The organism is Candidatus Omnitrophota bacterium, from assembly GCA_030650275.1.
Lineage (GTDB): Bacteria > Omnitrophota > Gorgyraeia > Zapsychrales > Fredricksoniimonadaceae > JACPXN01.
Window position 1 is genome coordinate 1 of sequence record JAUSEK010000026.1, and the last position, 57,671, is coordinate 57,671.

At 55.0% G+C, this 57,671-nt stretch carries 33 protein-coding genes and 2 tRNA genes (1 of these 35 running past the window's edge); 31 read left to right on the top strand and 4 right to left on the bottom strand.

Annotation, left to right across the window (positions count from 1 at the left end; all coding sequences use genetic code 11):
• Positions 1-49: 49 nt before the first annotated feature.
• Both Q7K71_07825 and Q7K71_07830 read left to right on the top strand, forming a co-directional pair.
• Complete coding sequence (locus Q7K71_07825) at positions 50-26,041, top strand: 4-alpha-glucanotransferase (GenBank protein MDO8675997.1); 25,992 nt, start codon at positions 50-52, stop codon at positions 26,039-26,041.
• 104 nt (positions 26,042-26,145) lie between these two features.
• Complete coding sequence (locus Q7K71_07830) at positions 26,146-27,555, top strand: hypothetical protein (GenBank protein MDO8675998.1); 1,410 nt, start codon at positions 26,146-26,148, stop codon at positions 27,553-27,555.
• Here the strand turns inward: Q7K71_07830 and Q7K71_07835 are convergent.
• Genes Q7K71_07835 through Q7K71_07845 form a run of 3 tightly spaced genes read right to left on the bottom strand, consistent with a single transcriptional unit; the run spans position 27,552 to position 29,659 of the window.
• Complete coding sequence (locus Q7K71_07835) at positions 27,552-27,821, bottom strand: CopG family antitoxin (GenBank protein ID MDO8675999.1); 270 nt, start codon at positions 27,819-27,821, stop codon at positions 27,552-27,554. The genes Q7K71_07830 and Q7K71_07835 overlap by 4 nt on opposite strands.
• A 6-nt stretch (positions 27,822-27,827) precedes the next feature.
• Complete coding sequence (locus tag Q7K71_07840) at positions 27,828-28,091, bottom strand: BrnT family toxin (GenBank protein MDO8676000.1); 264 nt, start codon at positions 28,089-28,091, stop codon at positions 27,828-27,830.
• Positions 28,092-28,135: 44 nt separating this feature from the next.
• A complete protein-coding gene (locus Q7K71_07845; GenBank protein MDO8676001.1) occupies positions 28,136-29,659 on the bottom strand; it encodes a YifB family Mg chelatase-like AAA ATPase in 1,524 nt (507 codons plus the stop codon).
• Between the two features lie 137 nt (positions 29,660-29,796).
• On the opposite strand from Q7K71_07845, the gene Q7K71_07850 reads away from it, so the two are divergent.
• The 18 genes from Q7K71_07850 to hemW all read left to right on the top strand — a co-directional run bounded on the left by Q7K71_07850 (position 29,797) and on the right by hemW (position 44,860).
• Positions 29,797-30,258 (top strand): divergent PAP2 family protein, encoded by a 462-nt coding sequence (locus Q7K71_07850; protein MDO8676002.1) that lies wholly within the window; start codon positions 29,797-29,799, stop codon positions 30,256-30,258.
• A gap of 11 nt (positions 30,259-30,269) precedes the next feature.
• Positions 30,270-31,094, top strand: coding sequence for a L,D-transpeptidase family protein (locus Q7K71_07855; GenBank protein ID MDO8676003.1), 825 nt, complete (start codon positions 30,270-30,272; stop codon positions 31,092-31,094).
• 3 nt (positions 31,095-31,097) lie between these two features.
• Positions 31,098-32,048 carry an acetyl-CoA carboxylase carboxyltransferase subunit alpha gene (locus Q7K71_07860; protein ID MDO8676004.1) on the top strand — a complete coding sequence of 317 codons (951 nt, stop codon included), beginning with the start codon at positions 31,098-31,100 and terminating at the stop codon, positions 32,046-32,048.
• Positions 32,048-33,136, top strand: coding sequence for a 23S rRNA (adenine(2503)-C(2))-methyltransferase RlmN (rlmN, locus tag Q7K71_07865; protein MDO8676005.1), 1,089 nt, complete (start codon positions 32,048-32,050; stop codon positions 33,134-33,136). Before Q7K71_07860 ends, rlmN begins: the two co-directional genes overlap by 1 nt.
• Positions 33,137-33,161: 25 nt before the next feature.
• Positions 33,162-33,238, top strand: a tRNA-Ala gene (locus tag Q7K71_07870).
• An 8-nt stretch (positions 33,239-33,246) separates the two neighbouring features.
• Positions 33,247-33,330 (top strand) — tRNA-Leu (locus Q7K71_07875).
• Positions 33,331-33,410: 80 nt separating this feature from the next.
• A complete protein-coding gene (locus Q7K71_07880) occupies positions 33,411-34,550 on the top strand; it encodes a cysteine desulfurase family protein (protein ID MDO8676006.1) in 1,140 nt (379 codons plus the stop codon).
• A gap of 74 nt (positions 34,551-34,624) precedes the next feature.
• Positions 34,625-35,584 carry a biotin--[acetyl-CoA-carboxylase] ligase gene (locus Q7K71_07885; GenBank protein ID MDO8676007.1) on the top strand — a complete coding sequence of 320 codons (960 nt, stop codon included), beginning with the start codon at positions 34,625-34,627 and terminating at the stop codon, positions 35,582-35,584.
• Positions 35,577-36,734, top strand: a complete 1,158-nt coding sequence (gene bioF, locus Q7K71_07890; protein ID MDO8676008.1) for an 8-amino-7-oxononanoate synthase — start codon at positions 35,577-35,579, stop codon at positions 36,732-36,734. Before Q7K71_07885 ends, bioF begins: the two co-directional genes overlap by 8 nt.
• On the top strand, positions 36,722-37,522 hold the full coding sequence (locus tag Q7K71_07895) for an alpha/beta hydrolase (GenBank protein ID MDO8676009.1): 801 nt from the start codon (positions 36,722-36,724) through the stop codon (positions 37,520-37,522). Before bioF ends, Q7K71_07895 begins: the two co-directional genes overlap by 13 nt.
• Positions 37,519-38,295: a methyltransferase domain-containing protein gene (locus Q7K71_07900; GenBank protein MDO8676010.1), complete on the top strand. Its 777-nt coding sequence runs from the start codon at positions 37,519-37,521 to the stop codon at positions 38,293-38,295. The genes Q7K71_07895 and Q7K71_07900 overlap by 4 nt, the downstream gene beginning before the upstream one ends.
• Positions 38,271-38,960, top strand: coding sequence for a dethiobiotin synthase (gene bioD / locus Q7K71_07905; GenBank protein ID MDO8676011.1), 690 nt, complete (start codon positions 38,271-38,273; stop codon positions 38,958-38,960). The genes Q7K71_07900 and bioD overlap by 25 nt, the downstream gene beginning before the upstream one ends.
• On the top strand, positions 38,936-40,213 hold the full coding sequence (gene bioA, locus Q7K71_07910) for an adenosylmethionine--8-amino-7-oxononanoate transaminase (GenBank protein ID MDO8676012.1): 1,278 nt from the start codon (positions 38,936-38,938) through the stop codon (positions 40,211-40,213). Before bioD ends, bioA begins: the two co-directional genes overlap by 25 nt.
• Entirely contained in the window at positions 40,210-41,292 is a 1,083-nt protein-coding gene (gene mnmA, locus Q7K71_07915; GenBank protein MDO8676013.1) for a tRNA 2-thiouridine(34) synthase MnmA, read from the top strand. Before bioA ends, mnmA begins: the two co-directional genes overlap by 4 nt.
• Positions 41,292-42,563: a glucose-6-phosphate isomerase gene (locus tag Q7K71_07920; GenBank protein MDO8676014.1), complete on the top strand. Its 1,272-nt coding sequence runs from the start codon at positions 41,292-41,294 to the stop codon at positions 42,561-42,563. The genes mnmA and Q7K71_07920 overlap by 1 nt, the downstream gene beginning before the upstream one ends.
• A 184-nt stretch (positions 42,564-42,747) precedes the next feature.
• Positions 42,748-42,906, top strand: a complete 159-nt coding sequence (locus tag Q7K71_07925; protein MDO8676015.1) for a twin-arginine translocase TatA/TatE family subunit — start codon at positions 42,748-42,750, stop codon at positions 42,904-42,906.
• Positions 42,903-43,598 (top strand): twin-arginine translocase subunit TatC, encoded by a 696-nt coding sequence (gene tatC / locus Q7K71_07930; protein ID MDO8676016.1) that lies wholly within the window; start codon positions 42,903-42,905, stop codon positions 43,596-43,598. The genes Q7K71_07925 and tatC overlap by 4 nt, the downstream gene beginning before the upstream one ends.
• 140 nt (positions 43,599-43,738) lie before the next feature.
• Positions 43,739-44,860, top strand: a complete 1,122-nt coding sequence (gene hemW, locus Q7K71_07935) for a radical SAM family heme chaperone HemW (protein MDO8676017.1) — start codon at positions 43,739-43,741, stop codon at positions 44,858-44,860.
• Between the two features lie 44 nt (positions 44,861-44,904).
• Here the strand turns inward: hemW and Q7K71_07940 are convergent, their stop codons facing one another.
• The gene (locus Q7K71_07940; protein ID MDO8676018.1) at positions 44,905-45,978 is read right to left on the bottom strand and encodes a polyprenyl synthetase family protein; all 1,074 of its coding nucleotides are present in this window, start codon (positions 45,976-45,978) and stop codon (positions 44,905-44,907) included.
• 78 nt (positions 45,979-46,056) lie between these two features.
• Between Q7K71_07940 and Q7K71_07945 the strand changes: the two genes are divergently transcribed.
• The 11 genes from Q7K71_07945 to glyA form a co-directional block, all read left to right on the top strand.
• Positions 46,057-46,581, top strand: a complete 525-nt coding sequence (locus tag Q7K71_07945; protein MDO8676019.1) for a DUF2059 domain-containing protein — start codon at positions 46,057-46,059, stop codon at positions 46,579-46,581.
• Positions 46,582-46,709: 128 nt separating this feature from the next.
• Positions 46,710-48,005 (top strand): adenylosuccinate lyase, encoded by a 1,296-nt coding sequence (gene purB, locus Q7K71_07950; protein MDO8676020.1) that lies wholly within the window; start codon positions 46,710-46,712, stop codon positions 48,003-48,005.
• Positions 48,005-48,709 carry a phosphoribosylaminoimidazolesuccinocarboxamide synthase gene (locus Q7K71_07955; protein MDO8676021.1) on the top strand — a complete coding sequence of 235 codons (705 nt, stop codon included), beginning with the start codon at positions 48,005-48,007 and terminating at the stop codon, positions 48,707-48,709. The genes purB and Q7K71_07955 overlap by 1 nt, the downstream gene beginning before the upstream one ends.
• Before the next feature lie 11 nt (positions 48,710-48,720).
• Entirely contained in the window at positions 48,721-51,627 is a 2,907-nt protein-coding gene (gene purL / locus Q7K71_07960) for a phosphoribosylformylglycinamidine synthase subunit PurL (protein ID MDO8676022.1), read from the top strand.
• A 79-nt stretch (positions 51,628-51,706) separates the two neighbouring features.
• Positions 51,707-52,381, top strand: coding sequence for a TIGR00730 family Rossman fold protein (locus Q7K71_07965; GenBank protein ID MDO8676023.1), 675 nt, complete (start codon positions 51,707-51,709; stop codon positions 52,379-52,381).
• Positions 52,382-52,427: 46 nt separating this feature from the next.
• On the top strand, positions 52,428-53,243 hold the full coding sequence (purQ, locus tag Q7K71_07970; GenBank protein MDO8676024.1) for a phosphoribosylformylglycinamidine synthase I: 816 nt from the start codon (positions 52,428-52,430) through the stop codon (positions 53,241-53,243).
• Between the two features lie 3 nt (positions 53,244-53,246).
• Positions 53,247-54,251 carry a phosphoribosylformylglycinamidine cyclo-ligase gene (gene purM / locus Q7K71_07975; GenBank protein MDO8676025.1) on the top strand — a complete coding sequence of 335 codons (1,005 nt, stop codon included), beginning with the start codon at positions 53,247-53,249 and terminating at the stop codon, positions 54,249-54,251.
• A gap of 34 nt (positions 54,252-54,285) precedes the next feature.
• Positions 54,286-55,569, top strand: a complete 1,284-nt coding sequence (purD, locus tag Q7K71_07980; GenBank protein ID MDO8676026.1) for a phosphoribosylamine--glycine ligase — start codon at positions 54,286-54,288, stop codon at positions 55,567-55,569.
• Entirely contained in the window at positions 55,566-56,630 is a 1,065-nt protein-coding gene (locus tag Q7K71_07985) for an L-threonylcarbamoyladenylate synthase (GenBank protein MDO8676027.1), read from the top strand. Before purD ends, Q7K71_07985 begins: the two co-directional genes overlap by 4 nt.
• Positions 56,627-57,079: a ribose 5-phosphate isomerase B gene (gene rpiB, locus Q7K71_07990; GenBank protein MDO8676028.1), complete on the top strand. Its 453-nt coding sequence runs from the start codon at positions 56,627-56,629 to the stop codon at positions 57,077-57,079. Before Q7K71_07985 ends, rpiB begins: the two co-directional genes overlap by 4 nt.
• Positions 57,080-57,101: 22 nt before the next feature.
• On the top strand, positions 57,102-57,671 hold the beginning of the coding sequence (glyA, locus tag Q7K71_07995; protein ID MDO8676029.1) for a serine hydroxymethyltransferase. 672 nt of this gene lie beyond the right edge of the window; the window shows 570 of its 1,242 coding nt (coding positions 1-570); it begins with the start codon at positions 57,102-57,104; its stop codon lies beyond the right edge, outside the window.

Consider the following 57,671-nt stretch of genomic DNA (forward strand, 5'->3'; position numbering starts at 1 on the left):
TCCGCCGCGCGTCATTGCGTATACTGTTGGTGATCAAACCACCTATGTCATGCCTGACGATGATATCCGCACGCATCTTTCCCGCCGCGGCGACACTTCCGATGAAATTGAAGGATTTATAGAACGCGTGAAACAGCATGAACGCCTGCACCGTGAGCGCAACGGCAGAGGTGATGCTCTTTCCGATCCCGCCCAGGAAGAACGCGCGATTTTTGCCCTGCAAGACACAGACGCATCGTGGTGGAAGGACCCTAAGCGGACCAACGTGGTCATGAGCGTACCGATCTTCTCTTTGCGGCGTGAGGTCAATGATCCGGGCATCGGGAAGTTCACGGACATAGGGCCCTATTACAGGGACCATTTGGCGCCGCTGGGCATCGATGCCGTGTTGCTTCTACCGCATTACGCAACGATCGATGGAAGCCCTTACGCGGTCGCAAGTCCGTATTCTTTGAATGAGGATTTCATTGACTGGATGGAGGTTGACGAGGTTAGGGAAGAAGCGGCAATGTATCCGGATGTATTGCAGGAGTTGACTGCGCCGTCCTCAGAACAGCAGGCGGTCCATCACGGTTCACTCCACCACCGGGAACGAGCCATGGCCTTGAGGGCTGCCGAGCGGTTCTGGACGCGGGAGGTCCCTGCTGATTCAACGAGGGGCAAGATGTTTGACGACTTTGTGCAACGCAACAGGCCGTGGCTGGATGATTACGCGGAGTTCATGGCGGTCCATGAGATCCTGGGTGGTGAATGTTTGACATGGTCTTCCCAGGCCTTGGAACAGGCGAAGCGGGAACAAACCTATTCGGCACTTGTGCGTTTGCACATGTATGCCCAATGGGTGGCTGACGAGCAGTTGCGCGCGGCCATTGCAATGGTGCATGAGCATGGCGGGAAGGTCCTGTTCGATGTCCCGATGTTCCGCGGGAAAAACAGCGTCGATGTATGGAAGCATCGTGATCACTTTAAGAAAGCGGAAAATCCTGACCGGTATCCCGGCATTGTCCGTGGAGAACTCAATGAACGCTGGGGTGATCTCGCGTTATGGAACTGGACTAGGGCCGGGCAGGAAGGGTACCGCTTTATGCTGGACCCCGTCGCCCATTGGCTTGATATGGGATTTGATGGGGCAAGGATAGACGCCCTTCATATGGCCTATAACAATGGATACGGACAGCTTGTCAGCGGCGATGAGCCGGGTAATGCCTATGTCAGCGCGCTGGCACGCGTTTTTCAGGAACGGGAGAAATTATCTGTTGCCGAGGCCTACGAAGGAAGGTCTGGGGACATAGCTCGGCGTGGATTTATCACGGTGCTTGGCGACTGGAAGCGGTTGAGTGATCATGATGGAACCGATGTGAATCCCCGTGACCCAAGGTATGACGATACCCGGGAGACCTTTATTCAAAATTTCAACGCGTATATGAATTCAGGCAATTTTTCCGGCAAGAATGCGCGGTTCATCGCTTTAGTCCTTGGGCATCAATGGGGCGATCCGATGCCGATCAAGCGCATCACCGGTGATAATGGCACGCGCAGGAGCATATGGCATTACCGGATCCCCTTGCAGAGCGACGCCGACTATAAAAATCGGGCCCGTTTCGACGCGGGTGATTATCTTGCCGCGATCAAAGCGATCCGTCAGGGCAATATCTGGCAGGCAGGCGATGCCATCTCACGTACCTTGTCAGCCGCCGCTGATACCTTTGTGAAACACGTCAACGGCACCGTTGAGATCTGGGCCTCCAGCCGCGACTGGTTCCAACAGCAATGGGGCAGGGATACCTTGATCGCCTTGCCGGGGCTATTGCTGGCCATGGGACGTTTTGATGAAGCCAGAGAAAATATCCGGAGTTTTGCCCGCCTGCAGCGCAATGGGTTGGTCCCCAACAGGATCCAGGACACACAGCATCCGGAGCGCACGGAATATAACACCGTGGACGGTTCAATGTGGTTTATTCAAGCCATTCAAAGTTATGTGGAGGCAACGGGTGACTGGAATTTTGTCAATGAAATGCTTCCCACCATGCGCGCGATCGTTGAATCCTACCAGCACGGCACGGAGTATGAACGGTTCGAGTGGCCCCACCGTATTTACCGTATTTACATGGATCCTCAGGATGGCCTGATCGTCAGCCCTGCCCAAGCCACGTGGATGGACGCTGATCCGCATCATCGGGGGCCTGTGACCCCGCGCGACGGCAAAGCCGTTGAGATCAACGCGTTGTGGTATGCCGATCTTAAATTTTTGGCCGAGGTCGAAGAGCAGGCCGGGGAACGTTCGAGGGCTGAGGCCCATCGGGATCTCGCGGGACGCGTCAAGATTTCCTTTAACGCAAAATTTTGGAACGCGCCGGAAGGCGCGCTGTTGGATGTTATTGAAGGAACGGACCCGTACCAGGGCGCGATACGGCCCAATATGCTGATAGCGGTTAGTCGGGGAGGGGACTTAATTTCGCCCGAGCGTCAAGCCGATGTCTTTGCGTCAGCCACCAAAGATCTTTTGACCCCGTATGGATTGCGCACGCTTTCACCCAGGGATTCCCATTACCGTGGACGCTATGAAACCTGGAGACAGCCGTATCCGCATGAAGCAGATTTCCCTAATCATAAAGATTTTGCGTATCATCAGGGTACGGTGTGGCCGTGGTTGATCGGCCCGTATGTGGACACCTTGGCGCGCGTGCGGCAGCAGCAGGGTGTCGGCGAAGATGAGATCCAGGATGAGATCCGCCGGCTGTTGAGTCCGCTGATTGAATTCTTGATGACAAGCCCAGTCGGGAACATCCCCGAGGTGTTTGACGGAGATGCTCCGCATCGGGCAGGCGGCACCAGGGCACAAGCGTGGAGCGTCTCCGAGGTCCTTCGCGTACTTACAGAATATGGTGTGCTTGGTCCCCCGCGGGATGCGGGGCTTGCCGTGCCGGGGTTAATCGCGCTCATCTCCGCCGCCGCGGTCGGTTCTTTTGCGCAGGAGATCAGGGAAACGCATCCGGCCGAACATCGGCAATTGGTGGAATACGGAAATTTGCTGGCCCGTTTTGAGGTCCAGCTGACAGACCAAGAGTCCACGGGCCCGCCCTGGCATCCCCGATATGTGAAATATACGCTGGGGAATGAAATTTATGGTATTCCCGATGATGAAATCCGCAGACAGATGAACGTTTGGCAGATTCCCACTGAAACCATTGAATCATTTATCAAATTCATCAACGAACATGAAGAATGGCACCGTCTGCGCAATATCGGAGGTATTGCCCTGTCCGATCCCGATGCGGAAGAGCATGCGATCCTCACCATTCAGGTTAACAGTATCGTACAGAAAAGCATTTCCTCATCCGCCGTATCACCGGTGAAGGATGCGACAGCGCTAATCACGCACGCCGCGGCTCTGATGGGGAAGGTCAGGGCATTACTGGATGAGATAGAAACTTTGAGGCAATTAAACCTTACCCTTAAAGAGTGGGCTTTGATAAGAAAGACGACGATCAATGCAGACGCGCGGATATTGCCGGAAGGTCATTTGCCTGATGATGGATTATTGATGGAGCATCGATGGATACAAGCGGCGAAGGCCAGAGAACTGCCGGAGCATATCCTTAATTTTGCGGACAATCATGAAGCAGAGTTGAATTTTACCGAAACGATGTTAGGGAATCCCATCGAGTTCTTAAAACGCGCCCAAATATTGATTGCCGAAAGCCCCGTTCTCTCTGAACAGACGGTCCTCAATATCACCGCCCTTGTTGAATCCGCGAATATACGGGTGGATGGCGTTAACCAAAGAGTGGGGCCTGTCAGAAGCCGTCTTAATACTTTCCAATCTAAAATGGCGAAAGAACTGCGCAAAGCCACCATGGCGTGGGGAAGGAACGACGGGCCGGGCCTGCAAGACCCGCACGAGATCTTCAGCTATCTTTTGATTACATTAGTGACAGCCGCGGCTGTGGGGCTTTGGCTGGCCGCGAAGTGGTTCATCCGCAACCGCGGGACGGTGTTCAGGCAGCGATCGGCCGATTTTCTTGAACTTCTCGCGGCGCGTGTTGATCCAAAACGTATTTCCCGCAGCCGTCTGCAAGAGCAGGCATGGATCGACTCGCTGACCGGCCTGCACAACCAACGTTTTTTTGAAGCGATCATGGAAAAATACGTGGCCATCGCCAAGCGGTCTAAAACTAAATTATCCATGATCATCTTTGATGTCGATGGCCTCAAGCAAGTCAATGACAGGTACGGTCATATCGCTGGCAATCGTGTTTTACGACACATTGCCGACAAGCTCCGCGATGTGGTGCGCGATTCAGATGAAACCGCACGATGGGGCGGGGATGAGTTCACCGTGCTTTTGCTGAACGCGGATCTGAATGGCGCGGCCATTGTGGCGGAAAAGATCCGCGCGGCCGTAGAGACGCCTATAAGCGCCATTATCGGTGCCGAGATGTTGCCTGGCCAGGAGGATAGAAAAATTGCTGTGAGCCTGGGCGTTGCCGAATATGTTCAGGGGGATACGGGCCAGTCGTTTTTAAGAAAAGCCGACAGCGCGCTCTACCAGGCAAAGAGAGCGGGCCGCAACGGCGTGGTGGTTGCCGCGACGGAAATGGATCAGCCGCCCGTGCCATTTGTGCGCCACATCGTGCTGCAGGGAAGGGACTATACGATGATGTACGCGGTCGCCAACCCCCAGACGGCGGCAGCAGTGGCCAATCTTGTGCTGACCAGCGAAGCACGCATTGCCAAGGCGGGCGGGTTGAACGAATGGGAAGGGCATCTCATCGCCAGGGGTCGGCGCAACCCCGCGTGGTTCATCCGCTATGTCCAGCAGGTGTTGAAGGAAAACCCCTACTCCTTGGTGGCGAGAGATGCGCAGGAAAAAATTCAGGGCGTCGTCTTCGTTTCCCTGGTTGACGCAAAGAGCGCGGAGGAACTGCCGGCCCGGCACACCCTCATGCGTTATGCGCATCAGCGGCAGGGCGTGCGGTCTGCCATGGTGGACTTCTGGGTCACCGGCGCCGTCTCCGGGATGGCCGATGAGTTACTGCTTTCAACCAAGCACTTGGCACAGCATCTCAACCGGATGCAGCCGGAGACCTGCCGCATCGAACGGCTCTTCGCGTACAGCACACCGCGTAGCTACAAGGAAGCGGATGATGTGTCGCGCGCGGTGATCGGCCCGCTGTCCATTGAGTTCTACCTTGCGTCTGGCAATGACCCGGTGTTGCATGGATACCACGTTCGCCTTGGCGGTACGATCGTTCGCATCATCTCCAAGGCATGGTCCTCCCGGCATAGCAATCTGGGCTATGCCGTCGTTGTGCAGCACCCACTGATCGAGCCGTCCAAGCCGTTTGATCCAACCACCCTTAGCAGCTGGATATTTCCGACATTACTCGCGGCCGGCCTTTTGGCCAGAGTTCTGGGTTTGGACATGGACCATGCCGGGCAGCAGGCGGGATTGTTCTACGGGTGGCTGGTCAATTCTCTGGCGGGGGCAGTGATAGTTGTCTGGCAATGGCTGCGCACTCACGGTATCAGGCTTTTGCCGGATGGCCGTTATGTGTACATCGCCCGGCTTGTCCGCCGCCTAGCCAGGGAGGACAGCCCGTCGCTCGTCAGCATGGACCGCGTCATGGATGTTTTGGTCCAGGACCATGAACTGATGGCGCTCATCAGTGAAAACCGCCTGCTGGACCCGATGGCGCGACTCATTGAAAGGTTCACCGAAGGCGCCCATATTTTCCGGTTCAATAAAAGCCAGCAGGAAGCGTTCGTCAAAATGTTTGAAGACAAGTATACACGCACAGTCAGCTTTGACCGCGACGGGTTATGGGTGGTGGAATTGTACACGCGTCCCGTTACGTGGAAGCAGAAATGGCAGGCATTTGATGAATCACCAGAGCCGATAGGCACGTTCCGTTTTTATTATCACCAAAACGGAAAAGGGCCATCATTGCAGATCGGGTATCCTGAAATACACTCTGACTATCGCGGCCGGCATTTGTACTCGGAAACCGTACGCGCCATCGTGGATGTGAACAATATTTCTTACGGTACGCGCGTCTGGCACGTGGTGGATGAGATACGCACGCTAGAAGCGCTTTACGGGAAGATCGTTGGCGGGCAGGACGAGGAGGCGTATCCGGACAGACCGGAAGCGGACCGCAAGATCCTGTTGCGCGCAGACATCGTTCACGAATTAAACAGAAGGTTCGGGGGAGTATGGAGGGACGAGGAGTTCCTTAAGGCGACGGTTTTAGGAAGGCCCCTGGCAGGGCTGGACCGGTTGGCCTTAAAAGCCACGGAAGGCGGCCTTTGGATGACCGGGATCAATGGTGAACGCGCGCCCGCGTGGGAAGGGCCCCAGGCGCCATCCTGGCTGGAGGATTTCTGGCAAGACCATCCTGTGATCGCCAACCCCGCGGAACAGGAACGCCTCAAGCAGTGGGAAACAGGATTTGTTGAGCGTCTGCATGACCGGTTCCTGTTGCCGCTGGAAGACATCAGGACATTTCTTGAAGATGTCCGGCAGGCCATGACCGTTGGCCAGCCCGACACGCGTATGGATACGCGCGGCGTCGACATTTTTCTGGCGCAGCAGGGGCCGTCGGCGTTGACGCGCGTGGATGCCGCGTATCTCCGGAAACGCTTCGAAGAATTCGTCCCATTGTACAATAACATGGCGGCGGCGCTCAACGGGCACGCGCCGGTTTTCGGCAGGGCACGTTTATTGGAGGAGGTCTTTTTCACCCACCTTTTCTTGGGCCGGCGTTTTGACATGAGCGCGGCCCAGGCCCATTGGGCGGTCAATTTGTATCGCCAAAATAATATACCGCAGGGGATAATTCTTGGGTGGCTGGCGCGGCATTCCCTCAAAACGGCCATGAATGAAGAACAGGCCTGGCTGGCTTTTGAGCGCGATCCCAACCTGATGCTGCGCCTGGCAGGCCTGTTGACCGAAGACGCGCACAGCGGTCTGCATCTTGTGTTTTATCGCCTGATTAAAGCTAAAGCATTGAGCAATGTCCAGCATCTGGCTGTCCTGTCAGCCGACGATGAGGACGGCAGGCGGGAGGCATTCAGCCGCGGCCTTTATAAAGTTATCAGAGCGGCCATAGGTTATTCGTATCTGGCGGGTCATCGAATACAGAAACGGATGTTGTCGCCGAAGGAACGGGAATCATTAAGGCAGATATATGCCGCGTTGCTGAATTTTATCCCCTTGGCTGTCAAGGTTGTGCCGCTGCGCGTGTCACGTCCATCGAAACACCGGCGGAGCTTTCCTATTACCCCTGGATCAAAGGCGAATGATGAAAAGAAAAAGGCGCGCCGCGTGGATGAGCGGTTGCGGCAAACGCGTGGATTGAATTTTAATGACCTGCGTAATTTTACCCCACAAGACGTGGACAAACACATCGACGGCGGGCGCAACGGTCCGCGCCTGGGAGACCCGCACGAGGCATTCAGTTTCATTTTGTACATATTAGTGACAGCCGCGGCCGCTGCGGTCATGTGGTTTGTCCGTTCCGTGCGCGCGGAATTGGCCGGAGACCTTAAACAATTGGAAAGATCCAAACGCGACAGCGGAAAGATCAGAATGACGTTTTGGGTGAGCACCCTTGCCGTCGGCGGAGCGGAAAAGGTTGTTTTGGACTTGATGAATAATATAGATACCCGCAGATTTGATATTATCACGGAGACCCGTGACAGCAAAGAAAGATATGATGTCGAGATCACAGGTGCCCAGCGGCGGGGTATGTATTTCATCATCAAACCGCTTCTATATTCAAAATTCAGACAGTATTTATCAAATAGATCGGGGATCTTAAGATTGTTAAGGCTTATGTTGCTTCTCGCCCGGTCCCTAAGGCAGGCGCCCATCGAATATTTTATCCACAAAAATACTCGCCCGCGTATTTATCATATTCACGAGTATGGTATACGGCAATCCGGCAAAAAGGCCATTGCTAAATTGGCGGGCGTTCCCGTGGTCATGACCACTTATCATACTTTTCCAAAGTCAAATGGGCCGATCCGTTCTCTGGATGACATGATCACGTGGGCCAATCATTTTATAACCAGGATAAGTTTTCATTATATCGATGATGTTATTGTGGCGCTGACGGAGGCTGAAAAACAGGAACATATACGCGTGAACCGTGTGCCGGCGGAAAAAATCGTTGTGATACCTAACGGTATTGATCAGCGGCTCTTTATGGAGCAGGCGGACGTTGAAAAGGTTTTGGATGTCAGAAGAAAACTTCATTTGCCGGAGGATGCTTTTGTGGTTGGCGCCGTGGGCCGGCTGTCTTTGGAAAAAGGTCATCGTCATCTGGTGGAAGCCGCACGTATTGTTTTGGAAGAAATTCCGCAGGCGTACTTCCTGATCATCGGCGAAGGCACAGAACGCGGTAACTTGACCCGACAGATCGAGGCGGCTGGTTTGAGGGGAAGGGTCGTCATGCCCGGTGTACAGACCCATGATTCTTTACCCCTGTATCTGGCGGCCATGGATGTATTTACAATGCCGTCGCTGATCGAAGGTCAGCCATTGGCCAAGATCGAGGCCATGGCTTCCGGCAAAGCGGTGATTGCCAGCAAGGTAGGTGGAATGCCCGAAACATTAGATGGCGCAGGAATACTGGTCCCGCCCGCTGACCCGCAGACCCTGGCCCGTGAGATCATCCGTTTGGCCAAAGATCCGGAATTGCGCGCGAGGTTGGGCCGGGCCGCGCGTGAACGCGCACAGTTGTTCTCCGTGGAGAAGATGGTGGAAGATTATGCCCGGCTTTATCAACGGCTGGCGGCAAACCGCGGGATAAGTCTTCAGCCTGCTTCCGCGTCGATCGACAGCGGGCGCAACGGCATGCCGAAACACGAGGAACGGCATATTCCTTACGGAATACATTCAAGGGGGTGGAGAAATAATAACGACGTGGGTCATAACTTATCGGGCGAGTGGTATCGTGCGCCGCATGGCCGGCGCGGTGTCGTTGAAATTTCAATCCCCGTTATGGGTAAGTTCTGGACCAGCATGTGGGCAAGGGGAGATTGGACCGCCTTTGGCAGGGGTTATTTTGGAGAGATGCTCACCTTTTTGGAAAACTTTATTGAGGATGTCCGCCGCCAAAATCCGGCCGCCCGACTTGTGGATTTCGGGACTGGAAATTTGGAGGTGCCACGCATTATACGGGACGCGCTTACCGATTTCACCGTCTATGCATTCGATGTGGCGGACCCAAGTTGGTTGTATCGGCCGGACGCCGATCATTTCTTCAAGACGGATATCGAGGCCGTTGGTTTACTGGATGGTCAAGTTCATGCCGTAACAGCCGTGTATGTTCTGGAATATGCCCGACGGATGGACAATGTACTTCGGGAGATCCATAGAGTGCTCAAACCCGGCGGCCTGGCCGCGATCATCGCCATTCATCCGAGATCAAAACTTGTTGAATTTGCCGCGCAAAACGTCAATAAGGGGGAAACTTGGCTGAAAGAGATGAAGCCGGGACTGCGGGGACCGGATCATCTTGAAATACACAAAGCCGGCATTCTCGCAAGACTGAACATCATCAAATGGCGCCTCGAAAGAGCGGCAGAGATCCCGGATACAGAAGAAGGAATGAACGCATGGCTGCGGCGGCATGGGTTCGTTGATATTAAACTCGAACATCTCCATGATCAGGACAGCTTATTGGCATGGGGTGTGCGTGTGCGCAAGCCCGTTTCGAACCAGTCGCCCGCCGCGCCAAGCGCCTCTGCCAATCTCAGCGGGCTGGATCTGCACAGTCTGCATGATATCACCCACGTCTTCTGGCTGGCGTTGGGGTTTGTCATTGCGATCGTGGCCGCAGCGGTAAAGAGGATCAGAAAAGGACGCCAAGTCCATTATTATCCCACCGTGGATTCATGGCAGGAGCATGAACGCGCTGTGAACTTTCATTCCCATGCCGCCCATAAGACCACGCGGCGCGCGTTAAGGATCATGGACAGTGTCTTTGCGGCCTTTTTGGCCATTGGCATAATTGATGTGTTTCTCGGGGGTCTCGGAATAGCCCCTTTGCTGCGTTTGGTATTTTCGTATCTGTTTGCCAATATTCTGGTGGCGGTCCTTGTCTGGCTCCATGAATTTGTCCATGTGCTTTTCGTCCCGAAAGAGGATAGGACGCTCAAGAACTTCTGGGGGAATATGAGCGGCAGCAATTGGTTGCACCTGGCCTTCCGCAGGCCTTATACGGTCCCGGGTCGTTTACCCTATGTGCAGATCATGAGCGACCTTTCCGATGCGCGCCGGCGGTGGGTCAATTATTCGGCGCTTATCTTTACGTTTTTGAGTTCATCGGCGATCGTTTTTGTCTCCTGGATTCTTTTTACCAGGGGAACATGGCCGATGCCTGCGGGCTTGGCCGCGATAGTGGCTTTTAGATCCGCGTGGGCCGGTGATTTCCGTAACCCCAGCAAGCATACGTTCCACTGGGGCGCGTCCGACCCCGGGCCGACCGGTCCCGCCGATGAAGATATTTTTGGAGATCTGGCACATACTCTGGAGAAATATTTTAACAGTATGGACTTTCCGGACAGCATGGCTGAAGATGCGCGCCATGAATTTTTCGGACGGTTGTTGCAGAACATTGTGGAAGATCGTCGGCTGAAGCACGGCATACTGATGTCGTGGGTCTTGTGGTCGCTGCGTTCTTATGAACATGGCGTGAATCCTCTGGAACGTGTTTTTGACATCCTCGGGACTCCTATGCCGCCGCAAAAAATGATCAGATCGGCGATCCGGGAATTTGAACGGGTGTTGGACAGGGCAACCCACGCGGTCTCTATGCCGGCGCGCGACTATCAAATGGTTGGTGATAGATCAGCCCGTTCGGCTGGCCGGGCGGTCGTCAAAAAGCAGACGCCAAAGCAGGCCCCTGGCCACAGAGGTCCGACGGAAGGCAATATGTCCGGGCTGCTGCCATTGGCAGCGGGAGTTGTTGGGGTAGGGATGACAGTGGTCATCGCCGGATGGATCCTGGCCTCGATATACAAGCCCCAGGTATTGAAATTTGTCGCCGGACGTGCCCCGCCCGGACCTGTCCGCCGCATTGTCTTGTCCGTATTGGGTCGTCTTCTGCCAGAACAATTTATTCCTATTCAGAATCATCTGCGTCGCCTCGTCAAAGGTGATTTTCTTCTTTTGAAATGGCTTCGCCGCAGTACACCCATATTGCTTGATTTGAATACGACGCCGCAGACCGTTGGACCGTCGCCGGATCACGGCACAACAGATCCTGGCATAACGGTCATTCCAACAGATGCCGGCAATCCCAATGCCATGGGAAGTTATGAGGTTCTTTACGGTACACGATTCCTGGGGACGCATGAACATGTTGCGCTCCCGGACAAACGCATTGTTTTATATCAATATGACGAATTACCCAAAGAATTAAGAAACGTTGCCATTGGTCACAGGCGCCAAGAGTTTGTTCGCTGGACAGAGAATAAAATGAGCCAAGCGGTAGGATACGCACATTTTACGACCCGTAGCGCTGGATTTGCTTTGGACAGTGTTGATTTGGCTGGCCGCAGGGTTTTGGATGTTGGGATGGGAGAAGGCACGCTGGCCATTTTGGCCGCCAAGAAGGGGGCCAAGAGCGTCGTGGGAGTGGATGTGTATCCACGCATCATTGATGTTGCGCAAAAGAACGCCGAACTCAACCGGGTTACGTCCCAAGTTCGCTTCTACATCCAGGATGCCAAACAATCAATTCCCGGGGAAGACGGGTCTTTTGATGTGATTATCATGAACGTGCCCCGGTATCAATTCTACGAGTTGGTGGGGGCCCTGATGTTGCGGTATCCCATGGTCCAGACGTTCATCCTGGGCGGCAGTGCGCAAAGCATGGACCGCAGCCGTGTCCTTGATATATCTGACAAAGTTGTCAGACTCTTTCGCCGGCGCGGGTTTGTTTTTACGGCGAAGTTCGTTGACACTATTAACCGTTATTATGACGGGAGGATGTGGAATACCTATATCATCCATTCTCCATCGGTTGAAGCGCCCAATGCCTTGCGGCAGTATATGGGCAGCATGAAGACCGAATTCACGACGGTAGTGATAGTGCTGTCGATGTTCGCATCAGCGCCCGGTCTGCCCGCGGGTGTTGCGGCCGCTGCTGTGCTGGCGGGCCTCGGGTTGTTGGTGCTGGGCATGACCGTAGTCACGGGCCGCGGCAAAAAAGGTCCGAGGGGTCTTTCGTCCAAAAAAGTAAAACTCAAAGCCGTCGCAACGAAGCAACGATATTATCTGATGCGATTTATCCTGACAACGGTGGACAAGGGTGCCCTTGACCGGCTGATCACGCATTTCTCAGCCGTCCAAAAAAGACACGTGTCCGACGTTGGGACGGCCATTAGGCAGATCGTGGAGAAGACAAGAAGCCAATGGAAACCGGACGTCCCCGTCCCCCCAGAGTGGGGTGATATTGGGCGCAAATTTTTTGATTGGGCAAAGGACCAGGAATTCGTGACTGTCCGCACACAACAGATCCGAGAGCGAGCGCAGGAGCTGCTTTCGGGACGTATGCGTGAGTTGTTTGAGGTCCGTGCGGGCCTGGTTTCGTGGCGCAATTTGGGTAAAATGAACTATGACCCGAATTTTTTGACCAGAGCACTGGAGATCATCCGCACCAACCTACCGCTCTTGGATGACGGCCTCATTCCGTCTCCGGGAATGGCCCATGACGACTTGCGCGGAACCAAAGCTATGATCATGGTGACCGGCCGGCGGGTCAGTTGGGAGGGTTCGTTGATCACGGCGGGAATTTTCGGGCTGATCGGTTTGGCGGCAATTGGGGGAAGTTTATCGATGCAAGGGATCGGGCTGGTCGCCATATCAGCGGCGGGCGTATATGTTATTCAAGGGTTGGTCATTATGTTCCTGCCGTTGGCAGTGTCAAGGGCTGGCTCATTATGGGCAAGGACCAGATGGGGCGTCCCCGGTCCGCCTGATTATCCGCTCATCAAGCCACTGCGCGATATGAGATATAACTACTACACGCCCTTCCTTGAAGTAACAGACAGACATCAAATCATCAATGCCCGTCTCCAGGCCGGATTCTTATTCTTACCCCCGTTGCTCCAATGGATCTTTTACCTGCCGATCGGGTTGCTGCGTGCTGTTCATGAACGTCCGGCCCATTGCACGCCGCTGGCACGCCTGCACGAAGCCCACAATGAACTCATCGCTTATCCGTTGGAAATACTGTTCGTCTTTACGGGCGCCATCGGCTATGCCTTTGCCGCGACGCCGGAGGCCCTGCTGGCGGGAATATTGATTGGGCTGTCGATACAAATCATTTTGAGTTGGTGGGGGCATGGCCGGGAACAGGCCTTCCGTGAGGCAGTGCCGGACATCATCTTGAAAGCAGACAGACCCGGGCTTATTTCCCGCCGCGTTGTCTTGCGGACCTTGGTCGCGGGCATAGCAGGGACGGCTGTGATCTGGAAGATGGGAGATCTGCAGGATCCATTAGAAGAACAAACGGCCAAGCAGAGGGGCTATGAAGATTGGTTTGCGGACAGGGACGAGTGGCTGGCCGAGGGGGACATGGTCAACGCCGCGTTGGCCAACCGGCGCGGTGAATTGCTTCGGGCGGCACAGATGGTGCCTGTGATGGCCCAAATGTCTCCGCGGGTTTTTTATACGTGGATAGCGAGTGTCGAGTCACTGGAGTTTTTCCGGGGACGAGCAGAACCAGACGGCAAAATAGCGCGCGGCGAGCTTCAGGCGTGGATTGAGGGATACAGGAACTTAAGCCGGCAGCCCAACACGCCAGCGCCTGATATGAAAACCGTCGAGGAGGTCCAGCAACAACTCCGCTTGCTTGCCGCACAGGTTGCCATAAATCCGCGCGACCGCCGCAACCCCATTCCTGACCGCCGGCCGGAAGCAAGGTCTGTGCTGGACAGGAGGACCATGTTTGCCGTTATGTTAGGTTTGCCCAAACTGCCGCCGGCGCCCGCCCGCTTGATCCTGGATGTGGGGGCTGGTGATGGCCGCACCACACAAGCCTTGGCACTAAGCAACCCGAATGCGCGGATCATCATGATAGACCCCAGCACCAACTCGTTTGAGGCCGCCAAACAGCGTTTGAAAAGTTTCCCGAATGTCGAATTCGTCGGCAGGCATGTTGAACAATGGGACTCATCAGGCCTTGCAGGTTCGGCAGACCACATTTATTTTCTCTTTCCATTTTTTCTGTACAGGCCATATAAGCATCCTATTTCAGCAGATACCGCCCGGCGTATCGCTGAAAAAATTTTTGGATTGTTAATGCCTGGATCAGGCGAGTTTGTTATGGTGACGGAATTTCCGGAAATCATAAGTGTGTTCATAAAAGCGTTCAGAGCCGCCCAACTGCAAGTTGACAGCGAGAAAGTTCCGACGGGGGACTTGGTGCAACATGTTCCTGTTGCGATACATTCCGACATTTATGCCTACATCTCCAAAGCGACGGAGGCACGTTTCAAGACCGTGTTGATCATCCACGCTCGCAAACCGGTCGAGGGCATATCCTCGCCCGCCAAACGTGGCCTTTCGAAACTCACCGTCTTTCTGCTGGCCGCCGGCGCAGGGTTGACGCAGCTGTTTGTTGCCGCGCCGTGGATAGGGCGCGTTCATGCCGTTGGGTTTGCAATGGTCCTGCTGGGTTTTGGCGTGGCGATGCTGGGCGGCAATCTCGCTAAACTTACGCGGGTGCTGAAAAGATGGCGCGAGGTTTCACGTTTTACCGCGCAGGAACGACAGGACTTTACCTTTTTCACAAGAGAAACCATTGATACTTTAGCGGCAGGTCGGCCCCAGAAAGAGCGCGACCGGTTTTTCAAACGGATCGCGTTGAAGCCGTTAACAAAGATCCATATTCTTTTGCGTTATGACAGTCATCTTTGGCGTGACCTATTTTTTGTGGCGATCATATCGGTGTTAGGGGCATTTGAAGGATGGATTTTGGGACGCGCACTATTACATTTTGGCAATACCGGCGTCGCGATCATAACCTGGTTGGGGGGTATCGTATTTGGTACGTTCGCGCTTGTGAGGTCCCGGTTACCGGCGAGATCGTCGGCCAACATCATTGCATGCATAATACCGGGTGGGACGACCATTTTTGTGAATCGCCGGCTCACAGCAGGACGGCGTGACCGATTTGTTGCAGCGGTGCCTCATGAGACGGCACATCTCCTTCATGAGTACGAGTTAGCGGCCAAGGATACGTCGTCTGTCATTCAAGGTGTTGTAGAATTGCTCTGGGGGGAGAAGACCGGCCGAGACACAGTTATTGGTGATCCCGGATGGTACGACGAAGGCCGGCGTCTTGCAACGATCCAGGACCCGGCACAAAGGGAGCGTGAGCTCCTTCAGTTCAGCCGCCGCGAAGCGCACGCAGACGATTGGGCTCAATCGGTGGTCAGCGGCCCGGGCCATCCAGAGCCGGAATCCATGCGTCCCTATGGCGTGGCGTTGGCATCGTATATTTATGAGACCATTGGGAGGCTTCGGCTTGAAGGGGCGCCTTTCCCCGAGCGGTTCGGCGACATCAATCTTTATCTGCGTGCTAACCTCAATTTAGAAACACGGGACATTGCCTCGGTGGAGCAAATTGCCGAGGCCATAGCCCGGACTTCAACGCTCTCTCCGGCAACGGTCGATACGGTCCTTGATAACTTTACGCTTTCTCCGGAAATCCGGCAAGGGGTGGCACAACTCGCGTTGAAGGGGGGGATCGTCTCACATCTGCGGCACTTCGAGGTGCGCCGTAGCAGATCAGCGCCGCCCGCCGTCGTGAGACGATCTCCCGAAGATCCAGGGCACGAGCGCCACAGGAGTTGGGGGAGACAACCCCGACCAAGATGGCTGGGTGGCGATGAGGATGTGGAGTCGGATCCGCTGAATGGTGACTGGGCCATCCCGGCTCTCTTGCGCCACCATCCCAAGAAACCGATTGTGCCGTCCGCGAGCGACGCGAGTCCCGAGCCAAGTCGAAGGGCCGCCGCGCCGTCTGTTTTACCTGCCTCTGATGTACTGGTCGGTCTAAGGACCGCCATGCTGCGACCCGGCGACCGGGTGCTGCATGTCGGATCCGGACGATCCAGACTGCCATTTCTCGACGCGTCATTAGGGGCCTCCGACGTCTTTGTCACCGATGCGCGGCCGGGCAGTCTGCAGGTTGTTGCGCACCCCGGCGTCACATTCATCAGCCGGCCGGTGGACGTAACTCGTCTTAACGAGGACTTGCGGCAGGAGCGGTTTGATCAGATCACGATGTGGAACGTGTTATCCGAGGCGTATTTCCAAGGAGACCGGGCCCATGCGCTCATGGAACTCATCCGGGCATTGCGTCCACACGGGCGTATCTGGGTCACAGATGACCATGTCCGTCTAAGCAATGGGGAAGCGCGTTATGTTCACGACTTGCTGCCGGAGGTTGCTGATGCGATGGGTTATCGTATCAAAGTTCTGGCCGGTCCGAAAGATCTTCCCGGCGCCTACGCGGATGTGCTGGCGTATGAATTATGGCCTGATCATCGCATAGACAAGCTCAAAGGGCTTTCGAAAACCAGCGTCTTTCTGCTGGCTGCCGGCGCTGGGTTGACGCAGCTGTTTGTTGCCGCGCCATGGATAGGGCGGGTCCATGACGCCGGGCTTGCGATGGTCCTGTTGGGTTTTGGCGCTGCGGCGCTGGGGGCCGGTCTGGCCGTGTCTATTAAAGAAAAATTGGCAATGGCCCGGGAACATCTGCCGTGGACCACCGGGGCAGTGGCCGGGGCGCTGGTCATCATACCTTTTCTGAGATGGAACTTTTCCGATCCCGATAATCTTTTGGTCGGGAATTTGATGGTTTGGGCGCAGGTCCTGTTGACCGGATTTTTGAGTGGATTTGGGGTGGAGGCGCGTGGGACGTTTGTTAATTTTATGACCATGATCTTTTTGCCTTTCGTAGAGCTGACCTTGGCGCGGTTGTGGTTAAGGGTGGCGGTCAATAATGTCAGGGCCACGTTCTTCGGCGGCCTTTTCTTTGGCCTGTCCGCTGCATTTTTTGGCTATGCGATCGGACATCCGCTTTTGGACCTGGCGCGCATGGCGTTGGGATCTCCGCCCCAGGACAGCATTTCCAATATCATTACATTTTGGATACGAGGCGGCCAGTTCCTTAAGGTTGCGCCTACGGTGCCGCAATTTTTGGAGGTCGTTGCGGCAGTGTTTGGCGTGTGGTATTTGAGCGAACGGTCAGCCAGGTGGATCGATGGTAAGATTGAACCCCGTTTAAGACGGCGCGTTGAGCGTAGGCGTCTTGCTGTAGAGAAAGCGGTGAGAATCGCAGACCAGGCCGCGCGTCGCGCCGAGCGCCAGGCGGAACGGGCCGTCGAGTCTATCCGAAAGGAAAAACCTAAAAAGAAAATAGTCGCGCCGGCGGTCACCAAAACGGCCGCACCGGCTTCACAGGAGATTATCAAACCAGCCAAAGCGGCAGCGCCGACGATCGCAACACCTATTGAAACAGCCGAACCCGCCTCTGTCGAGGAACCATTTGTTCTTTCCGCACTTTCCATCAGCGATCTTGAATCACCCGATACTGCGGAACCATTTATTCTTACCTCACTGGACATTATTGAGCCCGAATTTGATTTTGAATTCAATGTTGCGCTAGGATCGGCCGAAGAACCTTATACCGGTCAATCCAATCTTGATTTTGAAACGCCGATGCCGGAATCGGCACCGGCGCCGTCAGCCGCGGATGAATCTGTAGCGGAAGACCTCGACTCCTGGTTGGGGGACGATGAGTTGGGACGTGAGATCGCCGCGCGTTTAGGTCAGATGCCCGTCGAAGAAGTTGAAAGCCTTCTTGATCTGGTTTGGTCCGATCCCTCTCTTTCATATGCCGAAAAACGGCAAATGCTGGCGGATCTTCTACCGAAAGAGAATATTTTGATAGAACAGACCTTAAGGTTTGATCTTGGTCGTGATCCCTTGGGCTTAAGTTTGATCGTATGGCTCGAAACCATGACGGTCCCGGAGATCCAACAACGTTTTAAGGATATCCATGGGCGCAAGGCCCTGATTAAAAAAGTACTTCAGAGATCAATGAATCCCCAGATGGCAGAACTGATCGCGGATGCTGCCAGACGTAGCGGCCAGCGGCCGCTGATTGTTATTGAGCGCGTCGCCGACATATTGGGAAAAGGGGCGGCCAAGCGCAGTGTTCAAGCCGTAGTGGAGCAGATACGCTCCCCATCTTCCGACGATGACCTCATTCGGTTCGCTTCGAAACTCAGCGCCCTCCTGCTGGCCGCCGGCGTGAGCCTGTTCGGCCTCGGCCTCAACATCCCTGTTCACGTCCAGGAATGGTTCCACACCGCCGGGCTTGCAATGGTCCTGCTGGGTTTTGGCGTGGCGGTGCTGGGCATGGCCGTCGCGCAGTCCCCATCTACGGTGATGCGCATCCGCGGCGAGCTGGCTAAGCGGCAAGCCCAACATCCGGAGGAACTGATCAACGTGACGGCCATTGCTAAAGTGCTCCATCTTAGTCGTCAGGCAATTTATGACGCCTTCGAACGTGATCCCGCACTGGAGAAAGAATTCCGGCGTGCCCACCACGCCTCTGCGCAAGCCCAGATACGCCGCCGTCCAACCCGGTCTCGGGTTGGCTCTTCGGACGCGCGGTTGCGGGCGTCCAACCGAAACCTGCTGCAGGCGCAACGAGCGCACAGTCGGTCCATGGGCGCACGGCTGCGGCCTGCTGTCGGGAAAATTGTTGCGGCGTATCAGGAGCGGCTCCTGACCCTGGATTGCCGATTAGACGCCACCACGGCCGCACTCGAGCATGGCCCCCCCGCGCTCGCCGCCATCCAGTCGGAGGTCGTGGTGGACTGGACGTTCTCTCGCGATCGCCGGCGCGATGATGCCGTGCGGCAATTCCTGGCCTCCAAAGGCGTTGTCACAGGCGGCGATTTGCTCGCCGTATATGGAAAACTGCGTCGTTACTACGCTGCGGATAGGCGGTTTCGGCTGATCCGGGCGGCCCTGCGGGAACGGATCGGCCCCGCGTTTCTGGATGATTGGACGTTTAAATCAAATTTACAGTTCGATGCGAGGATCAAGAAGGTGCTCTTTACCGCCCAACCGCCCATCTTCATCATGCAGCAGTTGCTGGCGTGTACGGAGGCTGATCTCCAGGATCTGTCTCTGGGTCCCACGATCATCCGGGCGATCCAAGCCGCGCTGCGCCGGCACGGGCGAACGTTGCACCAGAACGCCGCCGCACCGTCCGGCGGTACGGCCCTGCTTGCCGCGGCAGACAATTCTCAGCGGATAGTGTGCCGCATTGGGATCATCGGAGGCACCGGTTGGGTGGGATCACAATTCACCCGGTGGCTGTTGCGAAAAAGCAACAGGACCATTGATGTGCTGGTGCGGCCCGGCAGCCCAAGGATCGCTTCGATCCCTAATTCACCAGCCGTCCATCTCAGGACAGCGGCTTTGCTGGACCTTGATGAGATGGGATCGTGGGTCAGAGACAATGACGTCCTTTTCGATTTTGCGGCTTGGTCCAATCTTCCGCCGGAACCGTCCGATCAGGAGAAATGGCAGCTAAACGTCCTTGCGCACGCCTATCGCGTCGCCTTAGCCGGGCGTCACGGCACGCACATCATCTTTCCTTCCTCATCCACGGTGTACCGTCTGCATGCCGGCGATGCGGATCCACCGCTCAAAGAGGACGATCTCCGGCCGGATCCCGTTGTTGATCAGTTCATTCAGGTTACCGTCGAGCAATTCAGCGCTTATGCCACGGGGGTTTTGGGTGGTGCGCCGCAGCGTGACGAGGAGTTCATCAAGGACTTTTTGTATGACCATCCGGTGCCTGCGAATGTCAGCTTTTATCCTTTAAGCAAACTGATCGCAGAGCGGCTGGTCTTGGGCCATGAGCATGCGTTGGTCTTGAGATTCCCCGAGGCCTATGGACCGGGGGAAACCGCGCACAAAGCCATCCCCAATATGTTGCGGGCGATCGTGGAAGGCGCAATGCAACTGGGGGTGCGGGACGACCAGAAGCAGTTTATATTTATTGAAGATGTTTTCAGGGTGTTGGAAGTAACCATGGATGCGCGCGTGGACCCGGCCAGGCGCGTCATGAATGTGCCCGGTCCCCAAGTCCTGGATACGTTTGCGGATGTGATCCCGGAGATCCGGCGTATCACCGGATCCACGATCCAATTTAACAGGGTCACCGGTTTGCAGAATCCTGCCATGGACGGCTCGAGACTGCAAGAACAACTGGGTGTAGTGCCAGGTGTTTTGTTGGAGGAGGGTTTAAGCCACACCTATGCCTGGTGGCAGTCTCGATCATCCCATGCCGCGCCCACCGACGCCGCGCCAGCCGTCAGTAAGATGGGCCTTTCGAAACTCAGCGTCTTGCTGGCAGCTGTGGGCGTGGGCCTGTTCGGCCTGGGCCTCAACATCCCTGTTCACGTCCAGGCATGGTTCCACACCGCCGGGCTTGTAATGATCCTGCTGGGGGCGGGCGTGGCGGTGCTGGGCATGGCCGGTTATAAGGGCAAGTCGTTCAAACGGTGGAAGAGAGAAAAAGATTTAAGGTATAAACACGGCGGCGCGGCTTTCCGGGCGTTGGTACCGACGGGCATGGCATTGCACTTTACGGGGCTGGTCAGCGGGATCCGGCATCTTCGGATGTCGGCGCTGCCGCATATGGGATGGTGGCCGGCGCTGGGAATGACGACTGGGATCCTGCTGGCTTCATTAGGATGGTCCATAGCCGCTTCGTGGGTCGTCGAAGCAGACCAGCACAGACAACAGCAGAAGCAATCCAGGCTCAGATTTTTTGGAGGGGTAGAACATTTACCGTACATGACGCCAATTGCGATAGGCACACTGATGGTAGTTGTCTTTCAGTACATGGCCGTGTCAATTTTAGTAGAACGGGGCGTTTCGGTTGTTTTGAGTACTGCGGAGGTCATGGGCAGTATTGTTGGTTTGTGGGGTATTTACAAAACTGCGCGGACCAGATCCGTTCTGGCCATGTTCATATTAGCCGGCCTTTACGCGTGGTGGTTCGGTGTTCCGTTCTCGGGGTTATTGGCGAGGTTGGGATGGGTCGGTATCGTCGCGGTCTTGGCCGGCGCGGCAGTGCCGCCGGACCGGAAACTTATTGAAAGCCTGACCGGTCAGGGGAATACGCTTAGGCGCAGCGCCCTCAAGTTCAAGGCAGACCGTCGATTTAAGGATGTCAGGACGGCGTCGCAACAGGCCGAGGGGATGTTCCTGGAAGCTGTGCGTCTTGGCCAGGATGACCCCAGCACCCTTATGGCCCGTCATGCCCTCGGTCAGCTTTATTATGACCGAGGGGCTTATTATCGGGGCATTGAAGTTTTGGAAGAAGCCCTGGACCTGATCGGCCGGTTTCGAGACGCGAATCCACAGGCAAGGCGATTGATGAAATTTTTAGCCGGCCAGGAATCTCTTATGCTGGTGACTCTCGCCGGCATGTTGCTGAAAAACTGGCGCCTCCAGGAGGCTTTTAAGATCCTTACTGCCGGTGATCCGGCCGTTCTCAAACCGCAGTTCATGGAAAGTCCGGGCGCCCATCGCATCCTTGCGGATGCCTTGATCCAGGCCATGCGTCCTGCCGAGGCCATCAACGTCCTGACCACCAACGGCATTCACCTGAAACCTCTGCTGGCGCGGTACCCCGGATTCTCCCAGCGGCTTCTTGATACTGCCCTGTCCCGGATCAGAGACCAAGGGACGGTCAAGCCCGTTGACGGGGACATTCAATTCTGTCCTCTTGAGATCATAGACATGGCCAGAGCGCTTGCTCAAAAGAATAACCTTAACGTGGGCGATCTCATCCGGGAAGGGATCAAGGGTCTTCGTGAGGCGGACCGCACATACGATCCTAAAAAAGGAGATTCCTTTAAGACGTTTGCGTTAAAAAGGGTCCGGGGTGCCATGAAGGATTTCATCCGTCGCGATCGTGCCGCGCGTCAGTATGGCGGCGGATCCGTGCCGGATCGCGCCTCCGGCGGGAAATGGCCCGGAAAATGGCAGAGGTCCTATGACCGGATCCAGGAGCAGGTGACCCGCTGGACGGGCAATAAGGCATTGGGCTGGTGGGCGGGACAGGCGTTGGCGCCCGGGTTCACGGAGTCCGTTGTTTTTGTCGGCGGCACAAGCCTGTTATTGAGTTTGGGGGCAAATGCCCTGAAAAGTTGGGCTTTTGGTCTGCCGCTGGCCATGGCCCCGCCGGTGTTGCTCACCCTTGTCTTTACTCCGTTCCTTCTTTTTGCGTGGCGCCGTTTCCACGGACGGCAGAATCTCTTCGCGGCAGACCTTGCCCTCATCAATCATCTTTCGTTATATAGAGCCGGCTTGACCGTTTTTATTTTGGTCCTTGCACATGCGGGCAGCATGCTTGTCATCGGTTCATATCTGACGGCCCTTTGGATCTCGCATACACCGGTTAATGCCAGGCATAATCCTTTCCGCGGTGACCACGGCCATGATTTACACAATTTTCCGGTTGCACGGTGGCTGCGCGAGAGGCGGGGGCGCATGACATTGCGGGACAATGAGGGCAGGGTATTTGAGTTTCGTTATTCGGGGCCGTTCCCTGTCTTTTTTGACCACCAGCATTTGCTGACCATCTTCCATGACGGCCGCCAGATCGGTTACGCGCATTTTATGGTCAAAGGCGGTCAGGCGCGGATGTCCACTACGTTCGGGGGACGTCCGGCCATCATGGTGGATAAAGCCCATCGCCACCGGGGCCTCGGCAGGTCTTTGATCATGTTGTTGTCGCAGTTGGCGGGGGCGTCCGGAGCGAAACGTGTTCTGGCAAAGGATGTGCTGCCTGAAGAGACGGGTTTTTATGAAGCCCTCGGTTTTCAGAGGGTTCCCAGCGGCCATGCGTGGCGTTTATCATATGAGCTGTTGTCGTTTGAAACTTTTTCCATGAGTAAAATTTTATCGCCCGTCGCTGCACCGCTTGTGGCGGACAAGAGCGATCCACAGGGAACAACTTTTTTTGCCCCTGTATCGGTTTTGGCCCTGACTGCGCGGTCCTGGGCGCCACTTTTAGGATTGTCACCGGAGGCCGCGCTTCTTATGCAAGCGATCGGATTGGCGATAGGGCTGGTAGCGATGGCGATATGGTTTTATGTCCGGGGAAGATCAGTGCTTGGCCTTGGAGTCATGCCTGTTGCCGTTAATGGCAATGGCACCGATGACCAGAGCAAAGCAAATCATAAAAAGATAGGACCATTCAAGACCGATCATAAGACACCCCTTTCATTATTCAAAAGCATTATAGCAGCGGCAAATAGGATTAAAAAGCAAAACCATCCCATTATAAATATTTCCCAAAAGATCGTGCGGGCGACCACCTGGCCGAAAACAAGCGTCACGGCCGCCAAATTGCCAAGGTTGAAGAACGCTTTGCTTAATTCTTTGCGTTGGGTGGGATTGAATCTGATGCTGAACAACATGACAGGCCTCCTGCGGATTATTTTGGGGAGATGGATTGGTACAACAAGCGTGGGGAACGCTTGGATGAAACGATTCAATGTAACATCCGGATATGGTTTTGTCAATATTGCGGCCTCGGCCGTTGTGATCACCTTTGGCCTGTTCGCCGCTGCGTCTGCCCTGACCCCGAGTGCCAGTGTGGTTCATGACATCGGCTGGGGCGGTGTTCTGGCGGCTGGGATCGCTGCGGTGACCATCGCAGCAACGGTCAATGGTTGGCTAAGGCGGTCACCCGACAGGATGGTCAAGGTCGCGGGACCTCCACAGATCGCCTGGTCGAGACATATGGATATCGGACAGATGCAGCGGACCGTTTTCCGTGGTCCATCCGGGTCCCTTGAGCGTTTGCTTGGCGAGGTCCTGGCTGTTCACAAGCCGGTCGTTGATGCCGGATCCGGCGAGAGCGGTGCGCTGGAGGGTGTTTCTCAAGCAAGCGCCGGGGCCGTCGTGTTTCACAACCCGTCCCCTGATGAGCCGACATTGAAGGATTTCGCAAGGGCATTGTACGTGCTTGAGCCGGGCGGATGGTTCGTTGTTCACCTCAGCGGTGGTTTTTTTGACCAAGAGAAGAGATTGGTCCAGATGTTGTATCAATTCAGCCGCGCGCGGGCGGGTTTCAGAGAACTTGTCGTTCTTGGGTCGCCGCGTCAGGAGGACAGGGAAGTATTCTTGCTGGCGCGTTATGGCGGCGGCAATGTACGGTCATTGTCCGCCGGGAAAGGCAGATCAGTGCTTGGTCTTGGAGTTCAGCCGATTACTGTTGATGGCGAGGAACAGCATCAAGGTAGCAAAACAAGCCAAGAAGATCATGTAGGGAAGGATTGGATTCATAGTGCTCTCCTTGTTTCAGACACATTACCTAACAGCATTATAGCCGATGCAAAGAACATCGCAAGGCAAAATACTCCTAATATAAAGATCGGAGCATCGAATGTTCCCAATACAACTTGGCCTATGATCAATCCGGAAAAACACAAATTACCGGAATTGAACAGAGCTTTTCCCATTTCCTTCGACTGGACTTCGTTGAACTTGAGGTTAATACTGAACGGCGGCATGACAGGTCTCCTGCGGTTATTTGGGGAGAGAGTAGTTGGTACAACAAGCGCGGGGAGCGCTTCGATTGAATTTAATGTAGCATCGGCCGGTGGCTTTGTCAATATTGTTCTGGTGTTGAGCCTTGGGCTTGCGGCCGCGCTGGCTCCCCACATTGCGTATTTGCTTGGTGTTTCTACGGGGCTTGTCCCGCTTGGCGCAACTATACTGATCGTACTGGCGGGGACCATATTTAGTATATGGATCATCGCCGGCCGGAGTGCGTTATCACGATTAGTCTTGTTTGTCAGATACGGCCTAAACCTGATTGGTTTTTTCCTCTTTGTCGGTACGCAAAATTTTCTTGTTTACAGCGTTTTACTTCTACGCGCGACAGGATGGGCATATTTGCCTGCTTCAGTTGGAGATGTGGTGAAGGCGGCGATAATTTGGGTGGCGTCAACGGTGATTCTGTTGGTAGCGGGTCAGTGGATGACCCGTTTTATTGAGGATATGGGGGATCGTGTTGGAACGTTTATGACATGGTTTCGGTCGGACGAAATCAAACAAGCGAAGGCTGAGGAGGTTTTTCAAGAGTTCAAACGCGATGGGATTGTTCGTGTCCGTTGTGATCCACGTCTGGCCGCTGGTTTGCGTCTGGTTTCTGGCGTTGAGCCGACACAATTCTACGAGCAAGTCCAAGAGGGAGGTCGGGATTGGACGACCGGAACGATTCTCTTTACGCCGGCGTTGACGGTCTCCAAACAGGTGATACGTTATCTCATCGTGCGCCGTGCCCTTTCGGCATATTACGATGCAACACAGGGATCTTTGCATCAAAACAATCTTCTTGAGTTTCCATTCTTGGGGGGAGACCTTTTTTGGCCGTTATGGGGAGACTGGGAGTCTTTGAAGCGGGGATACCGCTATCCGGTGATGATTCCGTACATTTTACTTCATCAGGTTTTCGTAAGCTCAGTTGCTCTTGTGGGCTTTGTCTTATTGTGGATAAATCCGTCAATGGAGATACTTTTGACTGCAGGATCCGGTAGAAGTGAAGTAACGCGAAGGATTTTTTGGCACGTTAAGCAGTTTATTTTTCGATATCCGGTGGAGGACGGTCGCATCAGGTCCTGGTTAAGGGGCAGGCATCTTTTCAGTTTTGCCTTCCCTCTGGCTCTGACATTTCCGCTGTGGGCAACACCGCAGCACCTTGCCGTGCTCACAGCCATGGGGTTGTTGATCGTGAAGGCGGTTTTGTTGACGGGTATTGTGGCAGGAGCGGTGTGGCTTTTTCACCGCGCCGGGCAAAGAAGATCAGTGCTTGGCCTTGGAGTCGCGCCTGTTGCCGTTAATGGCAATGGCACCGATGACCAGAGCAAAGCAAATCAGAAAAAGATAGAGAAAAAGGGGACACCATAAAGTGTCCCCTTTTGCCCGGAATAGGACATTTCTACTTTGCCTTTACAGTGAAGCCTCTGTACCTTGACACTCGCCCGTCGGGGTGTTATACTTTGGCCACAACTATGATTAAATCCATTTCTTTCATCGCGTTATTGTTCTTTCCTGTTTTGGGCATTGCCCAGGAGATCACAGCTCCGCCCATGGTCGTCGTGCCGCGCCTCATGAATTTTTCCAAAGACGTTGGGGCCGCCAACACCGTCATCACCGGCAAAGAACACCAGAACCGCGCCATCGCATTTTCCATCCAGCGGTTGATCGATGAGAACGCCGATCTTCTTCAAACCGTCCAGGAACAGACGCGCACCATTGAAACATTGCGCGGCCAGGTGGCCGATTTCAACGAGCGCGTCTACAATGCCAGAGAGCTTTTCGTTGATCTTGAGAAGTATAGCCAGTTAAGAGAAACCCTGTTGGGTTATCAGGCCCAGATCGTCCAACGCGACCGTTTGCTGGCCGAGCGTGACGCCCAGATCAGCGCTTTGCGCGGCCATGTCCAAAAGACCGGTGAAATTTTCGACCAGGCCGTGGACGCGGCGTACGAGGCAAAAAACGCGCTTTTGGACCGGCAATCCCGTCAACTCATAGACCTGAAAACGGAATTGGTCCGGACAAAGGAACAGTTGCAGCGGGCCCAGGCCGGCCAGCAGGGGTCCATCGACGCTTTCGCCGGGGATGTGGCGCGGCTTAAGAAAAAAGTCGCTTCGGGGGTCGTATCCGGTGAGGAAATGGTCAAGATGAAAGGCGACATGGCGGCGTTGAACTATCAACTGGAAATGGCCCGCCAGGACCTTGAAGAGAGCATCTCTCTTTATGAGCAATTGGCTGTCCAACACAAGAAAGACATCGCGCTGTTGGAAGAAAAAGCCGTTTTGACCGACCAGAAAATCCAAAAGGCCGTAACGGATGCCCGGAATGCCGAGAAAGATGAGACAGCCGAACGTTTGGTGCAATTCCAGGGACGGTTAAAAGAGTCCCTCGATATCAATGAAGACCAGCAGCATAAGATCGCCGTTTATAAAACGCGGGTGAAAGCGTTTGAAAAAGACACCAATGCCAAAGAGTTGAGCGCTTCCATGATGCAGGCGATCATTGACCAGAAGAACGCCGATTACACCAATACGACGGCGGTATTCACGGCGAAGATAGACGGCCTGCAGGAACGTCTGGCTGTGGCGGAAGCAAAACTGAAGACGAGCGTGCCCCAGGAGGATTTGAACAGGATCCAGGCCATGCTCAAGTCCTCGCGCGAGGAAATAGCGTCGCTGGCCAATACGCTCAAGGACAAAGATGCCGGCATCGCGAAAATGCGCTCGCAATTGGACTCCAACGCCAAAGAATTTTCAGCCCAATTGGCCCAACTGGAACGCTTTAAAGCCCAGATCGATGACAGCCGTAAAAAGATTGAGACCATGGGCAAACAGATCGCCCGTTTGAAAATGCAGCTGGATGAATCCCGGAAAAAAGGCCGCTAGCGGCTTTCCCGCGTAAGCCGCTCCGCGATCCACATGCGGATCAATGTCAAATACCCCAGACCTTTCTTGGCCGCGGATTCTTTCAGGGAGGCGATCATGTGGTCATCAACCCGGAGGGAGATGAGTCGTTTGCGGGGCTTGCGAAAATGCACATCTTTGACTTCCACAAGATCATCTTCAAACTCGGTTATGGAATGGGTCTTCCAAAACTGGACCTCCTCATATTCTGACTTGAATCTTGGAATAGTTTTTCGTTTGGTTTTCATATTATATTATCTCCTGTAGAACCGCTTACGTTCAGCTTGAGACATGTCCCAGGCTGTGATCACCCGCACGGTTTCCTTTTTCATAAGATCGGCAATAATGGTCAAGTAACGGCCGCCATCTGTTCGACCTAATAAGCAATATCTTCCTAAGCCGGTTTTAAAAATAAGAGGGTTGTTATAACAGGCCTCTTCTGCTTCATCAGGCGCTACGTGGTGCTCAGTAATATGGCTGATGTTGTTAAGGTCCCATTTAAAGAACTGAAAGAACATTTGTATCTCCTAAAGTATATATGTATATACAAAAGATGTCAACATTATTTCATCCTGTCTAATGTTCTATAGCCAATCGCCTCGGCCAAATGCGCGGGATTTATCTCGTCGCTGGCGTCCAGGTCGGCCACAGTGCGGGCCACTTTCAGCACGCGGTCATGCGCCCGGGCCGAGAGCCCCAGGCGCTCGGTCGCTGCTTTCAGTAAATCTTTGCTTTGCTCGTCTAAAACGCAATATTTTTTAATGTCTTTACCTGTCATCCCCGCGTTGTGACCCACACCGCTGTCCTTAAAGCGTTCGTGCTGGACCATTCTCGCCCGGCTGGTGCGTTTCTTGACGCGCGCCGAGGGCTCGGGTTCGGCGGTGCCCCACAGATCTTCGTTTTTCAGCGCCGGCACTTCCAGATGGATATCAATGCGGTCCAGCAAAGGCCCGGAGATCTTGTTGAAATACTGCTCGATCTGTGTCGGCGCGCACACGCATGTTTTGCGGTGGCTCATGCGCCATCCGCACGGGCAGGGGTTCATGGCCGCCACCAGCATGAACCGGGCGGGAAAACACACACTGCCTTTGGCGCGCGCGACCGTGACACATCCGTCCTCCAGCGGCTGGCGCAGGGCTTCCAGCGCATGCCGGCTGAATTCCGGCAATTCGTCCAGAAAAAGCACCCCGTTGTGCGCGAGGGTTGTTTCGCCGGGCCGGGGGATGGACCCGCCGCCGACGAGGGCGATGTCCGAGGCCGTGTGATGGGGATTTCTAAGCGGCCGCTGGCGCATGATCACCAGAGGATGTTTTAAAAGTCCCATCACCGAGTGGATCTTGGTGGTTTCCAGGGTTTCCTGGCGCGACATGTCCGGCAAAATGGTCGGCATGCGTTTGGCCAGCATGGTTTTGCCGCTTCCCGGCGGCCCTACCAAAAGAACATTGTGCCCGCCTGCCGCGGCGATCTCCAGACCCCGTTTGGCATGGGCCTGGCCTTTGACGTCGCAAAAGTCCATGTCCCAGACCCAGGGGGTTTCGGCACTTTTGTCGTCGGGATCAAAAGGCGGGATGCTTTCCATACAGGTCAGAAAATGCACGACTTCTTTCAGGCAGGCGGCGGGGTAGACCGCGACACTCCGGGGCAGGGCGGCTTCACGGGCATTGGCCGCGGGCACGACCAGTCCCTTGAGGTTTTGACCCTTGGCCTTTAAGGAAGCGGCCAGGGTGCCGTGCACGGCATGGATATTTCCGTCGAGCGAAAGTTCTCCCAAAAACGCGAAGCGGTTTAAGGGCTCAAGAGGGACCTGTCCGCTGGAGGCCAAAATGCTCAAAGCAATGGCCACCTCGAAATTCGGGCCTTCTTTTTTGGTGTCCGCGGGCGCCAGGTTCACTGTGATGCGGCCGGAGGGAAAATCAAAACCGCTGTTCTTGATGGCCGAACGCACCCGTTCGCGGCTTTCGCGCACGGAGCTGTCCGGAAGCCCCACCACCGTGAACAAAGGAAGGCCGGGGCCGCAATCCGCTTCAACGGTGACCAAATACCCGTCCAAGCCGGCAATGCCGAAGCTGAGAGTTTTTGATAACATCAATAGGACCAATGATTTGGGGAGATTTGAAGAACTACGCGCCCACGGGGAATGGGCGCCAAAGCATTTCTTGCTTTTTAAGGAAGCAAGATTATAATACAACCTAACAAAATTATCTTTTTCCGTCAATACTTTTTATGCCACCCCACATCCAACACGATTTTTGGTCGGAGGTTTTTCATAACCATATCCTGATGAGCACGCTGACGGTTTGGGTGTTGGCCCAGGTCGCCAAGGTCATTGTCGGGTTCTTTCAGGAGAAGAGGTTTAATTTCCGGTGGTTCATCGGCACCGGAGGCATGCCGTCCAGCCATGCCGCCGGGGTTTCAGCTTTGGCCACTTCCGTGGGCTTGCAGCAGGGGTTTGACAACGTGATGTTCGCCCTGGCAGCTTCTTTCGCCATGATCACCATGTTCGACGCCCAGGGGGTGCGCCGTTCAACGGGACAGCAGGCGTGGATCCTCAACAAGATGATGGACGACATCTATTGGAAGGGCCAGATCGAGACCAAACGCCTCAAAGAGTTCGTCGGACATACACCCGTCCAGGTCCTGGCCGGGTTTGTTTTTGGGATCGTCTGGGCGATCATTTTGTATTAAGGAGATCTTTTATGAATCAGCGTTGGATCATTGCCATTGTTGCGGTCGTTTTTCTGGCCGGCATAGGCCTTGTCGTCGTCGGCAAATACAAACCGGGCGGGGAAAACAGATCATCCGGGGCTTCAACGGCTTCCGTCGGCCAGATGCTGGGCCAGGCTGCTCAATACGAGGCCGAGGGAGATCCACTGAAAGCCAAAGACCTGTACGCCCAGGTGGTCAGCGACCATCCTGACTATGACAAGATCGAGGAGGTCCAGGACCGGCTGGGCGCCTTGTCCATCGTCCTCATCACATCCAACACGCCGACACCCCAGACGGTCCTGCACGAGATCGTGCCCGGGGATTCTTTAGGCAAACTCGCCAGGCAATACAACACGACGATGGAATTGATCAAAAAAAGCAATAACCTCAAAAGCGACGTCATCCGCGTCGGGCAGAAACTGCGCGTCTGGACGGCGCCGTTCACCGTTTTGGTGGACAAGTCCCGGAATATCCTCATCCTTAAGACCGCGGAAGAGGTGGTCAAGGTGTACCATGTTTCGACCGGGGCCGGCAATTCCACGCCCATCGGTCATTTCAAGATCGCCGCCAAACTCGTCGATCCCGTGTGGTTCAAGGCGGGCAGCAAACCCATCCCTCCGGAAAGCCCGGAAAATGAACTGGGCAGCCGGTGGATGGGATTTGCCGAGAACCCGCAGTACGGCATTCACGGCACCATCAAACCCAATCTGATCGGCCAGCAGGCGACCGCCGGGTGTGTGCGTCTGGTCAACCACGACGTTGAGGAACTTTTTGACCTGTTGCCGCCCGGCACGCAGGTGACCATCCAGGACTAAGACATGGCCGCGTTGGATTTTGAAAAACCGATCGTCGAGTTGGAATCCAGGATCGAGGACCTGCGCAAGATGAGTTCCCGGCGCGTCACCCTGGAGCCTGAGATCAAGCGTCTGGAAAGTAAACTCGCGACACTCAAAGATGATGTCTATGCCCATTTGGACCCCTGGCAAAGGGTGCAGATCGCCCGCCATCCCAAACGGCCTTACACGTTTGATTATATCCGTCTGATGACCGAGGATTTTCTGGAACTGCACGGGGACCGTTTATTTTCCGACGACGCGGCCCTGGTGGGCGGTTTCGCGAAGATCGACGGCATCAAGATCATGGTCATGGGGCACCAGAAAGGCCGCGACGTCAAAGAGAATGTCATGCGCAATTTCGGCTGCGCCCACCCGGAAGGGTACCGCAAGGCCATGCGCCTGATGAGATTGGCAGAAAAATTCCACGTCCCCGTCGTGTGTTTGATCGATACCCCGGGCGCCTATCCCGGGATCGGCGCTGAACAGCGCGGCCAGGCCCAGGCCATTGCCGAAAATTTGAGGGACATGGCCGGCCTCAAGACCCCCATCGTGGCGGCGATCATCGGCGAGGGGGGAAGCGGCGGGGCCTTAGGCATCGGTGTGGCCGACCGCGTCATCATTTTGGAACACGCGTATTATTCCGTTATTTCTCCCGAGGGCTGTGCCTCCATTTTGTGGCGCTCTTCGCTCAAAGCGCCCCTGGCGGCTGAAGCATTGAAAATGCACGGCGAGCACTTGATCAAGTTCGGCATCGTTGATGAAATTATCCCCGAGCCCCTGGGCGGCGCCCACCGCAACCCGGCCGAGATCGCCGCCGCTCTTAAAACCGTCCTGGTCAAACACCTCAAGAAATTGTCTTCCCTATCCCAAGAAGCCCTGCTGGAGGCCCGGTATAAAAAATACCGCGCCATCGGCGAATTCACGGAAAAATAATGGTTCGACTCGCTGCGCTCGCTCACCACAAGTTGCAGGACATTCGCGATTTTTCCTTTGAGGAATTCTCTGCCTATCTGGTTTCCATTGGAGAAAAACCGTTTCGGGCAGGGCAGGTGTTTGAGTGGATTTACAAGAAAGACGCATCCGCTTTTGAGGACATGACCACCTTGTCCCAGCCGCTGCGCGCGCGTCTGGCCGCTGATCTTAAGTTTACGCCCGCCGTCATTGCCGATCAACAAAAGTCCGAGGACGGCACCGCCAAATTCCTTTTTGAATTATCCGACGGCCAGCATGTGGAGGCGGTCTTGATCCCCACGGCCGCGCGCACGACCGCGTGCATCTCCACCCAGGTCGGCTGCAAGTTCGGCTGCCGTTTTTGCGCCAGCGGTGTTGCCGGCTGGAAACGCAATTTGTCCACGGCCGAGATCATGACCCAGGTGCTTTACGTCAAGCATGCCGCGGGTAAAAAAAGGCCGTTGACCCACATTGTCTTCATGGGCATCGGCGAGCCCATGGACAATTATGATGTTTTGCTCAAAAGCATCCATTTGATCAATTCCGACAAGGCCGTTAACATCGCGGCCCGCCGCATCACGGTGTCCACCAGCGGTGTCGTTCCCAAGATCTTAAAGTTGGCCGAACAGGATCTGCAGATCGAACTGGCCATTTCCCTGCACGGGTATGACAATCCCTCACGCGACGTGCTGATGCCGGTCAATAAGAAATATCCCATTGAAGAATTGATCGCGGTCTGCCGCGCTTATGGCGCCAGTAAGAGAAGGCAGATCACGTTTGAGTATATTTTGATCAAAGGCGTGACCGTCACGCCGCAGGCGCCGGCCGCGCTTAAGAAATTGTTCAAAGGCCTTTTGTGCAAGATGAACCTCATTCCCTACAATCCCGTCGCAGAATTTCCCCACCAGTGCCCCAGCCATGCGGAAATGCTGGCGTTCCGTTTGGAATTGGAAAAAGCGGGCATCCACGCCACCATCCGCACGCCCAGGGGCAAGGATGTCAACGCCGCCTGCGGCCAACTGCGCCACGCGCATCAAGGCGGGCAGACGAATTTTGACAAAAATGGATGAGGATGATATAGTGACCTTCTTTTGCGGGGCTGTAGCTCAGTTTGGGAGAGCGCTTGCATGGCATGCAAGAGGTCAAGGGTTCGATCCCCTTCAGCTCCACCAAAATTTTTGCCGAGGTGGCGGAACTGGTATACGCGCTGGTCTCAAAAACCAGTAGCCTCACGGCTGTAAGGGTTCAACTCCCTTCCTCGGCACTTTTTACGGCATTTTATTTGTAAACCTTCCTCACCCAATCCGGTTGACAATCCAGCCATAATCTTTTAGCATAATCGGTATGGACCCCGTTTATCTTGACCATGCCGCGACAACACCCTGCGACCCGCGGGTCGTGGAGGCCCTGCGTCCTTATTTTTATGAGGCCTTCGGCAATACGTTAAGTCCGCACGCCTTTGGCCGGCGTAGCCGCAAGGCCGTTGAGGATGCCCGTGAAATATTGGCCTCTTTTTTGGGCGCCCAGCCGACGGAGATCGTTTTTACGTCATCCGCCACAGAATCCAATAATCACGTCATTTTAGGCGTTGCCCGTGCTTTGAAGTCCGAAGGCAGGCATCTCGTTGTTTCCGCCATTGAGCATCATTGTGTCCTGGAACCGGCCCGCCGTCTGATGCAGGAGGGATGCGAGGCCACGTTCGTGTCCCCGGACAAGGACGGTATCATTTCTCCCACGGCCATTGAGCAAGCCCTGCGTCCGGACACCATTTTGATCGCCGTGGCCCACGCCAATAATGAGATCGGCACCATCCAACCCATCGCGGATATCGGACGCATCGCCCGTAAAAGAGGTATTTATTTCTTAGTGGACGCGGCGCAGACCATCGGACATATCCCCGTATCTGTTACCGGCATTCCTTGCGATCTTCTTTCTTTTTCCGCCCACAAATTCTATGGTCCCCAGGGCGTCGGCGCTTTGTATATGCGCAAAGGCATTGACTGTCCGCCTTTGCTGTTAGGCGGGGACCATGAACGCGGCAGCCGCGCGGGAACGCTGAATGTCCCGGGCATCGTCGGGTTAGGGGAAGCGGTCCGTTTGTGTGGCCCGCTTATGTCCGATGAAATGGCCGCGCAAACCGCTTTGCGCGACCGGATCATCAACGCTGTCCTTAAAGAGGTCCCCGGCACAACCCTTAACGGTCATCGCACCTTGCGCCTGCCCAACAATGCCCATTTCTCCTTTGAAGGCGTCCTTGGCGAGGACCTGGTCGCGGCCCTGGACATGGCAGGCATTGCCGTTTCCGTGGGTTCGGCGTGCACGTCAGGCCAATTGACCCCGTCGCACGTGCTCAAAGCCATCGGCCTTTCCGATGCCCAGGCCCTCGGGGCATTGCGCATCAGCGTCGGCCGCTGGACCACAGCGAAGGAAGTTGACTATTTTTTGGAACAATTAAAATTAAAAATAAAACAATTGAGGGGTTGAATTATAGGGACACAATACTTAATTCAACCATGAATAAACACAGGAATTAAGTTTTGTGTCCCCATAATTCTAATATGACCGCACACGACCACATCATACAATTCTTGAAGGAAGCCGACGGCTACGTTTCCGGCGAGGACATGAGCGAGACGCTCAAGATCAGCCGCGCCGCGGTATGGAAATACATTGACCATCTGCGCAAGGATGGCTATGACATCACGGCCGTGCCGCATCTGGGATACCGATTGGTGTCTGTCCCTGATAAATTATTGCCCCATGAGATTCAATCCGGTTTAAATACCAGGACATTCGGGAAAAACGTCGTCACTTTTAATACCGTCGGCTCCACCATGGATGAGGCGTTCCGTTTAGGCATGGAGGGAGCGCCGGAAGGAACGGTGGTTTGCGCCGAGACGCAAACACAAGGCCGCGGCCGTCTGGGCCGCGTGTGGTCTTCGCCTAAGGCCAAAGGCATTTATTGTTCTTTGATCTTAAGGCCGCGGCTTCCGCCGGGGCAATTGTCCCAGTTGACGCTGACCGCGGCCGTGGCCCTGGCCGAGGCCTTGCGCGATGCCGCGGGAATAGAGCCCGCCATCAAATGGCCCAATGACATTCTCATTGGCGGCAAAAAGCTCGCCGGCATATTGACGGAATTGCGCGCCGAGACCGATCAGGTCAAATTTATCGTCGTGGGTATGGGGATCAATGTCAACACATCGGCGTCCCAGCTCGTTGACGGGGCGTCGTCGTTAAGGACTGAAACCGGCCGCGTTCTTAACCGGGTCGTTGTGCTGCAGCATATCTTAAGGTCTTTTGAGGCCTGGTACGCGGTCTTAGGTCGCGGCCGTTTTGATCTGGTCATTAAGGCGTGGAAGGCGCGTTCAGCCACTCTCAAAAAGCGTGTGCGTGTCACCGGTCCCGGCGGCATGGTGGAAGGCCTGGCCGTGGACCTGGATACCGACGGGGCGCTTTTGGTGCGTCAGGATTCGGGGGTCATTGTCAAGCTAACCGCAGGTGATCTGGTCCATGGATAATGTCCTTCAGAAAGATCTGGATGGATTGCAGGTCTTGGGATTGCGCCGTGGTTTGCGCCAAACGCAAAGCCCGCAGGGCCGGACGATCATCGTTGATGGACGAAGGGTCCTGAATTTTTGTTCCAATGATTATCTGGGGCTGGCCGATGATGAGAAGGTCAAGGCCGCGGCCATAGCATCCATCGGTCAAGACGGTTTCGGTTCCGGCGCTTCGCGGTTGGTGGGTGGTAATATGTCCGCCCACACCGCGTTGGAAGAGCGTTTGGCCGCGCTCAAAAAGACCGAGGCCTGTCTTTTATTCTCCAGCGGGTATATGGCCAATACCGGCATTATCCCGGCGCTGGTCGGCCGCGGGGACATTGTATTTTGCGACCGTCTGAACCATGCCTCCATCATTGACGGCATTCTCCTAAGCCGCGCCCAAATGAAACGTTATCCCCACGTGGACATGGCCGCCCTTGAAGACGGTCTTAAGAAGGCGTCGGGGCATCAACGCAAACTGATCGTGACCGACACTATTTTCAGCATGGACGGGGACAGAGCGCCTTTGAAGGACATCGTGGAGTTGGCCCGGCGCTGGGGCGCGTGGGTGATGGTGGATGAAGCGCATGCCTTCGGGGTTTTAGGGCCGACAGGCATGGGACTTGTTGAGGAACTCAGGTTAAGCGATCAGGTGCAGGTCCAGATGGGCACTTTATCCAAAGCCGCCGGGTGTTTCGGCGCCTATGTTTGCGGTTCCGCCGTTCTTAAAGAAACCCTCATCAATCACGCCCGCAGTTTCATTTACACGACGGGGATGCCGCCTTCTGTCGCGGCCGCGGCGCATGCGGGGGTCAACATCATCGTCATAGAGCCCGGGCGCCGCCGTCAATTGCTTGATAACGCCGACCATTTACGCCAAGGGTTTAAGGCCCTTGGCCTTGATACGATGCGCTCAACAACACCCATCATTCCCATTTTAGCCGGCGAAGCCGACAGGGCTGTGATGATGTCACAAAAACTTTTTGAGCAGGGATTTTTTGTGCAGGCCATACGCCCGCCGACGGTGCCAGTCAACACCGCGCGTTTGCGCGTGACCGTCACGGCCGCCCATACCAGAGAAGATTGCGAGGCCTTTCTGGAAGCCGTTAAAACCATATGCCTTTTCTAACGACTGACAGAGGCCTGCGCTGGCATTATGAGACGGCGGGCAGCGGCGATCCCATCCTGTTCATTCATGGATTCGGCGGCAGCGGCCGCTGGTGGGAGGGCCAAGAAGAATTCTTGCGCAGCGGTCATCAAGTCATCACCGTTGATCTGCCCGGCCATGGTCAAAGCGCGTGGATGCCCGTGACGCTGGGCGGCCTGGCGGTGGATCTGCGTCAGATCATCAGCGGTCTTGGCATTTCCCAGTTCAACATGGTTTCCAGTTCTTTCGGCGGGCTCATTGCCTTTGAGCTGTGCCGGATGATGCCCGAAGCGGTCATGCGCATGTCTTTTGTCGGCGTCCTCCCGAAATTCGCGCGCGCGTCCGGTTACCCGGCGGGACTGGACATTGACAAGATCCGCACATTGAGCGGCCAGTTTGACGGGGATTACGGCGCCATCCTTGACATTTTTTTCCGTTCGCTTTTTACCATGCAAGAGCGCGACAGTGTCCGTTTTCAATGGGTCAAGGAAATGCGGGGTTCAGAACCCCTGCCGCAAAGGGAAGCGCTGAAATGTTTCCTGGATATTCTGGAAAAGGTGGATTTGCGCGGCCGCCTGGCCAGCGTCATTTGTCCGGTGCAATTCGTGACCGGCAGCGACGATTATATCTGTCCCCAGCTGGCCATGGCATGGGTTGCCCAACATTGTGTGAACGCCCGTTTTGATGTGATGCAGGGCCGTGGCCATCTGCCGTTTCTCACCGGACCCGATGAATATAACGATTTGTTGGAGGATTTTTTGATCAAATGACCATGTGGAATACATTCACCAACAGCGTGCGCAAGGCATTCACCGACGCGGCGGACCAGTATGATATTTTGGCCGGATTGCACCGCGAGATCGGCCGCGAACTGGTCAAAAAGAACGCGCAGCGTTCGGCAGCGCGCATTTTAGATGTCGGCACCGGCACCGGGTATGTGGCCAATAAAACCAAATTCTTTTTTCCCGACGCGATGGTGGTGGGTCTGGACATCGCGGAAGGGATGATCAGCAAGGCCGCCCAAACCCATGAGGGCATCCGCTGGCTACAGGCCGACGGACAGCGCCTGCCTTTTAAGGACGGGACTTTTGATATTATTTTTTCCAATCTCGCCTACCAGTGGATGCCTGATCTGCCCCTGGCTTTTACCCAGGCCCGGCGCGTCCTGTCCAACGGAGGGACTTTTACCGGCACGCTGTTTGGCGTCCGGACCTGTGAAGAACTTTTTTCTTCGCTAACCGCGACAAACCCGGAGGTGTCGGTGCGCCGTCTGCCGGCGCTCGAAGATGTTGGGCAGACATTGCATGCCGTTGGTTTTCAAGATATCCGCGTGGATTATGAATTGATCAAGGTGCAGTTCGCGGACATTTGGGAATTGTTGGGCTGGCTTAAAGATATCGGCGCCAATTATCTGCCGCGGGAGGGCTTTATCGGTAAGGAAGGATTGACCCAGGCAGCCGCTCATTACCGGAAGCATTTTCCCTATAACAACGGGATTTGCGCTTCTTTTGAGGTCATATGGTTCGACGCGCGCTCTTCATAACCGCCACAGATACCGGCGTCGGCAAAACCATGGCAACGTTCGTTTTAGGGACATTGCTGAAGAGTAAGGGGATTGATGTCGGGGTGATGAAGCCGGTGCAATGCGGAGGGAATGACGCCGCGTTTTTGAAAAAAGCGTTGGAACTCGATGATGATATTGATGTGATCAACCCGTGTTACGCTCCCGAACCCCTGTCCCCGCATCTGGCTTTTCGCCGGGCCGGTCAGAAAGTGGATGTGGCAAAGATCCGCCGGGCCTATACGCTGTTGCGTCGCCGTCACGATGTTGTGCTCATCGAGGGCGCGGGGGGATTGATGGTGCCGCTCAAAAATAATTACTATAACGCGGATCTCATCCGGGACCTGAACGCCGAGGTCATCATCGTTTCCCGTCTGGGACTTGGGACCATCAATCACACGCTGCTGACCATTGACCAGGCGAAGAGCCGGGGTTTGAAGATCAAAGGTGTGCTTTTTAGCGACACCGGCCCTGGACCTAAAGGCATTGCCGAACAAACCAACCCCGCCGAGATCAAACGTCTGTCGGGCGTCCGGATGTTAGGCACCATTCCGTATTTATCCGCCGGAGGCGGATCTGCCTTTGGCAGAAAACAGATAAGCGTTAAGGAAGTATTAAAGAAATGCCGCAACATAGCCGTCGATTAAAACAAATGGACAAGCAATACATCTGGCATCCGTTCACCCAAATGAAGGATTGGGAGAAGGAAGAGCCGCTCATCATTGATTCCGCTGACGGGGTTTATCTTAAGGACATTGACGGCAACCGTTATATCGACGGGGTATCGTCATTGTGGGTCAATGTGCATGGCCACCGCAAAAAAGCCATTGATGCGGCGATCAAGAAGCAAATGGAGAAGGTCAGCCACTCGACCCTGCTTGGATTGTCCAATACACCGGCTGTTGAATTGGCAGGGCAGTTGATCGGGCTCGCGCCGCGCGGTTTAACAAAAGTGTTCTATTCAGACAATGGCTCGACCGCGGTGGAGATCGCCGTCAAGATGGCCTATCAGTTTTGGCAAAACATCGGCCGCAAACAAAAAACACAGATCGTGCATTTGAGCAATTCCTATCACGGCGACACCTTGGGTAGTGTCAGCATCGGCGGCATAGACCTTTTTCATAAAGTGTATCAAGGGCTGATCTTTAAAACCATTGCCTTGACCATGGGCCCGCGGGTCGTTGAAGACCTGGGGCGATTGCTGAAAACAAAAGGCGATCGCATTGCGGCCCTGGTCGTTGAACCGCTCGTACAGGGCGCGGCAGGCATGCTGATATGGCCCAACGGCGTTCTTAAAAAAATGCGCGCCTTGACCAAACACCATGATGTATTTCTGATCGCGGATGAAGTGGCCACGGGTTTCGGCCGCACAGGCAAAATGTTCGCCTGCGAACATGAGGGGGTGACGCCGGATTTCCTCTGCCTGGCCAAGGGCATCACCGCTGGATATTTGCCGCTGGCCGCCACACTCACGACGCAAAAAGTGTATGACGGGTTCAAATTCGACTATAAAGAACAGAAAACATTTTTTCACGGCCATACCTATACCGGCAATCCTTTGGCTTGCGCCGCGGCGCTGGCAAACCTGGAAATTTTTCGCAAAGAGCGGGTTTTGGCGAAACTGCTTCCTAAGATAAAATTCTTGGCCAAACGCCTTAAAGTGTTTTATAATCTGCCTTCTGTCGTCGATGTCCGCCAGCTTGGGTTTATGGTGGGCATTGAACTCAAGGGCAAATGGGAAGAGCGTCTGGGAGCAAAGGTATGTCAGGCCGCGCGCCGTTATGGTGTCATTTTGCGGCCGCTGGGCAATGTGATCGTTCTTATGCCGCCCTTGTCCATCACGCGCAAGGAACTGGATCATTTGCTGACAGCGACGTATCAGGCGATCGAGCAAATATGAAACCAAACAACGAAACCACAGTTTTCGTGGCCATGAGCGGGGGGGTGGACTCGTCGGTGGTGGCGGGCCTGATCAAGGAGGCCGGCTACAAGACCGTCGGGGTGACCATGTGCTTTAACATCACACACCCTGACAGCGACCGGCCGTCGTGCTGCGGCATTGACGGCATCGCGGACGCCAAGCGCGCGGCCGAGATCCTCGGCATCCCGCACTATGTCTTTAACTTCGCGCAGGACATCAACGAGTACATCATTGACGATTTCACCAATGAATATTTGAGCGGCCGCACGCCCAACCCCTGCGTGCGCTGTAACCAGCATTTGAAATTCGGCACTCTCTACGACAAGGTCAAGACGCTCGGCGCGGATTATCTGGCCACGGGCCATTACGGAAAGATCGAGTTTAGCGCTGCCAAAAACCGTTTTGAATTAAAAAAAGCCGCGGACCCCAAAAAAGACCAATCCTATTTTCTCTACAGCATGAAAAAAGAAACCTTGCCGTCGGTGCTTTTTCCGCTGGGGGACCTTACCAAAATAGAAGTGCGCGCCCTGGCCCGCAAGTATGGGCTCAACACCGCTGATAAACCGGAAAGCCAGGACATTTGTTTTGTTCCTTCCACCGGGTATAAAAAGTTCATTGAGGACCGCGTGGGCAAACAGGTCATGGTGCCCGGTCCCTTTGTGGATGAGGCGGGCAAGGTGGTGGGCGAACACAAGGGCCTGGCCTATTACACCATCGGCCAGCGCGACAAATTGGGCCTAGCCCTGGGCTATCCCGTGTATGTTTACAAGATCGACCGCGCTTCCAATACCGTGCATATCGGCGATCTGGCGAAACTGTATTCCACAGGGCTGGTCGCGGCCCAGGCCAACTGGGTGAGCATGGAAATTCCCCAAGAAACCGTAGAAGTGACCGCCCGCATCCGATATAATTCTCCTGAGGTCAGGGCCTATTTGACGGCAATGGATGACGCAAACGTGCGTTTGGAGTTCGCCGAACCGCAAAAGTCCGTTACCCCGGGGCAGTCCGTGGTCTTTTACGACAAAGATGTTGTCCTGGGAGGGGCCATTATCAATTGATGGGGATCGTTCTCAACACAGGCCATTTGAAGGGTTTTGTTCAAAACAGCGACCTGGACGCCCTGCAGCCGCAGGTCCAAAAGGCGCATGATGCCCTGCATCAAAAGACCGGCGCCGGCGCCCAATTCACCGGCTGGGTGGACCTGCCTTCGCGCGTCCCCGACGCTTTGATCGCCGAACTGGACCGTCTTGCCGCCGAGGTGCAGAAAAATTCTGACGTTCTGGTGTCCATCGGCATCGGAGGGTCTTATTTAGGCATTCGCGCCACGCTGGAATTTTTAGGCGGCGCGCCCAAACTGCCCGTCTATTATACCGGCCACAACATGTCCGGAGATTCCCTGCATACGCTTTTGGAGACCATCAAGGACAAGAGGGTGACGGTCATCGTCATTTCCAAATCCGGCACCACCACCGAACCGGCCATCGCTTTTCGCGTCATCAAGAAATTTCTGGAAAGCAAATATTCCCCGGAAGAGTTAAAGAAACGCATCATCTGCGTTACCGACGAAAAGAAAGGCGCTTTGCGCGCCATTGCCCAAGCCCGCGGCTACCGGACATTTGTCATTCCCGACGACGTGGGAGGCCGTTATTCCGTTCTGACGCCGGTGGGGCTTGTGCCTCTGGCTTTGGCCGGCGTGGACATCAAGGCCCTGATCGCAGGCGCCGCCCAAGCCCAGGAGGAATATAAAGATCCCGACCTGTCCAAAAATATTTGCTACCGTTACGCGGCCCTGCGCAATATTTTGTACCGCAAGGGTAAAAAGATCGAAGTGCTGGCCTCTTTTTATCCCAATGTTTCTTACGTGGCCGAGTGGTGGAAGCAATTGTTCGGGGAAAGCGAAGGCAAGGACAAGAAAGGGCTCTTTCCGGCGTCCTTGATCATGTCCACGGACCTGCATTCCATGGGCCAGTGGATGCAGGACGGGGAAAGGACGGCCTTTGAGACCTTTCTGATGGTGGACAAGCCGCGCCACGAGGTCGTCATCCCGCGGGACAAAGACGATACGGACGGGTTCAATTACGTTGCCGGCAAGGAGCTTGATCTGGTCAACAAAAAGGCCTATGAAGCCACGGCCGCGGCCCATGATGAGGGCGGCGTGCCCAACATGACCCTGACCATGGACAGGGCGGACGCGCGGCACATCGGACAGCTGTATTATTTCTTTGAGAAAGCGTGCGGGATATCGGGGTATTTGCTGGGCGTCAACCCTTTTGACCAGCCTGGGGTGGAAGCGTATAAGACAAAGATGGCCGCGCTGCTGAAAGGATAGACCCCTCGCTAAACAAAAACCACGGATGTGTTATCCGTGGTTTGTGTAAGGGGATAGGCCTTGGGTTGCTTACGCTATCCCTGACCCTCCTTGTTCCTACGTGTAGTATGCCATATCCTTTTACGAAATGCAAGTTTTGTGTTATATAAAGGCGTGATCTTGATCATCAACAGGAGATAAACCCATGGGACGTATCGGAATGCCGGAATTGATCCTTATCGTTGCCGTTTTCGTGCTTTTGTTCGGGGCCCAGAAATTGCCGGAGATCGGCAGCGCCATCGGCAAGGCCATCCGCGGGTTCAAGAAAAGCATGCACGACGTTGAGGATGACGTCAAGAAGTGAAGGGTCCGTTTTTCGCCCACTTAGATGAACTGCGCCGCCGCATTTTAACGTCCCTGGCGGTTTTCTTCCTGGCGGTCCTTGTCTGTTTTAACTTCACCGGCCGGCTTTTGTCCTGGCTTATCCAGCCTGCCGGGCAGCTGGTCTTTACCTCGCCTGGCGAGGCCTTCGGCGCCCACATCACGGTGGCGGTCACCGCGGGTTTCGTCCTTTCCTTCCCGTTCATTTTATATCAACTGTGGATGTTCGCCGCCGCGGCCCTTAAACCCGATGAACGCCGGTTCATTGTGTTTTTCGGCCCTTTGTCCTTGCTTTTTTTCTTGTCCGGCGTGGCGTTCGCTTTTTTCGTGGCCGTGCCCATGGCCTACAGGTTCCTGATGGGGTTTGCGTCGTCTGATCTGGTGCCCATGGTCAGTGTCGGGAATTACATGGGATTTTTGGGCAATCTGGTGGTGGCGTTCGGCGTTGCCTTTGAATTGCCGCTGGTGATGGCGTTTCTGGCGAAGATCGGCATCGCGACACCGGAATTCCTGCGCCAAAAACGGCGGCACGCAGTCATCATCATCCTAATCGTTGCCGCGGTCCTGACGCCGCCGGATGTGGTGTCGCAGGTCTTATTGGCCGTGCCGATGCTGGCATTGTATGAGTTGGGGATTATTTTTACGCGGATCGGGTATAAACATAAAACCCCCTGAAACATCAGAGGGTTTTATGAAAAAAACAATGCGTGGTACTTATTTTCTTTTAGCTGTTTTCTTCTTTTTCTTGGTGGCCATGGTGTTCTCCTTTCTTAAGGATTGATTTGTTAATTCAATAGTAGCACAGCCGTACTGATATGCAAAAATTTTTTAATAAAAATTCTTTATATGTTCACGTCCCGTTCTGCCTGAACAAGTGTTTGTTCTGTTCTTTTGCCGTCAGCGTCGGACAAGGCCATCGCGCGGACGATTATATCGGAGCGCTTGAGCGCGAAGCACAGGCCCATCGCGGCGCGCGGCTGAATACTGTTTATCTGGGCGGCGGCACACCGACATTTTTATCCGCCGTTCAATTGAAACGTCTGATGAAATTTCTGCGCGGCCATTTCGTTTTTGAGCCCGGCTGTGAGATCACCATTGAGGCGAATCCCGATGATATTAATGCTGAAAAATCCCAATGCCTGTTGGACCTTGGATTCAACCGCGTGAGCATGGGCGCGCAAACATTTGATGACCGCTATTTGAAATTCTTGGGGCGCACGCACGATGCCGCAAGGGCCCGGGCGGCCTTTGAATGTTTGCGTTCGGCGGGATTCGGCAACATCAACGTGGATCTGATGTATGGTTTTCCCGGGCAAAGCGAAGAGGAGTTGGACAATGACGCGCGCCGGCTCGCGGATCTGGGCAGCGAGCACGTGTCCGTCTATACGTTGACCATTGAGCCCAACAGCCGTTTTTATGCCCGGCAAATGAAATTGGATGATGAAGAAAAATTGGCCCGCCATTATGCACTTGTGACGCGGGTGTTGGAAACAGCCGGATTGTGCCAGTATGAGATCAGCAATTTCGCCCGCCACGGGTATGAAAGCCGGCACAACAGCCATTATTGGACGGGCGGGGATTATATCGGCTTAGGCATGGGCGCGCACAGTCATGCGGCCGGACGCAGGTTTTGGAATGAGGACAAACTAGTCCCTTATTTAGAGAAGGTGAACGCGGCCGGAAGCGCCGTTGCCGGTGAGGAAAATTTATCGCCTCGCCAGCGTTTGGGCGAACGTTTTGTTCTGGGACTGCGCACGAACAAGGGCGTTGATCACGCGGTCCTTGAAGATGAGATCGGATGTCCTCTGGAAAAGGATGTTTTGCGGCAGGTCACGGAACTTGTGGAGGAGGGGTTTTTGGAAAAAGAAGGGACCACGGTGCGCGCGACCATGAAAGGCCGTTTGGTCCTGGACGAGATCGCCAGCCGGTTGGTTTAATTAAGGTAGCACCTGCCTTCTTGAAAGAAGGCAGGTGCTACCTTCTAAAAATGCGCGGCGATCCGTTGGCTATGGCTGAAGAGTTTCAGCAAGGACGCGCGGATCAGATCGCGGTATTCGGCGTGCATTTTCAAGTTTTCTAAAATATTTTGCGCCTGTTTCAAACGTGTTTCGATCGCCGCGAACGCGTAATTCAAGCTCCCGCCCTCAACGAAAATACGCCTCACCTGCCGTAGATCACCCATCGTTTTGACCGGCTTGTTGAATATTTTCAGGAATTCCGCTTTTTGTTTGCCGCGCAGAGTCCGGTTGGCATGGCAGACCAGCAGTGTTTTTTTGGATTCGGCCAGATCGCTCAAGATGCTTTTGCCGATGTTTTTTTCCGTCTCGTAAATGCCGATGATATCGTCCTGGATCTGGAAGGCCTGGCCGATGAGGATGCCGAAGCGGGACAATTTTTTGATCTCGTTGTTGTTGGCGCCGGCGAGGATGGCGCCGGTGACCATGGGGCAGTCAAAGGTGTAACGGGCGGTCTTGAGCGTATAATTCAGGAAGACGTCTTTTTCCGTCACCCGGTCCAAACGCTCAACGCCGTGCACCGTGTCAATGAATTCCCCCATGGCGGTGAATGCCGCGGTCTGGATGAAATATTTGAGCGCGCGCTCTTTGCGCTCCGGCGGTTCTTTGACCGCCAAAAACGCGTCAATGGCCAAGGCATAGACGATATCGCCGGTGATGATGCCAAGGTCAATGCCCAGCTTATCCGGGTTTGTCGTCGGGACTGTTTTGGCCAGGACCTTGTGGAGCGTTGGTCTGCCGCGGCGCAGGTTGGAGCGGTCAATGATGTCGTCGTGGATGAGCATGAAATTGTGCAGGAATTCCATGCACGTTGAGGCATTGTATAATGTTTTCGCGATGGCCCTGTCTTTGGGCGCGTAGCCCTTGTAGGTCAGGATCAAGAGCAAAGGGCGGATGCGTTTGCCTTCGCGCAAGGTGAATTCGCGGATGCTTTCGAACAGGAGTGGGCTGACGAGGTGGAGCTTGTAGTCCTTTTTGACGGTGTTGAGGAAGGAAGCTAAACTCGCGTCAATATTTTTGCGGATGCGTTCAATGATCACGGGGGTTATCCTAACATATCCGTTTATTTATCTCAAATATTCCTTTCATCAAGCGCACGGTTGATCTACAATAAAATCATGAAAATAATTCTTTGTGTTCCTGTTTTGATCTTAATGATTTGTGCGCCGGTCCATGCCCAGGAGGAGACGCAACCTGCAACGACTGCTGCGGATGCGGCCGCGCAACCCGCGGCCGTTGCGCCGGCTCCGGCCGCCGCACCCGCCGAGCCAGCACCCGCGGTCATGGGCGAAAAGCGGGAACTCATCCTCAAATTCATCGACACCTTCGGCACCAAGTCCGCCATGGAACAAAACCTGAACACCATGTTTGAGGACATGGGGTCCGATGACCCGCAAACACAGAAGTTCAAAGACAATGTCCGCGTGGACGAGATCATTGAACAACTCATCCCTTTGTATGACAAACACTTCAGCGCGGATGAACTCAAGGCCTATATCACTTTTTATTCCTCTCCTGAAGGGCAGAGGCTCCTGCAAACCATCCCGGTCTTGATGGAGGAAAGCGTTGACATCAGCGCCAAGTATTTTGAAGAGAAATTTCCCGTTGCTCCCGAAGATACTGACAAGAACGTAACCCAATAAGAATCAATAAGTTATAGAATTTTCATAGTCCGGACGCGCTTTTTAGGTTGACCGTCCGGATTTTCTCTGCTATATTATCCCCGCTTTCCGCCTCACAAGATCTTCATAAACCCTTTGAGGAGAACATCATGATCGATCGTTACAGTTTGTCCAAAATGAGCCGTATTTGGTCGGATGAGCATAAGATGGAGATCATGCTCAAGATCGAGGTCCTGGCCTGCGAGGCCATGTCCAAGATAGGGCTTATTCCCAAGGCGGCCATGGAGAAGATCCGCAAGAACGCCAAATTTGACATTGATGAAGTCCGCCGCATTGAAGAGCGCACCAAACACGATGTGGTCGCCTTCATCCAGAACGTGGGGCAGAACCTCGGTTCCGACGCCCAATACCTGCATATGGGCCTGACCTCCTCGGACCTTCTGGACACGTCGCTGTCCGTGCAATGCGTGGAAGCCAGCGACATCCTCATCGCCGACATCAAGAAATTCGCGGGGGTCATTAAAGAAAAGGCCAAGAAATACAAGGACACGGTCTGTGTCGCCCGCACCCACGGCGTGCATGCCGAGCCGACCACCTTCGGTTTGAAACTGGCCATCTGGTACGACGAGATGAACCGCAATCTGGAACGCATGCAGCAGGCCCGCGAGAGCATGCGCATCGGCAAACTCTCCGGCGCGGTCGGCACGTACGCCAGTGTGGAGCCATCCGTCGAGGAATATGTCTGCGCCCAACTGGGGCTGAAGGCCGCCAATGTGGCCACCCAGATCATCCAGCGCGACCACCATTGCCATTTTGTCACGACGCTGGCCCTGATCGGCTGTTCGCTGGAGAAATTTGCCACCGAGATCCGCGCTTTGCAAAAGACGGAATTGCTGGAAGTTGAAGAGCCGTTCTTCAAGGGCCAGATCGGTTCGTCGGCCATGCCGCACAAGAGAAACCCCGTGACCTGCGAGCGCATCTGCGGGTTGTCCCGCATTTTGCGCGCCAACGCCATGGTGGCTTTTGAGAACATCAATCTCTGGCACGAGCGCGACATCAGCCATTCTTCCGCCGAGCGCGTCATTTTGCCGGATTCAACGATCGCTTTGAATTACATGCTCAACAAGTTCATCCCCATCGTTGAGGGACTGCTGGTGTACCCCAAGAATATGATCGCGTCGCTGTCCAAGACGCGCGGGCTCATTTATTCCCAGCGTATTCTTTTGGAGCTCATGAAAAAAGGCCTGCCCCGCGACACGGCGTACGAGATCATCCAATCCTGCGCCATGCAGGTCTGGCAGGAAAGCACGGAGTTCAAGGACGTGCTGTACCGCGACCGGCGCGTGCGCAAATATCTTTCCAAGAACGAGATCGACGGGTGCTTTGACATCAAGTTTTACATCCGTCATCGCGACAAGGTCTTTAAACGCGCGGGGATCAAATGATGCAGAAAGTCCAGCCGATCTACGAAGGCAAGGCCAAGATCCTTTACACGACCCAGGACCCGGACCTGCTCATCCAATATTTCAAGGATGATGCCACGGCGTTTAACGCCGCCAAGAAAGGGACCATCCGTGAAAAGGGGATCATGAACAACCGCATCGCGGCCAAGATCTTTGAGTATCTGGCCGGCTGCGGCATCCCGACGCATTTTGAACGCCTGTTGAGCGACCGGGAAATGCTGGTCAAAAAGGTGAGCATCGTCCCTTTGGAGGTCATCGTGCGCAACCGCGCCGCCGGGACCTTGTGCCGTTTGCTGGGCCTGGCCGAAGGCACGACCCTGGCCTGTCCGACGCTGGAATTCTGCTACAAGAATGACGCTTTGGGCGATCCTCTGGTCAATGAGTATCACATCCGGGCCCTGGGGCTTGCCACCGACGAGGAAATGACAAAGATCTCCGCGATGGCCCTGTCCATCAACGGGCATTTGCAGGCGTTTTTCAAAAAACTGAACATTGAACTGATCGACTTTAAACTGGAATTCGGACGCTGCAAAGGCGATATCATCCTGGCGGATGAGATCTCTCCTGATACCTGCCGTTTATGGGAATTGGGTACGGGCGAAAAGCTCGATAAGGACCGTTTCCGCAGGGACTTGGGCAATATCGAAGAGGCCTATCAGGAAGTTCTGCGCCGCGTCAGCGCTTAAATTCTCACCTTATGGTTTGGCGTGTAGAGATCCGTGAAAAAGAAGGGGTCAATGACTGTCTTGGGCAAAGCATTGCCCAGGAGATCGTTGATCTGGGACTGACGTCGGTCAAACGCGTGCGGACCGCAGCGGTGTATCTTTTGCACGGCCCATTGAACGGCACGGACGCAGACAGGATCTGCCGCGAACTTCTGTGTGACCCCGTTGTCCAGGAATACCGTTATGCCGCCAAGCCCATGGGTGTTTGGGGCAAGGGCGGTAAGCCCAACCACACCGTCGAGATCGCTTATAATCCCGGCGTCATGGACCCGGTCGAGGCATCCACGGTCAAGGCCATCCGTGATCTGGGCCTCGCCGGCATCCGCGCGGTGCGCACAGCCAAACAGTATCTTTTCTGGGGCAAGCTCTCCAAAGCACAAGCCGCTTCCATCACCAGCCGTGTGCTGATGAACAAACTCATCCAGCACGCCGTTGTTAAACCCGCCGACCCTTTCAAAAACATTTCCTCCACAGCTTCCAGCAACGCGTTTAACATGGTCACGGTGGATCTGCTGGGCTCCTCGGACAAAGGGCTTCGGGATTTGAGCCGCCAGGGGCAGTTGTATCTTAACCTTGACGAGATGAAGGCTATTCGGGATTATTTCCGTAAGGAAAAGCGCAACCCCACCGACGTAGAGCTGGAAACCATTGCCCAGACCTGGAGCGAGCATTGCTGCCACAAGACCTTCCGCGGCAATATCCGTTATACGGCTTACGACGGGAAAAAGTCCAAAACCATTGTCATCCGCAGTTTGTTCAAATCCTTCATTGCCAAAGTCACGCATGAACTTAACAAGCCCTGGTGCGTGTCCGTGTTCCATGACAATGCCGGGGTCATCACTTTTGACGACGATTATCACGTGTGTTTCAAGGTGGAAACGCACAATCATCCCTCCGCCCTGGAACCATTCGGCGGGGCCAATACCGGTGTGGGCGGGGTCATCCGCGACACGCTGGGCACGGGGCTGGCCGCCAAACCATTGTGCAATACCGATATTTTTTGTTTTGCCCCGCCGGACACGCCTGCCAGCCAATTGCCCGCCGGAACCCTGCATCCTCAACGCGTGATGAAAGGGGTGGTCAGCGGCGTGCGCGATTACGGCAACAAGATGGGCATCCCCACGGTCAACGGTGCCATTGTTTTTGACCGTGGTTTCGCGGGCAACCCGCTGGTTTTTTGCGGTAACGTGGGGCTTATTCCCAAGGGCAAGGAAAATAAGAAGGTCAACGCCGGGGACCTCATTGTGACCATGGGAGGGCGCACCGGCCGCGATGGCATCCACGGCGCCACGTTCTCGTCGGGAGAATTGACCAATGAATCAGAAACGATCTCTTCGGGCGCTGTGCAGATCGGCAATCCCATTGAAGAAAAGAAGGTCCTGGACGCGCTCTTAAAGGCGCGCGGCAAAGGGCTGTATTCGGCCATCACCGATTGCGGGGCCGGTGGTTTTTCCAGCGCTGTCGGGGAAATGGGCCAGGAGGCCGGGGCCCGGGTGGACCTGGACAAAGCGCCGCTCAAATATGAAGGCCTGCGTTATGACGAGATATGGATCTCCGAATCGCAGGAGCGCATGGTCCTGGCCGTGCCGCCCGCGAAGATCAATGAGTTCTTGAAATTGTGCGCGGATGAGAATGTCGAGGCCGCGGTCATCGGCGAGTTTGGCGGCAAGCGCCTGCGGCTTTTTTATTGCGGCCGACAGGTGGCGGATCTGGACATGGTTTTTGTCCACGATGGTTTGCCTCAGATCACCAAGGAAGCCGTGTATCGTGCCCCGGCTGTTAAAAAAGAAAAATTGCCGGCAGTCAAGAAAAACCTGACCGCTGATCTGCGCGCGGCTTTAGCTCATAACAATGTCGCTTCCAAAGAAAGCGTCATCCGGGTCTATGACCATGAGGTGCAGGGGACCAGTGTCATCAAGCCCCTGGTCGGTGTTTTCAGCGACGGGCCTTCGGATGCGGCGGTATTGCGGCCCCGATTGCAGAGCAATCGGGGCATTGCGGTGTCCAATGGCATCAACGTCCGTTACGGCATGATCGACCCGTTCTGGATGGCCGCCTCCTGCATTGACGAGGCCATACGACAGATCGTCGCTGTCGGCGGTGATGTCCAACGTATCGCGTTATTGGATAATTTTTGCTGGGGCAATCCGGACAAGAGCGACCGTCTGGGGACCCTGGTGCGCTGCGCGCAAGGGTGTTATGAATTCGCCAAGGCATTCGGCACCCCGTTCATTTCCGGCAAGGACAGTTTGTATAATGAATATACCCGCAAAGGCAAGTCACTGGCCATTCCGGGCACGGTCCTTATTTCGGCCTTAGGCATCATGGACGACGTGCGGCGCTGCGTCACCATGGACTTCAAGCGTTCCGGCAACGCGATCTATATGGTGGGCAGAACACTGGATGAGATGGGCGGATCCGTTTATTTAGACAATCACGGTCAGTTGGGGTCCGGTGTCCCTAAAGTTGATGCCCGTCGGGCCCTGCAAATATACAAAGCCCTTCATACGGCTGTACAGTCGGGGTTGGCGCAGGCCATGCATGATTGTTCCGAGGGCGGTCTGGCCGTGGCCTTGGCCGAAATGGCTTTCGCGGGCGGTTTGGGTGCGACGGTCTTGTTAAAAAATGTCCCGTATCAGGGCGCGTCAAAGCGCGACGACATTATTTTATTTTCCGAATCCAATTCCCGGATGCTCGTCGAGGTCGCGCCCGCGCATGAGGCATTTTTCGTGCGTCTGCTCAAAGACACGGCGCACGCGAAGATCGGCATGGTCGGGCAGTCCCCGGAATTTTTGGTCTACGGCCTTAAGGACGTGCCGGTCATTCACGCGGGGATCAATGATCTCAAAGATGTTTGGCAAATGGCATTGTCTATTTAACCGGCTGTCACCCCCGAATGTTTTTATCGGGGGTCCAGTGCACTAGATTCCCGCTTTCGCGGGAATGACAAGGAGTTTTATGGCAAAGAAAATCAAACATCCGCACGTGCCTGACCTGGACCTGATGGAAGACCCGTGGCGGGTCTTTCGCATCATGGCGGAATTTGTTGACGGGTTTGACCAGATGTCCAAGATCGGGCCGGCGGTGAGCATTTTCGGTTCCGCGCGCATCAAGTCCGGAAGTCCTTATTACAGGGCCGCGGAGAGGACATCACACCTTTTAGTCAAGGCCGGATATGCCATCATCACCGGTGGGGGTCCCAGCATCATGGAGGCGGCCAATAAAGGGGCGGAGTCGGCCGCCGGCAAGTCCATCGGGCTTAACATTGACCTGCCCTTTGAACAAAAACCCAACCCGCACATCAATCATTTGATCAATTTCCATTATTTTTTCTGCCGCAAGGTGTGTTTTGTCAAATACGCCAAGGCCTTTGTGATCTTCCCAGGCGGCTACGGCACGCTTGATGAACTTTCGGAGAGCATCACGCTCATCCAGACCCAGCGCATGGAACCGTTTCCCGTCATCCTTTTCGGGAGCAAATATTGGAAAGGGCTTCTGAACTGGTTCAGGACCTCCATGCTTGAGGAAGATTGCATTGAAGCCAAGGACTTGAATATTATGCAGGTCGTGGACCGGCCGGAAGATGTTGTCAGGATCATCAAGAAATTTTATAGTAAGAAACATGGCCAATAATAACCATTGTCACCCCCGAATGTTTTAATCGGGGGTCCAGAACATTATGTCCAAACCAGTGAAAGTGGTCGTCCTGCGCACGGCAGGCACCAATTGCAACGAGGAAACGGCCTTCGCCTTTGCCCGTTTTGGTGCCGACGTTGAGCAGGTGCATGTCAATGCCCTGGTCAGCCGGACAAGAAAATTGTCGGACTACCATATCCTGGCCCTGCCCGGTGGTTTCAGTTACGGGGATGACATCGCCTCCGGCCGCATTTTGGCCAATGAGTTGCGCTTGAAATTGGGCGATGACCTCAAACGGTTCATTGCCGATGGAAAATTGGTCATCGGTATCTGCAACGGGTTCCAGGTCCTGGTCAAAGCAGGGATCCTGCCTGGTTTAGATGCCCGGTCCGGGCAGGAGGCCACGCTTTTTAACAATGATTCGGCGAAGTTCGAGGCCCGATGGACGCATTTGACCGTGGGCGGCAAATCCGTGTGGACCAAAGGGCTGCCCGGACGCATTGACCTGCCCGTGGCGCACGGGGAAGGGAAATTTATCCCTGTCAGCGGCAATGTGCTACAATTATTAAAGAAAAATAGCCAGATCGTGTTCCGTTATTGCGCCGCGGATGGGGGAAAACCCTTCGACAAAGCTCAGGGCAAGCCGGGTTACCCTGACAACCCTAATGGTTCGGTGGAAGACATCGCCGGCATCTGCGATACGACCGGCCGCGTGCTGGGCCTGATGCCGCATCCGGAACGGCATTTTTTCGCGATCCAGCATCCATCCTGGACGAGGCGTCCGCAAACAAGTGAATTCGGCGACGGCGCAAAAATTTTTGAGAATGGCGTGAACTATGTCCGTTCGCGTTTATTGTGAGATATGGCACAACGATTGACCTATAAGACCGCCGGGGTGGACATTGACGCGGCCAACCGCTTCGTGGACGGCATCAGGACCATGGCTAAAAGTACGGCGAGACCCGGTGTGATGTCGCGCCCTGGTTCTTTCGGTGCGCTGTTCGCCCCACCGCTCAAAGGATATCAGAAACCGGTCTTGGTCTCGTCCACCGACGGGGTTGGGACAAAATTGCTGGTGGCCAATGGGGTTGGCCAACACGGCACCGTGGGCATTGACCTCGTGGCCATGAACGTCAACGATATCCTGTGCACGGGCGCCAGGCCGCTGTTTTTTCTGGATTATATCGCCTGCGGGAAATTAGACCGCAGGGTGCTCAATGATGTCATGAAAGGGATCGTGGCCGGCTGCCGGCTTGCCGGATGCGCGCTCATCGGCGGAGAAACCGCCGAGATGCCTGGCATGTACAGGCCCAAGGATTATGATCTGGCTGGTTTTACCGTTGGCATTGTTGATAGGGACAAGATCATTGACGGTTCCACGATCAAAGCAGGGGACGTGCTCATAGGCCTTCCGTCGTCGGGTCTGCATTCCAACGGTTACTCGCTGGCGCGCAAGGCCCTGTCATTGCGCGAGCAGAAAATGTACGCCGGGATCCTGCTTAAAGCCACGTGCATTTATGTCAAGCCGGTGCTGGACCTGATCGCCCGCGTGAATGTCAAAGGCATGGCGCACATGACCGGCGGGGCATGGGTTGAAAAGTTGACAAAAATCTTGCCTAAGGGTTTATGTTTTTCCGTCGATAAGAATAGTTGGCCCAAGCCGCGTATTTTTCAATTGATCCAAGACAAGGGCAGGGTGTCTGAACATGAAATGTACCGCACCTTTAACATGGGCATCGGATTCGCGCTCGTGGTCAGCCCCCAAAAGGCCGCTTTAGCGCAAGCAGTTCTGCGCCGGCATAAGGTGGAGCCGTTTGTGATCGGTCAAGTGATCCGGGATTCAAAACGCAAAGTAGTGTTTAGATAAATGGATTCCCGCTTTCGCGGGAATGACAATCCATATGAATATTCTGGTCATTGGCTCCGGCGGACGCGAACACGCGCTGTGCTGGAAGATCAAACAAAGCCCTAAGGTCAAAAAACTTTTTTGCGTGCCGGGCAATGGCGGTATCAGCCGCATTGCCGAATGCGTCAACATCGGCGTTGAGGACATTGACGGTCTGTTGAAATTCGCTTTTGAAAAAAAGATCGACCTGACCGTGGTCGGGCCTGAGGCCTCCCTGGTCAAAGGCATTGTGGATGTTTTTACGCAGAAGGGCATGAAGATCTTCGGCCCCAGCGCTCTGGCCGCGCAATTGGAGGGCAGCAAGGCCTTTGCCAAAGAATTCATGCACCGGCGCAATATTCCGACGGCGGTCTACAAGGTCTTTGATGATGCCGCAAAGGCCAACGCTTTTTTGGCGCAGGCCCAGTTCCCCCTCGTGGTCAAGGCCGACGGCATTGCCGCGGGCAAAGGCGTTTATGTGTGCGGCCATTTGAAGGAAGCGCAAACGGCCATTGATGAGATCATGGTCCAGAAGATTTTTGGCAACGCCGGGGACCGTGTCGTCATCGAGGAATGTCTGCAGGGGGCAGAGGCGTCGATATTGGCCATCAGCGATGGCAAACATTTTTTGGTCCTGCCCGCGGCCCAGGACCATAAGCGTATCTTTGATGACGACCTGGGACCCAACACCGGCGGCATGGGTTCTTATTGTCCGGCCCCGGTGGTCACGGCGGATGTTCTTAAAACGGTCATTGCCCGCGTGATCGAGCCGGCGATCCGCGGCATGTATCAGGAAAACGTGCCTTTTAAGGGCGTTTTGTACGCCGGGCTCATGCTCACGGCGTCGGGGCCCATGGTGCTGGAATTCAATGTGCGTTTCGGCGATCCAGAGACCCAAAGCATTTTGCCGCGTTTAAAGACGGACTTGGTGGAAATTATGCTCGCGGCCTGCGACGGGCATCTGCATGAACTGTCCGTGCAATGGGACCCGCGTTCCTGCGTGTGTGTCGTCGTCAGCGCCGGCGGGTATCCGGGCCCGTACCAGAGCGGATTTCCCATTACGGGACTGGATGAGGTCGCCGATGAGGACACGGTCGTATTTCACGCGGGGACAAAAAATGACGGCGGCACCCTGGTCACCGGCGGCGGGCGTGTTTTAGGCGTCACCGCTTTGGGCCATGGTTTGGAAGAGGCCATCGCCCATGCTTATAGCGCTCTCGAAAAGATCCATTTTGACCATTGCTTTTTCCGGCGCGACATCGGTCAAAAGGCCTTGAAAGCCGTCGGAGGGAAAAAATGAAAACCAGGGTGCTCACCATCAACAGCGCGCTCCCCGAGCCCGACAAGATCGCCGAGGCGGCGCGCGTCATCCGCCGGGGCGGGCTGGTCGTTTTTCCGACGGAAACCGTCTACGGCATCGCGGCGGATTCCAATAACCCCAAGGCCATGGAACGTTTAAAGAAGGTCAAACGCCGCGCGGAAGACAAGCCATTCTCCATTTTGGTCGCCCAGCGCGGCATCATTGACAATTATTCGTCTTATACCGAACCGAATTTGTATAAACTGATCGACAAATACTGGCCCGGACCTTTGACGGTCATTGTTCCGGCCAGGGAGGAAGGGGCGACCATCGGGGTGCGCATGCCCGACCACACCATTGCTTTGCGCCTGGTGGAAGAATCCGGATGCACCATTGCCGCGCCTTCGGCCAATATTGAAGGGAAAAAACCGCCGACCAACCTGCGTGAGGCGATGGTGGACCTTGAGGGCCAGGTGGACCTAGCCATTGACGGGGGAGGCGTTGAGTTCGGCGTTTCCTCGACCATCGTGGATTTCACGAAGGAGAAACCGACGGTCATCCGCGACGGGGGCATCACCCAGCCGGACGTGGACCGCACCATCAACAAAAAGTGCGTTCTGTTCGTATGCACCGGCAACAGCTGCCGGTCGGTGATGGCCGAGTATCTGCTGAAAGCAAAACTCAAAGGTCGTCCGGACGTGGAAGTCCTTTCCGCCGGCACGAACGTTTTTTTCAAGACCCCGGCCAGCCAGGAGACCATCGCGGTCTTAAAGCAGAGGGGCATTGATGCCGGCGGCCACCAGTCCACACCGCTGGGGCGCATCATGCTACGCAAGAGCGACCTCATCTTCGCCATGACCCGCGGCCACCGCGCCCAGATCCTTGACCGCGTGCCGCCCGTCGAGAAAAGGGTGTATCTGCTCAAGGAATTTGCCTCTGATCCCCGCAGTGTTGAGACCGACATGGACGTGCCGGATCCCATCGGCCAGCCGCGCGCGGCTTATGAGGAATGCCTGTTAACCATTGATGAGGCGGTCGGAAAGATCGTGGACCTTTTATGAAAATTTTTATCGGCGCGGACCACCGCGGTTTCCCATTGAAAAAGAAAGTCACCGCTCACTTGGCCGCCCTGGGCCACCAGGTCACGGATGTGGGCACCAGCGTTGAGGGTGTGGATTGCGATTATCCGCCCATTTCCAAAGACGTGGCCCTGCGCGTGGTCAAAACAGCGGAAAGCCGGGGCATCCTTTTGTGCATGACCGGCATCGGACATTCCATCGCCGCCAACAAGGTGCCCGGGGCCTACGCGGCTTTGTGTTACAACACCCAGGCGGCCCGTTTTGCGCGCCAGCACAATAACGCCAATATCCTGGTCATCGGTGCCAAATTCGTCGGCGAGGCCCAGATCCTGGCCATCATTGACGCCTGGCTGACGTCGGAATTTGAGGGCGGCCGGCATTTGCGCCGCACCGATCAGATCAAGGCGATCGAACGGGAATTCTTAAAATAAAATTATCTTGAAAGGGACTATGATGGACCATTTGCGCCGCACCGATCCGGAAATTTCCGGGGCCATTCAACATGAACTCAAGCGCCAGAAGAACAATCTGGAACTCATCGCCTCCGAGAATATTGTCTCTGCCGCGGTTCTGGAGGCGGCAGGGTCGGTCTTGACCAATAAATACGCGGAAGGGTATCCGGCGGCGCGCTGGTATAACGGATGCGAGCACGTGGACACGGTGGAACGCCTGGCTATTGAACGGGCCAAGGCCCTGTTCGGCGCCGAGCATGTCAATGTCCAGCCGCATTCCGGTTCCCAGGCCAACACGGCCGTGTATCTGTCCGTGTTAAGCCCCGGCGATACGGTCATGGGTTTGGACCTGGCCTGCGGAGGGCATTTGACCCACGGCTTGAAGATCAATATTTCCGGACGCCTGTATCATTTTGTTTCGTATAAGGTGGATCAAAAGACCGAGCTCATTGATATGAATGAGGTTGAGCGTTTGGCGGTGGAACATAAGCCCAAAATGATCGTGGCCGGTTATTCCGCGTATTCAAGACCTTTGGATTTCAAACGTTTCCGTCAGATCGCGGACAAGGTT

Excerpts from the sequence above, each read along its gene's own strand:
- Q7K71_07985 (MDO8676027.1), top strand. The coding sequence starts at position 55,566 with ATGAAAACCAGGGTGCTCACCATCAACAGCGCGCTCCCCGAGCCCGAC.
- Q7K71_07925 (MDO8676015.1), top strand. The coding sequence starts at position 42,748 with ATGGGACGTATCGGAATGCCGGAATTGATCCTTATCGTTGCCGTTTTC.
- Q7K71_07965 (MDO8676023.1), top strand. The coding sequence starts at position 51,707 with ATGGCAAAGAAAATCAAACATCCGCACGTGCCTGACCTGGACCTGATG.
- Q7K71_07835 (MDO8675999.1), bottom strand. The coding sequence starts at position 27,821 with ATGAAAACCAAACGAAAAACTATTCCAAGATTCAAGTCAGAATATGAG.
- Q7K71_07855 (MDO8676003.1), top strand. The coding sequence starts at position 30,270 with ATGAATCAGCGTTGGATCATTGCCATTGTTGCGGTCGTTTTTCTGGCC.
- Q7K71_07860 (MDO8676004.1), top strand. The coding sequence starts at position 31,098 with ATGGCCGCGTTGGATTTTGAAAAACCGATCGTCGAGTTGGAATCCAGG.
- Q7K71_07830 (MDO8675998.1), top strand. The coding sequence starts at position 26,146 with ATGATTAAATCCATTTCTTTCATCGCGTTATTGTTCTTTCCTGTTTTG.
- Q7K71_07900 (MDO8676010.1), top strand. The coding sequence starts at position 37,519 with ATGACCATGTGGAATACATTCACCAACAGCGTGCGCAAGGCATTCACC.
- Q7K71_07920 (MDO8676014.1), top strand. The coding sequence starts at position 41,292 with ATGGGGATCGTTCTCAACACAGGCCATTTGAAGGGTTTTGTTCAAAAC.
- Q7K71_07945 (MDO8676019.1), top strand. The coding sequence starts at position 46,057 with ATGAAAATAATTCTTTGTGTTCCTGTTTTGATCTTAATGATTTGTGCG.
- Q7K71_07880 (MDO8676006.1), top strand. The coding sequence starts at position 33,411 with ATGGACCCCGTTTATCTTGACCATGCCGCGACAACACCCTGCGACCCG.
- purB (MDO8676020.1), top strand. The coding sequence starts at position 46,710 with ATGATCGATCGTTACAGTTTGTCCAAAATGAGCCGTATTTGGTCGGAT.
- Q7K71_07840 (MDO8676000.1), bottom strand. The coding sequence starts at position 28,091 with ATGTTCTTTCAGTTCTTTAAATGGGACCTTAACAACATCAGCCATATT.
- purM (MDO8676025.1), top strand. The coding sequence starts at position 53,247 with ATGGCACAACGATTGACCTATAAGACCGCCGGGGTGGACATTGACGCG.
- purQ (MDO8676024.1), top strand. The coding sequence starts at position 52,428 with ATGTCCAAACCAGTGAAAGTGGTCGTCCTGCGCACGGCAGGCACCAAT.
- hemW (MDO8676017.1), top strand. The coding sequence starts at position 43,739 with ATGCAAAAATTTTTTAATAAAAATTCTTTATATGTTCACGTCCCGTTC.
- Q7K71_07825 (MDO8675997.1), top strand. The coding sequence starts at position 50 with ATGCCTGACGATGATATCCGCACGCATCTTTCCCGCCGCGGCGACACT.
- Q7K71_07845 (MDO8676001.1), bottom strand. The coding sequence starts at position 29,659 with ATGTTATCAAAAACTCTCAGCTTCGGCATTGCCGGCTTGGACGGGTAT.
- Q7K71_07895 (MDO8676009.1), top strand. The coding sequence starts at position 36,722 with ATGCCTTTTCTAACGACTGACAGAGGCCTGCGCTGGCATTATGAGACG.
- purL (MDO8676022.1), top strand. The coding sequence starts at position 48,721 with ATGGTTTGGCGTGTAGAGATCCGTGAAAAAGAAGGGGTCAATGACTGT.
- mnmA (MDO8676013.1), top strand. The coding sequence starts at position 40,210 with ATGAAACCAAACAACGAAACCACAGTTTTCGTGGCCATGAGCGGGGGG.
- rpiB (MDO8676028.1), top strand. The coding sequence starts at position 56,627 with ATGAAAATTTTTATCGGCGCGGACCACCGCGGTTTCCCATTGAAAAAG.
- Q7K71_07885 (MDO8676007.1), top strand. The coding sequence starts at position 34,625 with ATGACCGCACACGACCACATCATACAATTCTTGAAGGAAGCCGACGGC.
- rlmN (MDO8676005.1), top strand. The coding sequence starts at position 32,048 with ATGGTTCGACTCGCTGCGCTCGCTCACCACAAGTTGCAGGACATTCGC.
- bioF (MDO8676008.1), top strand. The coding sequence starts at position 35,577 with ATGGATAATGTCCTTCAGAAAGATCTGGATGGATTGCAGGTCTTGGGA.
- Q7K71_07955 (MDO8676021.1), top strand. The coding sequence starts at position 48,005 with ATGCAGAAAGTCCAGCCGATCTACGAAGGCAAGGCCAAGATCCTTTAC.
- Q7K71_07850 (MDO8676002.1), top strand. The coding sequence starts at position 29,797 with ATGCCACCCCACATCCAACACGATTTTTGGTCGGAGGTTTTTCATAAC.
- purD (MDO8676026.1), top strand. The coding sequence starts at position 54,286 with ATGAATATTCTGGTCATTGGCTCCGGCGGACGCGAACACGCGCTGTGC.
- bioD (MDO8676011.1), top strand. The coding sequence starts at position 38,271 with ATGGTTCGACGCGCGCTCTTCATAACCGCCACAGATACCGGCGTCGGC.
- bioA (MDO8676012.1), top strand. The coding sequence starts at position 38,936 with ATGCCGCAACATAGCCGTCGATTAAAACAAATGGACAAGCAATACATC.